The sequence below is a fragment of the Clostridium carboxidivorans P7 genome, assembly GCF_001038625.1.
GTDB classification, from domain to species: Bacteria; Bacillota; Clostridia; order Clostridiales; family Clostridiaceae; genus Clostridium_AM; species Clostridium_AM carboxidivorans.
In genome coordinates, this window is the sequence record NZ_CP011803.1 from 5072898 (window position 1) to 5130568 (window position 57671).

At 31.8% G+C, this 57671-nt stretch carries 42 protein-coding genes, 1 tRNA gene, 3 rRNA genes and 2 riboswitches (2 of these 48 cut by a window edge); of the genes, 35 read left to right on the forward strand and 11 right to left on the reverse strand.

Annotation, left to right across the window (positions count from 1 at the left end; all coding sequences use genetic code 11):
* The 5 genes from folK to Ccar_RS22915 form a co-directional block, all read left to right on the forward strand.
* Nucleotides 1–384, forward strand: the 3' portion of a protein-coding gene (gene folK, locus Ccar_RS22895; RefSeq protein WP_007064184.1) for a 2-amino-4-hydroxy-6-hydroxymethyldihydropteridine diphosphokinase. The gene continues 441 nt to the left of window position 1, outside the view; the window shows 384 of its 825 coding nt (coding positions 442–825); its start codon lies beyond the left edge, outside the window; its stop codon occupies nt 382–384.
* 473 nt (nt 385–857) lie between these two features.
* Nucleotides 858–2369, forward strand: a 16S ribosomal RNA gene (locus Ccar_RS22900).
* A 223-nt stretch (nt 2370–2592) separates the two neighbouring features.
* Nucleotides 2593–5491, forward strand: a 23S ribosomal RNA gene (locus Ccar_RS22905).
* 58 nt (nt 5492–5549) lie between these two features.
* A 5S ribosomal RNA gene (rrf, locus tag Ccar_RS22910) occupies nt 5550–5666 on the forward strand.
* Together the 16S, 23S and 5S rRNA genes with 1 tRNA gene alongside form the textbook arrangement of a ribosomal RNA operon.
* A 7-nt stretch (nt 5667–5673) precedes the next feature.
* Nucleotides 5674–5748, forward strand: a tRNA-Asn gene (locus Ccar_RS22915).
* 665 nt (nt 5749–6413) lie between these two features.
* Here Ccar_RS22915 and Ccar_RS22920 read toward each other — a convergent pair.
* Nucleotides 6414–7280, reverse strand: a complete 867-nt coding sequence (locus tag Ccar_RS22920; protein WP_007063017.1) for a ComEC/Rec2 family competence protein — start codon at nt 7278–7280, stop codon at nt 6414–6416.
* A gap of 300 nt (nt 7281–7580) precedes the next feature.
* On the opposite strand from Ccar_RS22920, the gene Ccar_RS22925 reads away from it, so the two are divergent.
* The 3 genes from Ccar_RS22925 to Ccar_RS22935 all read left to right on the forward strand — a co-directional run bounded on the left by Ccar_RS22925 (nt 7581) and on the right by Ccar_RS22935 (nt 11260).
* Nucleotides 7581–8294, forward strand: coding sequence for a lysophospholipid acyltransferase family protein (locus Ccar_RS22925; protein ID WP_007065127.1), 714 nt, complete (start codon nt 7581–7583; stop codon nt 8292–8294).
* 437 nt (nt 8295–8731) lie between these two features.
* Complete coding sequence (locus Ccar_RS22930) at nt 8732–10102, forward strand: beta/alpha barrel domain-containing protein (RefSeq protein ID WP_007063015.1); 1371 nt, start codon at nt 8732–8734, stop codon at nt 10100–10102.
* Between the two features lie 126 nt (nt 10103–10228).
* Entirely contained in the window at nt 10229–11260 is a 1032-nt protein-coding gene (locus Ccar_RS22935) for an isocitrate dehydrogenase (NAD(+)) (RefSeq protein WP_007063014.1), read from the forward strand.
* A gap of 112 nt (nt 11261–11372) precedes the next feature.
* Here the strand turns inward: Ccar_RS22935 and Ccar_RS22940 are convergent, their stop codons facing one another.
* Both Ccar_RS22940 and Ccar_RS22945 read right to left on the reverse strand, forming a co-directional pair.
* Nucleotides 11373–12611, reverse strand: coding sequence for a homoserine dehydrogenase (locus Ccar_RS22940; protein WP_007063013.1), 1239 nt, complete (start codon nt 12609–12611; stop codon nt 11373–11375).
* Between the two features lie 108 nt (nt 12612–12719).
* Complete coding sequence (locus Ccar_RS22945) at nt 12720–14000, reverse strand: O-acetylhomoserine aminocarboxypropyltransferase/cysteine synthase family protein (RefSeq protein ID WP_007063012.1); 1281 nt, start codon at nt 13998–14000, stop codon at nt 12720–12722.
* A gap of 130 nt (nt 14001–14130) precedes the next feature.
* Nucleotides 14131–14238: riboswitch (SAM riboswitch) on the reverse strand.
* 243 nt (nt 14239–14481) lie between these two features.
* A riboswitch (SAM riboswitch) is annotated at nt 14482–14593 on the forward strand.
* A gap of 195 nt (nt 14594–14788) precedes the next feature.
* Between Ccar_RS22945 and Ccar_RS22950 the strand changes: the two genes are divergently transcribed.
* Both Ccar_RS22950 and Ccar_RS22955 read left to right on the forward strand, forming a co-directional pair.
* Nucleotides 14789–17125: a homocysteine S-methyltransferase family protein gene (locus Ccar_RS22950; protein ID WP_416101118.1), complete on the forward strand. Its 2337-nt coding sequence runs from the start codon at nt 14789–14791 to the stop codon at nt 17123–17125.
* A gap of 85 nt (nt 17126–17210) precedes the next feature.
* Nucleotides 17211–17924: a beta/alpha barrel domain-containing protein gene (locus tag Ccar_RS22955; protein ID WP_007063010.1), complete on the forward strand. Its 714-nt coding sequence runs from the start codon at nt 17211–17213 to the stop codon at nt 17922–17924.
* A gap of 119 nt (nt 17925–18043) precedes the next feature.
* Here the strand turns inward: Ccar_RS22955 and pdxT are convergent, their stop codons facing one another.
* The 3 genes from pdxT to Ccar_RS22970 form a co-directional block, all read right to left on the reverse strand.
* The gene (gene pdxT, locus Ccar_RS22960; RefSeq protein ID WP_007063009.1) at nt 18044–18622 is read right to left on the reverse strand and encodes a pyridoxal 5'-phosphate synthase glutaminase subunit PdxT; all 579 of its coding nucleotides are present in this window, start codon (nt 18620–18622) and stop codon (nt 18044–18046) included.
* A 3-nt stretch (nt 18623–18625) separates the two neighbouring features.
* Entirely contained in the window at nt 18626–19495 is an 870-nt protein-coding gene (gene pdxS / locus Ccar_RS22965) for a pyridoxal 5'-phosphate synthase lyase subunit PdxS (protein ID WP_007063008.1), read from the reverse strand.
* 179 nt (nt 19496–19674) lie between these two features.
* The gene (locus Ccar_RS22970; RefSeq protein ID WP_007063007.1) at nt 19675–20220 is read right to left on the reverse strand and encodes an NADH peroxidase; all 546 of its coding nucleotides are present in this window, start codon (nt 20218–20220) and stop codon (nt 19675–19677) included.
* A 219-nt stretch (nt 20221–20439) separates the two neighbouring features.
* Here Ccar_RS22970 and Ccar_RS22975 point away from each other — a divergent pair, with 219 nt between their 5' ends.
* From Ccar_RS22975 to argH, 11 genes are all read left to right on the forward strand, one after another.
* Nucleotides 20440–21120, forward strand: coding sequence for a response regulator transcription factor (locus Ccar_RS22975; RefSeq protein ID WP_007063006.1), 681 nt, complete (start codon nt 20440–20442; stop codon nt 21118–21120).
* Between the two features lie 17 nt (nt 21121–21137).
* Complete coding sequence (locus Ccar_RS22980; RefSeq protein WP_007065126.1) at nt 21138–22556, forward strand: sensor histidine kinase; 1419 nt, start codon at nt 21138–21140, stop codon at nt 22554–22556.
* 89 nt (nt 22557–22645) lie between these two features.
* Nucleotides 22646–23488: a DUF3919 family protein gene (locus tag Ccar_RS22985; RefSeq protein ID WP_007063004.1), complete on the forward strand. Its 843-nt coding sequence runs from the start codon at nt 22646–22648 to the stop codon at nt 23486–23488.
* A gap of 18 nt (nt 23489–23506) precedes the next feature.
* The gene (locus Ccar_RS22990) at nt 23507–24553 is read left to right on the forward strand and encodes an ABC transporter substrate-binding protein (protein ID WP_007063003.1); all 1047 of its coding nucleotides are present in this window, start codon (nt 23507–23509) and stop codon (nt 24551–24553) included.
* Nucleotides 24554–24663: 110 nt separating this feature from the next.
* Nucleotides 24664–26076: a hexose-6-phosphate:phosphate antiporter gene (gene uhpT, locus Ccar_RS22995; protein WP_007063002.1), complete on the forward strand. Its 1413-nt coding sequence runs from the start codon at nt 24664–24666 to the stop codon at nt 26074–26076.
* A gap of 271 nt (nt 26077–26347) precedes the next feature.
* Nucleotides 26348–26893, forward strand: coding sequence for an NADH peroxidase (locus tag Ccar_RS23000; RefSeq protein WP_007063001.1), 546 nt, complete (start codon nt 26348–26350; stop codon nt 26891–26893).
* Nucleotides 26894–27341: 448 nt separating this feature from the next.
* Complete coding sequence (locus tag Ccar_RS23005) at nt 27342–28169, forward strand: ABC transporter substrate-binding protein (RefSeq protein WP_007064114.1); 828 nt, start codon at nt 27342–27344, stop codon at nt 28167–28169.
* Between the two features lie 84 nt (nt 28170–28253).
* Nucleotides 28254–28901: an amino acid ABC transporter permease gene (locus tag Ccar_RS23010; RefSeq protein ID WP_007064115.1), complete on the forward strand. Its 648-nt coding sequence runs from the start codon at nt 28254–28256 to the stop codon at nt 28899–28901.
* Between the two features lie 18 nt (nt 28902–28919).
* Complete coding sequence (locus Ccar_RS23015; RefSeq protein ID WP_007064116.1) at nt 28920–29696, forward strand: amino acid ABC transporter ATP-binding protein; 777 nt, start codon at nt 28920–28922, stop codon at nt 29694–29696.
* A gap of 147 nt (nt 29697–29843) precedes the next feature.
* Nucleotides 29844–31049: an argininosuccinate synthase gene (locus Ccar_RS23020; RefSeq protein ID WP_007064117.1), complete on the forward strand. Its 1206-nt coding sequence runs from the start codon at nt 29844–29846 to the stop codon at nt 31047–31049.
* 2 nt (nt 31050–31051) lie between these two features.
* On the forward strand, nt 31052–32368 hold the full coding sequence (argH, locus tag Ccar_RS23025) for an argininosuccinate lyase (protein WP_007064118.1): 1317 nt from the start codon (nt 31052–31054) through the stop codon (nt 32366–32368).
* Between the two features lie 60 nt (nt 32369–32428).
* On the opposite strand, the gene Ccar_RS23030 is transcribed toward argH, so the two are convergent.
* Nucleotides 32429–32662, reverse strand: coding sequence for a DUF378 domain-containing protein (locus Ccar_RS23030; protein WP_007064119.1), 234 nt, complete (start codon nt 32660–32662; stop codon nt 32429–32431).
* A 96-nt stretch (nt 32663–32758) separates the two neighbouring features.
* The gene (locus Ccar_RS23035; protein ID WP_007064120.1) at nt 32759–33244 is read right to left on the reverse strand and encodes an Lrp/AsnC ligand binding domain-containing protein; all 486 of its coding nucleotides are present in this window, start codon (nt 33242–33244) and stop codon (nt 32759–32761) included.
* A gap of 550 nt (nt 33245–33794) precedes the next feature.
* On the opposite strand from Ccar_RS23035, the gene Ccar_RS23040 reads away from it, so the two are divergent.
* The 7 genes from Ccar_RS23040 (at nt 33795) to Ccar_RS23070 (ending at nt 45355) form a co-directional block, all read left to right on the forward strand.
* On the forward strand, nt 33795–36842 hold the full coding sequence (locus tag Ccar_RS23040; protein ID WP_007065125.1) for a tetratricopeptide repeat protein: 3048 nt from the start codon (nt 33795–33797) through the stop codon (nt 36840–36842).
* A gap of 222 nt (nt 36843–37064) precedes the next feature.
* A complete protein-coding gene (gene ftcD / locus Ccar_RS23045) occupies nt 37065–37961 on the forward strand; it encodes a glutamate formimidoyltransferase (protein ID WP_007065124.1) in 897 nt (298 codons plus the stop codon).
* Nucleotides 37962–37978: 17 nt separating this feature from the next.
* The gene (locus Ccar_RS23050) at nt 37979–40012 is read left to right on the forward strand and encodes a urocanate hydratase (protein ID WP_007065123.1); all 2034 of its coding nucleotides are present in this window, start codon (nt 37979–37981) and stop codon (nt 40010–40012) included.
* A 97-nt stretch (nt 40013–40109) separates the two neighbouring features.
* Nucleotides 40110–41363, forward strand: a complete 1254-nt coding sequence (hutI, locus tag Ccar_RS23055) for an imidazolonepropionase (RefSeq protein WP_007059232.1) — start codon at nt 40110–40112, stop codon at nt 41361–41363.
* A gap of 33 nt (nt 41364–41396) precedes the next feature.
* Complete coding sequence (locus tag Ccar_RS23060) at nt 41397–42035, forward strand: cyclodeaminase/cyclohydrolase family protein (protein ID WP_007059231.1); 639 nt, start codon at nt 41397–41399, stop codon at nt 42033–42035.
* A 19-nt stretch (nt 42036–42054) separates the two neighbouring features.
* Nucleotides 42055–43578 (forward strand): histidine ammonia-lyase, encoded by a 1524-nt coding sequence (gene hutH, locus Ccar_RS23065; RefSeq protein WP_007059230.1) that lies wholly within the window; start codon nt 42055–42057, stop codon nt 43576–43578.
* 379 nt (nt 43579–43957) lie between these two features.
* On the forward strand, nt 43958–45355 hold the full coding sequence (locus tag Ccar_RS23070; RefSeq protein WP_007059229.1) for an APC family permease: 1398 nt from the start codon (nt 43958–43960) through the stop codon (nt 45353–45355).
* Nucleotides 45356–45421: 66 nt separating this feature from the next.
* Here Ccar_RS23070 and Ccar_RS23075 read toward each other — a convergent pair whose 3' ends face one another.
* A complete protein-coding gene (locus Ccar_RS23075; protein ID WP_007059228.1) occupies nt 45422–45727 on the reverse strand; it encodes a hypothetical protein in 306 nt (101 codons plus the stop codon).
* A gap of 210 nt (nt 45728–45937) precedes the next feature.
* Here Ccar_RS23075 and Ccar_RS23080 point away from each other — a divergent pair, with 210 nt between their 5' ends.
* Nucleotides 45938–46312 (forward strand): hypothetical protein, encoded by a 375-nt coding sequence (locus Ccar_RS23080; protein ID WP_007059227.1) that lies wholly within the window; start codon nt 45938–45940, stop codon nt 46310–46312.
* A 109-nt stretch (nt 46313–46421) separates the two neighbouring features.
* Here Ccar_RS23080 and cooS read toward each other — a convergent pair whose 3' ends face one another.
* Entirely contained in the window at nt 46422–48341 is a 1920-nt protein-coding gene (gene cooS, locus Ccar_RS23085) for an anaerobic carbon-monoxide dehydrogenase catalytic subunit (protein ID WP_007059226.1), read from the reverse strand.
* Between the two features lie 862 nt (nt 48342–49203).
* Here cooS and Ccar_RS23090 point away from each other — a divergent pair.
* The 3 genes from Ccar_RS23090 to Ccar_RS23100 all read left to right on the forward strand — a co-directional run bounded on the left by Ccar_RS23090 (nt 49204) and on the right by Ccar_RS23100 (nt 52446).
* Nucleotides 49204–49896 carry a response regulator transcription factor gene (locus Ccar_RS23090; protein WP_007059224.1) on the forward strand — a complete coding sequence of 231 codons (693 nt, stop codon included), beginning with the start codon at nt 49204–49206 and terminating at the stop codon, nt 49894–49896.
* Nucleotides 49897–49900: 4 nt separating this feature from the next.
* Complete coding sequence (locus Ccar_RS23095) at nt 49901–50953, forward strand: sensor histidine kinase (protein WP_007065120.1); 1053 nt, start codon at nt 49901–49903, stop codon at nt 50951–50953.
* A 326-nt stretch (nt 50954–51279) separates the two neighbouring features.
* Nucleotides 51280–52446, forward strand: coding sequence for an alpha/beta hydrolase (locus Ccar_RS23100; protein WP_034826731.1), 1167 nt, complete (start codon nt 51280–51282; stop codon nt 52444–52446).
* Nucleotides 52447–52633: 187 nt separating this feature from the next.
* Here the strand turns inward: Ccar_RS23100 and Ccar_RS23105 are convergent, their stop codons facing one another.
* Nucleotides 52634–55672, reverse strand: a complete 3039-nt coding sequence (locus tag Ccar_RS23105) for a vitamin B12-dependent ribonucleotide reductase (RefSeq protein ID WP_007059221.1) — start codon at nt 55670–55672, stop codon at nt 52634–52636.
* Nucleotides 55673–55939: 267 nt separating this feature from the next.
* Between Ccar_RS23105 and Ccar_RS23110 the strand changes: the two genes are divergently transcribed.
* The 3 genes from Ccar_RS23110 to Ccar_RS23120 all read left to right on the forward strand — a co-directional run.
* Nucleotides 55940–56440, forward strand: a complete 501-nt coding sequence (locus Ccar_RS23110; RefSeq protein WP_007059220.1) for a gamma carbonic anhydrase family protein — start codon at nt 55940–55942, stop codon at nt 56438–56440.
* A 177-nt stretch (nt 56441–56617) separates the two neighbouring features.
* Complete coding sequence (locus Ccar_RS23115; RefSeq protein ID WP_007059219.1) at nt 56618–57520, forward strand: ADP-ribosylglycohydrolase family protein; 903 nt, start codon at nt 56618–56620, stop codon at nt 57518–57520.
* An 89-nt stretch (nt 57521–57609) separates the two neighbouring features.
* Nucleotides 57610–57671: the start of a CvfB family protein gene (locus Ccar_RS23120; protein WP_007059218.1), read on the forward strand. The gene runs 808 nt beyond the window's last position; 62 of the gene's 870 nt are visible here — the first part of the coding sequence; its start codon is at nt 57610–57612; its stop codon lies off the right edge, out of view.

The window sequence follows — 57671 nt, forward strand, 5'->3', positions numbered from 1 at the left end:
ACTGTTACGAAAGTTGTAAATGTATCTAAATTTTATGAAACAGAACCTGTAGGTTATGTAGATCAGGATAATTTTTTAAATGGTGCAATAGAGGTAAAGACACTTTTATCTCCTAAAGGGTTGATGAAATTTTTGTTGGAAAAAGAGAAAGAATTAAAGCGTGAAAGAATTATTAAATGGGGACCTAGAACAATAGACTTGGATATTTTGCTATATGATAATTTAGTGACTTGTGAACAAGATATTATAATTCCGCATCCAAGAATGGAGGATAGGATGTTTGTTCTAAAACCATTAGCTGATATAGCACCATATATTGTACATCCTTTATTAAATAAAAGAATTGTGGATTTGATGAATAAGTTTATAGTGGAAAAAGCATAATAAAAATAAACTTGTTTGTGCTAAACAATATATTTAAGCGTAAACTTATCCTAGAGTATCTCTATAAGAAATATAAAGTAAAGTATCAAAAATTATATCTATTTATAGAATAATATCAAAAAATTAGAGAAAACTAAATATACTAGTATAAATTTAAGTGGTATCATAATACATGTTGTTGAGCTGAGCAGTGATTTGCTTAATGAATTTTCAACATGAATTCATTGACAAAACACGAAATGATGCGATACAATTTACAAGCTGTGTGATGCAGCAAGCTTAACAAAAAAGAATTTGAAAAAAGTTCTTGACAAGGTTAAGCAAACATGATAAGATGTAAAAGTCGCTGAGATGCGACAAGATCCTTGAAAATTAAACAGAGTGAAAGTAAGATATAAATCTTATTTTAAATAAGCCAGTATTAGTTAAACTAACAAGTTTAACGTCAATAATTTGAGTACAGATTAAACTTTTAAATTGAGAGTTTGATCCTGGCTCAGGACGAACGCTGGCGGCGTGCTTAACACATGCAAGTCGAGCGATGAAATCCCTTCGGGGATGGATTAGCGGCGGACGGGTGAGTAACACGTGGGCAACCTGCCTCAAAGTGGGGGATAGCCTTCCGAAAGGGAGATTAATACCGCATAACATTAGTTTTTCACATGAAATACTAATTAAAGGAGTAATCCGCTTTGAGATGGGCCCGCGGCGCATTAGCTAGTTGGTGAGGTAACGGCTCACCAAGGCCACGATGCGTAGCCGACCTGAGAGGGTGATCGGCCACATTGGAACTGAGACACGGTCCAGACTCCTACGGGAGGCAGCAGTGGGGAATATTGCACAATGGGCGAAAGCCTGATGCAGCAACGCCGCGTGAGTGATGAAGGCCTTCGGGTTGTAAAGCTCTGTCTTTGGGGACGATAATGACGGTACCCAAGGAGGAAGCCACGGCTAACTACGTGCCAGCAGCCGCGGTAATACGTAGGTGGCGAGCGTTGTCCGGATTTACTGGGCGTAAAGGATGCGTAGGCGGATGTTTAAGTCAGATGTGAAAATCCCGAGCTTAACTTGGGAACTGCATTTGAAACTGGATATCTAGAGTGCGGGAGAGGAGAATGGAATTCCTAGTGTAGCGGTGAAATGCGTAGAGATTAGGAAGAACACCAGTGGCGAAGGCGATTCTCTGGACCGTAACTGACGCTGAGGCATGAAAGCGTGGGTAGCAAACAGGATTAGATACCCTGGTAGTCCACGCCGTAAACGATGAATACTAGGTGTAGGAGGTATCGACTCCTTCTGTGCCGCAGCTAACGCAATAAGTATTCCGCCTGGGAAGTACGATCGCAAGATTAAAACTCAAAGGAATTGACGGGGGCCCGCACAAGCAGCGGAGCATGTGGTTTAATTCGAAGCAACGCGAAGAACCTTACCTAGACTTGACATCCCCTGAATTACCTGTAATGAGGGAAGCCCTTCGGGGCAGGGAGACAGGTGGTGCATGGTTGTCGTCAGCTCGTGTCGTGAGATGTTAGGTTAAGTCCTGCAACGAGCGCAACCCTTATCATTAGTTGCTACCATTAAGTTGAGCACTCTAGTGAGACTGCCCGGGTTAACCGGGAGGAAGGTGGGGATGACGTCAAATCATCATGCCCCTTATGTCTAGGGCTACACACGTGCTACAATGGTGAGTACAGAAAGATGCAAGACCGTGAGGTGGAGCAAAACTTTTAAAACTCATCTCAGTTCGGATTGTAGGCTGAAACTCGCCTACATGAAGCTGGAGTTGCTAGTAATCGCGAATCAGCATGTCGCGGTGAATACGTTCCCGGGCCTTGTACACACCGCCCGTCACACCATGAGAGCTGGCAACACCCGAAGTCCGTGAGGTAACCGTAAGGAGCCAGCGGCCGAAGGTGGGGTTAGTAATTGGGGTGAAGTCGTAACAAGGTAGCCGTAGGAGAACCTGCGGCTGGATCACCTCCTTTCTAAGGAGTCGACAAAGTAGGTAATTCTACTTTGAAGGTTTATTTAATAGCTCTGTTTAATTTTGAAGAATCTAATTCTTCAAATTGTTCTTTGAAAATTGCACAGTGAATATAACTTTTAAATTAAAAGTAAAGCTAAAGGTAAAACTACTTATTATATAAGTAAAAAAACCTTTGTAGATTTTAACTAAGAAAATTGTTGAAAGACAATTTTCACATGAATGGTCAAGCTACAAAGGGCGCATGGTGAATGCCTTGGCACCAGAAGCCGAAGAAGGACGTGATAAGCTGCGATAAGCTTTGGGTAGGCGCAAATAGCCTGAGATCCAGAGATTTCCGAATGGGGAAACCCACAATGCTAACGCATTGTACTGTAAACTGAATACATAGGTTTATGGAGGTAAACCCGGGGAACTGAAACATCTAAGTACCCGGAGGAAGAGAAAGAAAAATCGATTTTCTAAGTAGCGGCGAGCGAAAGGGAAAGAGCCCAAACCAGGAACTTGTTCCTGGGGTTGCGGATAGATCATAAATACTGTGATTTCTTAATTGAAGAGAGCTGGAAGGCTCCGCCGTAGAAGGTAACAGCCCTGTAAGTGAAAGGAAATAGCAGTCAGATCTACTCCAGAGTACCACGAGACACGTGAAACCTTGTGGGAAGCAGGGAGGACCACCTCCCAAGGCTAAATACTAACTGGTGACCGATAGTGAAGCAGTACCGTGAGGGAAAGGTGAAAAGAACCCCGGAAGGGGAGTGAAATAGAACCTGAAACCGTGTGTCCACAACCGGTCGAAGCACTTTTATGTGCGACGACGTGCTTTTTGTAGAACGAGCCAGCGAGTTACGGTATGTAGCAAGGTTAAGTACTTAAGGTACGGAGCCGAAGGGAAACCGAGTCTGAATAGGGCGAAAAGTTGCATGTCGTAGACCCGAAACCGGGTGACCTATCCATGGCCAGGATGAAGCGGAAGTAAAATTCCGTGGAGGTCCGAACCACGTTGGTGTTGAAAAACCATGGGATGAGCTGTGGATAGCGGAGAAATTCCAATCGAACTCGGAGATAGCTGGTTCTCCTCGAAATAGCTTTAGGGCTAGCGTTGAGATTGAGTAGTGGAGGTAGAGCACTGAATGGGCTAGGGGCTGACAACAGTTACTGAACCCTATCAAACTCCGAATGCCATATACTTGTATCTCAGCAGTCAGACTGCGAATGATAAGATCCGTAGTCAAAAGGGAAACAGCCCAGATCATCAGCTAAGGTCCCAAAGTGTAAGTTAAGTGGAAAAGGATGTGGGATTTCTAAGACAACTAGGATGTTGGCTTAGAAGCAGCCACTCATTTAAAGAGTGCGTAATAGCTCACTAGTCAAGAGATCCTGCGCCGAAGATGTCCGGGGCTAAAACTTACCACCGAAGCTATGGGCTCGAAAGAGCGGTAGAGGAGCTTCCTGTATGGAGTGAAGTCGTACCGAAAGGAGCGGTGGACTGTACAGGAGTGAGTATGCTGGCATAAGTAGCGAGAAATAAGTGAGAATCTTATTGGTCGAAAATCTAAGGTTTCCTGAGGAAGGCTCGTCCGCTCAGGGTTAGTCGGGACCTAAGCCGAGGCCGAAAGGCGTAGGTGATGGACAATCGGTTGATATTCCGATACCACCAACTGACGTTATTACAAATGGGATGACGCAGGAGGATAGGATGTGCACACTATTGGATGTGTGTCTAAGCACTTAGACAGATCAGACAGGCAAATCCGTCTGGTTAATGTTGAGGTGTGATGGGGAGTGGCTTTATGCCGCGAAGTATCTGATTCCACGCTGCCAAGAAAAGTCTCTATGGAGGATGTTGGTGCCCGTACCGCAAACCGACACAGGTAGATGAGGAGAGAATCCTAAGACCATCGGAAGAATTGTTGTCAAGGAACTCGGCAAATTGACCCCGTAACTTCGGGAGAAGGGGTGCCTATGAAAGTAGGTCGCAGAGAATAGGCCCAAGCAACTGTTTAGCAAAAACACAGGTCTCTGCTAAAGCGAAAGCTGAAGTATAGGGGCTGACGCCTGCCCGGTGCTGGAAGGTTAAGGGGAATACTTAGCGCAAGCGAAGGTATGAACTTAAGCCCCAGTAAACGGCGGCCGTAACTATAACGGTCCTAAGGTAGCGAAATTCCTTGTCGGGTAAGTTCCGACCCGCACGAATGGCGTAATGACTTGGGCACTGTCTCGACAACAAATCCGGCGAAATTGTAGTGCAAGTGAAGATGCTTGCTACCCGCGATTGGACGGAAAGACCCCGTAGAGCTTTACTGCAGCTTAGCATTGAGTTTCGATATTGTCTGTACAGGATAGGTGGGAGACTGCGAAACAGGGGCGTCAGCTTCTGTGGAGTCATCCTTGGGATACCACCCTGACAGTATTGGGATTCTAACCGGCGGCCATGAAACTGGTCACGGGACATTGTTAGGTGGGCAGTTTGACTGGGGCGGTCGCCTCCAAAAAAGTAACGGAGGCGCCCAAAGGTTCCCTCAGAACGGTTGGAAATCGTTCGAAGAGTGCAAAGGCAGAAGGGAGCCTGACTGCGACACATACAGGTGGAGCAGGGACGAAAGTCGGGCTTAGTGATCCGGTGGTTCCTCGTGGGAGGGCCATCGCTCAACGGATAAAAGCTACCTCGGGGATAACAGGCTGATCTCCCCCAAGAGTCCACATCGACGGGGAGGTTTGGCACCTCGATGTCGGCTCGTCGCATCCTGGGGCTGAAGTAGGTCCCAAGGGTTGGGCTGTTCGCCCATTAAAGCGGCACGCGAGCTGGGTTCAGAACGTCGTGAGACAGTTTGGTCCCTATCCGTCGCGGGCGTAGGAAATTTGAGAGGAGCTGTCCTTAGTACGAGAGGACCGGGATGGACTGACCTCTGGTGTACCAGTTGTTCCGCCAGGAGCATGGCTGGGTAGCTATGTCGGGACGGGATAAACGCTGAAAGCATCTAAGCGTGAAACCCACCTCAAGATTAGATTTCCCATAGCGTAAGCTAGTAAGACCCCTTGAAGAACACAAGGTTGATAGGTCAGAGGTGTAAGCATGGTAACATGTTCAGCTGACTGATACTAATAGGTCGAGGGCTTGACCAAATAAATTCACTGTGCAATTTTGAAAGAACAAAATCTTTCAAAAAACTAAATAAAAATATCTGGTGATAATGACATAAAGGTAACACCCGTTCCCATTCCGAACACGATGGTTAAGCTTTATAGTGCCGATGGTACTGCAGGGGAGGCTCTGTGGAAGAGTAGGTCGTTGCCAGGTAATGCGTTCCGCGATAGCTCAATGGTGGAGCACTCGGCTGTTAACCGATAGGTTGAAGGTTCGAATCCTTTTCGCGGAGCCAATTTTATATGAATGATCAAAGACTATAAATATATAGTCTTTTTTTATGTTTAAAATAAATACTCAGTTTTATAGTTTGAAAATTATGCGACACAAGCGAATGTAAGCGAAGTAACTTTCAACTGTATTCTGACTGATATATGCTGTGAAAGAAAGTTCACTTCATTAAGAAGTTCTAATGCTTGAGATATTGAAAAAGAATTGTTTTTTGAACTAAATATATTAGTACAATAGCATAGTTAGCATTAATTTTTCAGCGTTATAAGTTATTGTTATAAATATACTTTTTGCTTACTAAAAGTATCTATAACAATGCAATTAGATGCGTATATTTGAAGTTACTAGTTTGAATTTTAACTTTTATGCAGTTATATATGATAAGGGTGTCATCACATTAGCTAAATTGTTTTAGCATTATTCTTAGCTCAAAATTTTTGAAAGCCTTAGAACTTTAGTCCTGTTTGAGGGAACCGAGTTTGACAAAGTTCTTAGGCTTTCAAAAATTTCGAGCTTTAGAATAATTAAAACATTTAGCCGTGATGACACCCTTATCATATATCATGGAATAAAAGTTAAAATCCAAACTTCTACTGCAACTTACGTCGCAATGTGCTTGTTTTGTAAAGATATATTACTTTCTAGTAACGGATTTAAAGTTGTTTAATTTTATTGCTTAGCTATTTTTTTACCATCACTTAATAGAACTATACTTCCATCTACATCAGTTCTATAAATTTGTGCTTTCCTATTTTTAAGTTGTGTTAATGTTTGGCTATGTGGGTGACCATATTTATTATTTTTACCACAGCTTATTACTGCTATTTTAGGGTTAACCTTATCTAAAAATTCCTTAGATGATGAGGATGTACTTCCATGATGCCCAACTTTTAGTACATCAGCAGATAGATCAAAGTTTTTAGATAACATTTCCGTTTCACTAATTTTTTCAGCATCACCAGTAAATAAGAATTTTGATTCACCATAAGTTATTTTAAGGACTATTGAATAATTATTAGTATCTTTATATTTATCGTTGTTTGGAGCTAACATTTGGCAAGTTACATTTTTGCCTAAGTCTAAGTCCATGCCGGCTTTACCTGCGTTTATTTTAAGATTTTTACTTTTTAGCGCAGTTACCATATTCTCAAAGGTTCTAGTATTTGTCAATTTTTTTGGGGCATAGAATTCACCTATATCATATTTTTTTATTACGGAGCTCATACCGCCTATGTGGTCTTCATCAGGGTGCGTTGCAATAACATAATCTATTTTTTTTATGTTTTGCTTGCTTAAGTAGCTCATAAGTTTATCTATACTTTCATTTGGACCTGCATCTATGAGAAGATTCTTACCATTAACTTGAATTAATTCACTATCTCCTTGTCCTACATCAATATAGTTTACTTTTATAACATTTTGATTGTTTTTAATGGGATTATTTGATGCATTTTTTGTAGTACTACATGCTGAAAAAGTAAATATAACTACAAATAATGAAATAATAATCTTAAAAAACTTTTTCTGAAATTGCATTTTTTTACCTCCTAAATAGTAGTTTAAATATTAATACAAACATAAGTTTAGCATTTTTTATTAATAAGTGAAAGTAAATTTTAAGTGTATACAATAAATGTAAATTTTTTGTTAGTTTTTCATTACTAGACTGCGTTTTAATGATATAATAACATAGGGATTTATTTTATCAAGTGAGTCTTAGAAGAACTTATCCAGGGGCGTGTCAGCCGTTATCTCCCACCTTAAGAAGATGGGAGTATTACGGATGGTAGCCATCGGATAAATATTTATTATATGAAAAGGAGAGAAATTAAAATAATGAAAACTATTTTATTTTATTTAGATTTTTTTATCTATATGTTCATGGCAGTTTTTAAAAAAAATAAAGTAGAAGCATTAAGAAAGAAAGGAAAATTCCAAGAGGCTGAAAGTAAGATAGATGAATATGTCAAGGAATGGGCTTCACATGTATTAAATAAGGTTGGTGCAAAGATAGATGTAGAAGGAAAAGAAAATATTAAGAAAGAAACTTGTGTCTATGTAGTAAATCATCAAGGCTTTTTGGACATACCTGTTTTAATTTCGGCTTTAGATGAGTCAGTTGGTTTTATAGCTAAAAAAGAAATATTAAAATTTAAAATGATGGGTTATTGGATGAAGGAAATTCATTGTATATTTATGGACAGAAATAATATAAGAGAATCTATGAAAGCCATAAATGAAGGTATTGATAACTTGAAGAATGGGTACAGTATGGTTATTTTTCCTGAAGGTACAAGAAGCAAAGGACCTAAAGTTGGAGAATTTAAAAAAGGAAGTATGAAACTAGCTTTAAAAGCTAAAGTTCCCATAATTCCTGTAGCAATAAATGGAACATACAAACTTCGTGAAGGGAATAGTAGGAGTGCTATAAAGTCTGGAAGTGTAACAGTTACTATATGTGAGCCTATATATACAGAACATTTGTCTAAGGAAGAGCAGACCAATCTTGCTGATAAGATAAAATCTATAATAGAGAATAATATCAAGTAAAATTTTATTGATTGATGTATATAAATAAAGTATTAGGAACTTAGTTTTGTATCACTATAAACTAAGTTCTTTTTTTTATGTTAATCTTCATTAGCTAAAAGAATGTGGTATTTTTGATAATAGTCCAATCATACACGTAAAAAGTCCTATTTATGAATTAAAACGGCTAAAATGAAGAAAAAGTTAATTAAAATTACAAAAATACGAAAAATTTTATTTGATAATTCAAAATATAAATGATACAATGTAAGCATAAATATACTTGAAATATAGATTATATAAGAAAATTATTAATAAATATTCACTGAAACTGTATAAAAATTGATTTAGCAAGAAATGGAATAAAATTCGTATTTGCAATTAAGTGCGAAAACGCATTCAAAAATTAGTTAAAAACCAACAATCCAATATTTTAATAAGTAATTAGGGAGGGCAAAATGAAAAGTTTAAGAAAGTCTTCATATGAACATTGTTTACAAAATGTAGGTACACCAAATCTTTATAAGGATATATTCCCTTATTCAGAGGTTCCAAAAGTAAATTTTAATCAAATTCAAGTTCCAATGGATTTGCCAGAAAACATATGGATTACAGATACTACATTTAGAGATGGACAACAATCTATGCCTCCATATGCTGCTGAACAGATTATAAGAATTTTTGATTATCTTCATAAATTGGATAATAATTCAGGAATAATTCGTCAAACAGAATTCTTTTTATATACAGAAAAGGATAGAAAAGCTGCACAAGTTTGTATGGAGCGAGGATACAAATTTCCTGAAGTTACATCGTGGATAAGGGCAAATAAGGAAGATTTTAAACTAGTTAAAGAAATGGGCATAAAAGAAACAGGAATGCTCATGTCTTGTTCAGATTATCATATATTTAAAAAATTAAATAAGACAAGACAGCAAGCTATGGATATGTATTTGTCTATTGTAGAAGAAGCTTTAAATAACGGTATACATCCAAGATGTCATTTAGAAGATATAACTAGAGCAGATTTTTATGGATTTGTCGTACCTTTTGTAAATAAGCTTATGGAACTTTCAAAACAGTCTAATATACCTATAAAGATAAGAGCTTGTGATACTTTAGGATTAGGTGTTCCTTATAGTGGTGCATCACTTCCAAGAAGTGTACAAGGATTGATTCATGGACTTAGAACTAATTGCGGTGTTCCTTCTGAAATGATAGAATGGCATGGTCATAATGATTTTTATGCAGTAGTAAGTAATTCTTCTACAGCATGGTTGTATGGAGCATCTTCAATAAATACTTCTCTTTTAGGAATTGGAGAAAGAACAGGAAATTGTCCATTAGAAGCTATGATATTTGAATATGCACAATTAAAAGGCAGTACTGGAAATATGAACTTGCATGTTATAACTGAATTAGCCCAATACTTTAAAAAGGAAATGAACTATAATATACCAGAAAGAACTCCTTTTGTAGGTAGTCAATTTAATGTAACTAGAGCTGGTATACATGCAGATGGTATATTAAAAGATGAGGAAATATATAATATATTTGATACAGATAAAATATTAGATAGACCTGTGGTAGTTGCTGTTAATCAGTATTCTGGTCTAGCAGGAATTGCAGCTTGGATTAATACTTACTATAGACTTAAAGATGATGAAAAAGTAGATAAAAAGGATCCAAGAGTTGGAGAAATAAGAGAGTGGGTTGAAGAACAATACAAGGAAGGAAGAACTACTATTATTGGTAATAATGAGTTAGAACTTATGGTAGAAAAGTATATGCCAGAAATTTTAAAAAAGAGTGAGACAAAAGCAAGTTAAACTAAAGTATATAGTATAATTTAGATATAAGTAAAAATTAATTAATTGTTAAAATTAAAAAATATAGTTGGGAACAGAATATTTTTGTTCCCAATTTACGGTTAATAAATATTTGGAGGCGATTTTATGACACACAAAATTACTCTTATTCCTGGTGATGGAATAGGACCAGAAGTTACTTTAGCAGCAAAGAGAATTATAGACGCTAGCGGCGTAGAAATAGAATGGGATGTAGTAAAAGCAGGAGCAGAAGTAATTGAAGAGTATGGTACACCATTACCAGATTATGTTTTAGAGAGTATAAAGAAAAATAAGGTAGCATTAAAAGGACCTGTTACAACACCTGTAGGTAAAGGATTTAGAAGTGTAAATGTTACTTTAAGACAAAACTTAAATCTCTATTCTAATGTAAGACCTATAAAAAGTTATGAAGGGGTAGAGTCCAGATTTGATGATGTAGATTTAGTAATTTTCAGAGAAAATACAGAGGATTTATATGCTGGCATAGAACATATGGTAAGTGAAGATATTGCAGAAAGTGTAAAAATTATATCTAAAAAAGCTAGCGATAGAATAGTAAGAGCTGCTTTTGATTATGCAAGAAAAAATAATAGAAAAAAGGTTACAGCAGTGCATAAAGCAAACATAATGAAAATGTCTGATGGTCTTTTTTTGAAATGTGCAAGAAATATAGCAGAAGAATATAAGGATATAGAGTTTGAAGATGTAATAGTAGATGCTATGAGCATGAAACTTGTGTTAAATCCAGAAAAGTATGACGTGCTTGTAATGCCAAATTTATATGGTGATATACTATCAGATATGGCATCAGGTTTAGTTGGCGGTCTTGGGTTAGTTCCAGGTGCAAATATAGGAGATGATGCTGCTGTATTTGAGCCTGCACATGGTTCAGCACCAGATATAGCAGGAAAAAACATGTCAAATCCTGTAGCGGCAGTATTATCAGGTATTATGATGCTTAATCATATAGGTGAATTTGAAGCTGCTCTTAAAATAGAAAAAGCAGTAGCAGATGTTCTAAAAGAAGGAAAAAATGTCACTGCAGATTTAGGTGGAAATGCAAGTACTGTAGAATTTACAGAAGCCATAATTAAAGCAATGAAGAAAAATAGTACTAATCTAAAAGTGTGTTTGTAAGAAGTTTAATTTAAAAGCTATGAAATGGAAAGTTAATTTTCGAATTTCATAGCTTTTCTTCTATAATTAATTAAAAAAAGTAATTTGTTAAAAGTTTTAAAGCGTATACATTTTATTTAATATGTAGGAATTTTTTTATATATTCTGTATGACTTGAAGCCTTAAGTTCTTGTAATTTACAGTTTAAATCATTTTCAGTTTCTTCCTTGATAATAGCTACAACTTCATCTTTTGGATTTAATTCATTTTTAAAAATATAACAGTTTTTAAAGTTTCCTGTTAAATTACACATAGCATTTATTTTATCAGCAGTTTTTATTCTTATAAGCCAATTAGATTTATAATTGTAAAGTGTTTGTATACTGGCATTTTCACTGTTAAATTGAATAGATCTTTTATTTCTATTTTGAATTATATCAGCTATGTCACCAAAAACTGCACTGGCAGTAGGAAACATTCCTGCTCCTTTACCTGAAAAAACAACATCTCCTACAGCATCACCTTTTATAACAATAGCATTTAATTCATTTTCAATTTTGCTGAGTTCTGAATTTTTATCTACAATAACAGGTTGTACAGAAGCAAAGATTCCATTTTCTTCTTTCCTACTTATAGCTAAGAGTTTTATGTTATAACCATTAGCTTTAGCATACTTAAAATCATCAGCATCTATATTGGTAATGCCTTCTATGTGTATATCTTTCCAGTTAACTTTTTTATCATATGCAATAGTAGATAGTATGGATAACTTTCTTGCTGCATCATAACCTAAAACATCAGAATCAGGATTAGCTTCGGCAAAGCCCAAATCTTGAGCAATTTTTAAAGCATCTTCATAGCTCATGTTTTCACTATACATTTTTGAAAGTATGAAATTCGTAGTACCATTTAAGATTGCTTTAATACTTACAATTTCATTACCTGTAAGACATTCCATAAGGGGTTTCAAAATGGGTATACCGCCTCCTACACTAGCTTCAAAGTTTAATGTAACACCATTTTCATGTGCTATATCTAAGAGTTCCTTTCCATGTTCCGCCATTAAATCCTTGTTAGCTGTTACTACATGTTTTTTTGAAGCTAAAGCTTTTTTCACATATTTGTAAGCAGGATTAATACCACCCATAACTTCAACAATTATATCTACAGGGCTTTTTAAAATATGTTCAAAGTTATCAGTTAGAATTTTAGAATTCTTTTTTTGTTTATGTTTTTCAATATTCCTAACTAATATATTTGAAAGTTTAAGTTCCTCACCTGTAATTTTTTTAAATCTTTCCTTATTTTTATTTATTAATTCAGCTGTACCTGTTCCAACTACTCCATAACCTAATATTGCAATAGATGCCATATTAAAAAGCCCCCTTTTTATTTGTATTTATTCTCATTAACTAGAATTTAGCCAGTAGGAACTTCCCTACTGGCTTTTTACTTAAATAATTCATTGTTTACTTAAGTTTTAAGCTTTTGCAAGAGCTTGATCTAAGTCATATATAAGATCATCAACACCTTCGATACCAATTGAAAGTCTTATCATATCAGGAGTAACTCCAGCAGCCTTTTGTTCTTCTTCATTAAGTTCTGCATGAGTTGTACTTGAAGGATGAATTACAAGTGACTTCGCATCAGCTACATTTGCAAGTAATGAGAATAATTCAACACTATTTATAAATCTTTTTCCTGCTTCTAAGCCACCTTTAATTCCAAAGGTGAATATTGAACCAGCACCTTTTGGTAAGTATTTTTTAGCTAATTCATTATATGGATTACCTTCTAATTCAGGATAGTTTACCCAAGAAACCTTTGGATGTTTACTTAAAAATCCAACAATTTTTTTTGTGTTTGATACATGTCTTTCTACTCTCAAGGATAGTGATTCTAAGCCTTGAAGAAATAAAAATGCACTTTGAGGACTGAGAGTTGCTCCAGTATTTCTCAAAAGTTGAACTCTAGCTTTTAAAGCAAATGCTGGTGCACCTAAATCTGCGTATACTAATCCATTATAGCTTTTATCTGGTGTTGTAAAATCAGGGAACTTTCCACTAGCTCTCCAATCAAAGTTACCACCATCAACTATGACTCCACCAATTGTAGTTCCGTGTCCTCCAATAAACTTAGTTGCAGAGTGAACAACTACATCTGCTCCGAATTCTATTGGTCTAACAAGATAAGGAGTACCAAAAGTATTATCTATGATTAATGGTATTTTATTTTCATGTGCAATATTTGCTACAGCTTCTATATCTAGCACATTGATTCTTGGATTTCCTATAGTTTCGCCGTAAAGTGCCTTTGTTTTATCTGTAATAGCTTTCCTGAAGTTTTCAGGATCATCTGGATTTACAAACACAACCTTTATCCCAAGCTTTTTCAAGGTTACTCCAAACAATTCATATGTTCCACCATATAGTGTACTTGCTGCAACTATTTCGTCACCTGCACTTGCAACATTGAGGATAGCATATGTAATAGCTGCTAGTCCTGATGCTGTTGCGAGTCCTGCAACTCCACCTTCTAATTCTGCTATTCTCTTTTCAAATACATCTGTAGTTGGATTCATTATTCTTGTATAAACATTTCCAGGTTCTTTTAATTGAAATAGATTAGCAGCATGATCAGCATTTTTAAATACGTAAGATGAAGTTTGGTAAATTGGAACAGCTCTTGATCCTGTTGTTGGATCTGGTTCCTGTCCTGCATGTACTTGTAATGTTTCAAATGATAATTTTCTTTCACTCATTTTAGATTCCTCCTAAATATTATTAAACCTTTAATACATGGACGAAACTTCTAATTTGATAATTGCCTAGGAAATTTTTTAAATAAAAAATCTTCTTGTAGAAAAGCTACAAGAAGATTATTCCCCTAGCTTCTCATCTTTCAGGATTTAACCTGCTGGAATTAGCACCTTTGAACAAAAATGTTATTCAGGTTGCTGGGCGTCATAGGGCCAGTCCCTCAGCCTCTCTAGATAAGAAGTTCCGTATTTGATTGAATAAATGATAACAGATATTAGTTTTAATTGTCAATAGCAAAAAAATTAAAAAAGTAAAATTTATATTTTAAAAATTTGCGATATGCACTGAAATAACTTGATATTAAATATAAAAAAAATTTTAATTTATTGAAAATTTTTTTTATTCATTTCTTTATAATAGAAAAACTATTGACAATGTAAATAAACAGATATACTATTAGTAATAAGTATAATTGAATGTAAAATCTTATCCAGAGTGGTGGAGGGACTGGCCCTGTGAAACCCGACAACCGGCATTAATTAAATGTATCGGTGTCAATTCCTGCAGAATAAGTTTTTATTCTGATAGATAAGAAAAGAAGTTTAAAATTAGCAATTTTAAAGCTGCTTTTCTATGAAAAGCGGCTTTTCAAATTTATATGAATAACTAATCAAGTAGAAAGCAAGTGTTTATTTAATATCAGAACAAACGAAAGGGGAATGTAATTTTGAAAATAGATGATTTAGTTTTGGAAAAGTTTAAAGATAGATTTATAATATTTGATGGTGCTATGGGAACTATGCTTCAAAAATCAGGACTTAAAGTAGGTGATTTGCCTGAAACTTTAAATATAACAAATCCTGATATTATAAGAAATATTCATAAACAATATATTGATGCAGGTGCAGATATAATAATTGCAAATACTTTTGGAGCGAATGAATTAAAGTACAGTTCTTCTAAGTATTCTATAGAAGAAGTAATTACTGCAGGAGTAAAAATTGCAAAGGAAGCGGCTCAAGATAAGCTTGTTGCTCTTGATGTAAGTTCTATTGGACAAATGATGGAACCTACAGGACCTTTAAGCTTTGAGGCAGCATATAATTTATTTAAAAAGCAGTTTGTTATTGGTGAAAAAGCAGGTGCAGATTTAATTTTAATAGAAACTATGTCTGATTTATATGAGACTAAGGCTGCAGTTCTTGCTGCAAAGGAAAATAGTGACTTGCCAGTATTTTGTACTATGACTTTTCAGGATAATGGAAGAACATTAATGGGAACTGATCCTAAAACAATGGTATTCGTGTTAGAAGGTTTAGGAGTAGATGTTCTTGGAGTAAATTGTTCACTAGGCCCTAAAGAGCTTATGCCTATAGTAGAAGAAATACTAAAATATGCATCAATACCTGTTATGGTTCAACCTAATGCTGGGCTTCCAAGATATGATGGAAAAAATACAGTATATGATATAACAGCAGATGAATTTGTGAAATACGTAAAAATTATGGTTGAAAAAGGGGTAAGAGTTTTAGGTGGTTGTTGTGGTACTAATCCAGAGTTCATAAAGAAACTATGTGAAGGCTTAAAAGATAGTAAGCCATTAAAAATAGAAGAAAAGAATTTTAGTGTAGTATGTTCTTCTACAGAAACTGTATTTTTAGGTGAAAAAGTTACAATAATAGGTGAGAGAATTAATCCTACAGGAAAATCAAAATATAAGGAAGAGTTAAAAGAAAAGAGTGTCAATTTTATTCAAACTCAAGCTGTAAAGCAAAAGGAAGAAGGAGCTCATATAATAGAACTAAATGTGGGACTTCCAGAAATTGATGAAAAAGAAATTATGATTAAGGCTGTAAAATCAGTACAAAAGGTAGTACAATTACCAATAACTATTGATAGTCCCAATGAAGAAGTACTAGAGGCTGGAGCTAGAGTTTATAATGGAAAACCTATTATAAATTCTGTAAATGGAAAAACAGAAATAATGAAAAAAGTTTTTCCTGTGGTTAAAAAATATGGAGGATGTGTAATTGGTTTAACTATAGATGAAAGTGGTATTCCAGATACAGCAGAAGGTAGATTTAAAATAGCGGAAAAAATAGTAAATACTGCAAAAGAGTATGGTATACATAAGAAAAATATAATAATAGACTGTCTTGCTTTAACAGCTTCAGCACAGCAAAAAGAAGTATTGGAAACAATAAAAGCTATAAAATTAGTTAAGGAAAAGTTAGAAGTTAAAACTGTACTAGGAGTAAGTAATGTATCTTTTGGGCTTCCAAGAAGAGAAATATTAAACAGAACATTTTTGTCTATGGCACTTTATGCAGGATTAGATTTACCAATAATGAATACTGGAGACGAAGGAATGAAAGAAGTTATTTCTTCTTTTGAAGTTCTATCGAATATTGATAGAGAAGGTAAAAACTATGTAGAAAAGTATGGAACAAAGTTAGTAGGCAAAAAAGAAGAAGCAGTAACAAATATTGAAAATATAAGTTCAATAAAAGATTTGAAACAAATTATTGTAGATGGAATAGAAAAAGATGCTATTACCAGTACAGAAGTTTTATTAAAAACAAAAGAACCTTTAGAAGTTGTTAATTCTTATATTATTCCAGCATTAGATTATGTAGGAGAACAGTATGAAGAAAAAGAAATATTTTTACCACAGCTTATACAATCAGCTGAAACTGTAAAAAAATCTTTTGAAGTTATAAAAAAGAAAATTGTTGAACAAGGTGAAGAAAGCATATCTAAAGGAAAAATTATTTTAGCAACTGTAAAAGGTGACATACATGATATAGGTAAAAATATTGTAAAAGTTCTTTTGGAGAACTATGGATTTGAAGTAATAGATTTAGGAAAAGATGTGGCTATTGAAAAAGTAGTTAATACAGTAAAGGAACATAATGTTAAGCTTGTAGGGTTGAGTGCTCTTATGACTACTACAGTTGTTAATATGAAAAAGACTATAGAAGCTTTAAGAGAAAATAATTTACAATGCAAGGTTTTTGTTGGTGGAGCTGTTCTTAATGAACAATATGCAGAAATGATAGGAGCAGATTTTTATGCTAAAGATGCTAGAGAATCTGTAAGAATTGCAGAAGAAATTTTTCGTAATTAAATTCATCATGTAGAATATTTTTTATATATAGTATAAAATATATAAATAGTGATGAATCTAATATAAGAGGAGGAACATGTAAGGTATGAGTGACGTAGATAATGCAACTGGGAAAAATGTTAAATATGTGCCGGAAATAAAAGGAACACTTAGAAGTCATATGATAAACATTCCTGAGGTAATAAGAAATGCTAGCGGTATAAAGGTATTTGGAAAAAGATTAAAGTCATTTTTATTTACTACAGATATTGCGGTTATAAAGAATACCAATGCAGATGCTATAATGGCAGTATATCCTTTTACGCCGCAGCCGGTGATAACAAAGGTATTAGTTGCTGCTTCGGATGTACCAGTATTTTGTGGTGTTGGCGGTGGTCTTACTATGGGTAAAAGGGTAGTTAATCTTGCTTTAGATGCTGAATTTAAAGGAGCTATGGGAGTAGTAGTAAATAGTCCTACATCAAATGAGGTCATTGAAGCAATGAGAGATACAATAGATATTCCTATTATAGTTACAGTAGTTTCAGAAAATGATGATATACAAAAAAGAATAGAAGCAGGGACTACTATAATTAATGTAGCAGCAGGAAAGAGAAGTGCTGAGGTTGTTAGAAAAATAAGAAAAAAGTATCCTGAATTTCCTATAATAGCTACTGGTGGGAAAGATGAAAAGAGTATAAAAGAAACTATTGAAGCGGGTGCTAATGCTATTTCGTATACACCACCAACTACTTCAGAATTATTTGGAGTAACAATGGAAAAATACAGAAATATGGCAATGGAATCTGATAAAAAATAATACGACGTATTATTTTTGAGAGGACAAAGGACAATTGTCCTCTCAAGAAAAGTTGCGTCGCATTATGCTTAGTTTACTAAATTACAGGTAGTAAAGAATAAATCCTATTAATCTAGGATTTATTCTTTACTTTTATTACACATTGATAAAAAATATTTGTGAAATTCAAGATTTTTACTAAGTTCAGGATGAAATGATGTAGCTAGTATATTATTTTGCCTAGCAGCCACCATATTTCCATCAATTTCACAGATAGTTTTTACATCATTACTGTGACTAGAAATATAAGGAGCTCTTATAAAAATCAGAGGAAGTGGATTTGGAGAAACTTGTTCAATTACTTTTTCAGTTTCAAAGCTATCAATTTGGCTTCCATATGCATTTCTCTTAACCTTTATATCCATAACAGAGAGATAAGTATTTTCATCATTTTCAATTTCTTTGGCAAGAAGTATCATCCCAGCACAGGTGCCCCAAACTGGAAAACCTCGTAATATTTTTTCTTTTAATGGATCAAGTAAATTGGTTTCTTTTAATAGCTTGCCAATAACGGTGCTTTCTCCTCCAGGAAGAATAATACCATGAATGTTTTCCAAATCTGATATTTTTTTCACTTCTACTGCATTGCAGCCGAGAGATTTTAAATGATTTATATGTTCGATAACTCCACCTTGAAGAGATAAAACTCCAACATTCATGTTTTACCAGCCCCTCTCGGCATATCTGTTATCTAAATCTCTTAAGTCAAGACCTTTAATTGGTTCTCCTAAGTCAGTAGAAACTTCTGCAAGTATTTTAGGATCATTATAGTATGTGGTTGCAAGTACAATAGCCTTAGCTCTTTTTTCTGGATTAGAAGATTTGAATATACCTGAACCTACAAATACGCCTTCAGAACCAAGCTGCATCATAAGAGCAGCATCTGCTGGAGTTGCAATTCCACCAGCTGCAAAATTAACTACAGGAAGTTTACCTTCTTTCCAAACATATTTAATAAGGTCATAAGGTGCTCCTAATTCTTTAGCAAGTGTCATAAGTTCCTGTTCAGAAGAATTTTTTACCTTACTTATTTCTTCCATCATGCATCTCATATGACGTACAGCTTCTACAACATTTCCAGTACCAGCTTCACCTTTAGTTCTAATCATTGAAGCACCTTCGCCTATTCGTCTTAAAGCTTCACCAAGATTTCTTGCTCCACAAACAAAAGGAACTTTAAAATCCCATTTGTTGATATGGTAGGCTTCGTCGGCAGGAGTTAATACTTCACTTTCATCAATATAATCTATTTTAAGTCCTTCAAGTATTTGTGCTTCTACAAAATGACCTATTCTAACCTTTGCCATAACAGGAATAGATACGGCTGCCTGTATTTCTTTTATCATTTTTGGATCTGACATTCTTGCTACGCCGCCTTGCTTTCTTATATCTGAAGGAACTCTTTCCAGTGCCATTACAGCACAAGCGCCAGCTTTTTCTGCTATTTCAGCTTCTTTAGGATTTACAACGTCCATGATTACACCGCCCTTTAACATTTGGGCTAAATTTTTGTTTAATTCATATTTTTCCATAAAAAATCCTCCAATTTAAAATATATAATAAATTAAAAAGGCCTCATTAATTATCACCATGGTTTATAATGATATAATAAGATAAAAATAAAGCCAAGTAAAATGTATGCATACACTTTACTTGGCTTTGTTAAATATAAATTAGGGAGTGGGTATTTCACATTAATTGTTAATAGTTTTTATTTAAAATATCTAGTTAATAATCCATTGAATGCGGCACCATGTCTGGCTTCATCTTTGCACATTTCATGAACTGTATCATGAATTGCATCATAGTTTAATTTTTTAGCTAAAGTAGCTAAATCCTTTTTACCCTGGCATGCACCATGTTCTGCTTCTACTCTCATTTCTAAGTTTTTCTTTGTACTATTAGTTACAACCTCGCCTAATAATTCTGCAAATTTTGATGCATGTTCTGCTTCTTCAAAAGCTATTCTCTTATAAGCTTCAGCTATTTCTGGGAAGCCTTCTCTATCAGCTTGGCGGCTCATTGCTAAGTACATTCCAACTTCAGTGCATTCTCCAGTAAAATTAGCTCTAAGACCTTCTATAACTTCAGGATCTATATCTTTAGCAACACCAATTTTGTGTTCATCTGCCCAAGACATTTCTCCTTCTACTTTTTCAACAAATTTATCTTTTTTAGCTTTACATTGAGGACATACATCTGGTGCTTCCTCTCCTTCATAAACATATCCACATACTGAACAAACAAATTTTTTCATTACATATTCCTCCAATTCAAAATTATTTATCGTTAATTTTTATTTATTATTTACTTGTTGATATTATTATATAATAATAATTATTATTTATCAAGTGTTTTTTAAAAATTTTTTTTATTTTTAGGGTAATAGATAATGAAAACTATATATTGCTTTGTAAAAACACTATATTAAAATATAATAATATTAAAAGAGAAACCATGTTAAGGAGGATTTCTTATGAAAATATTGGTTATAGATGATGAAAAAAGTATTTTAAATTTGATAAAAATGAATCTAAAATTAGAAGGATATGAAATAATTGTAAGTATGAATGGTATTGAAGGAATTGAAAAGTTTAAAAAGGAAAAGCCTGATTTAGTTATATTAGATATCATGCTTCCAGATATAAGTGGACATGAAGTTATACAGAAGTTTCAAGAAGTGAATAATGATATACCTGTGATAATGGTTACGGCTAAAAGTCAAATAAATGATAAGTTATTGGGATTACAGTTAGGTGCAGATGATTATATAACAAAACCCTTTAATAGTACGGAACTTATTCTAAGAATAAAGGCTATAACTAAGAGAATAACTAAAAAAGATAGAGAAGAAGTACATAAAAATAATGAAATAAATTTAGGAGCTATAAAAGTATTAAAAAATGAAAGAAAGGTTTTGGTAGATGGTAAAGAAGTAAATATGACTTATAAAGAATTTAATACATTACTTTTAATGATTGAAAATCATAATAAAGTTTTTACAAGAGATGAGCTTTTAGAAAAAGTATGGGGTTACGAATATGAAGGAAATTCTAGGGCAGTAGATATACTTATACAAAGACTGAGAAAAAAACTTAGTCCGTATTCCCAGTCGGTAAAAACTATATATGGTGTAGGATATAAGTTAGAGATATAAAGAAATGGGGTGTCCCTTTGAAAAAATTGAAGTTAAAAATTAAAACAAAGATTATTTTAATGAATATGGGAATACTTATTCCAGCTATAGTTTTTATATATTTAATAACCATTAACAATTTATATAGTAATGTTATAAAAAGCTCTATTAATTTTTTGACAAAAGAAAGTTATAGTACTCAATTATATATTGCAAGTTATATTGAAAAAGATAAGGCAACATATTCTGAAACTGCTTTTAGGAATATGAGTCCTCTTATAACCACTTATTTATCTAATAAGTTGGCATTTAGAATACAAATGTATGATGCAAGTGGAGAAATCTTAGCAGATTCCATAAGTAATAGTGTTAATATGTATGCTGAAGATATAAATAGTGCTGTAAAAGGTAATAAGTCTTATGTAGTAAAAAAAATTGATGGACAAATATATATATTATTTTCAAGTCCTATTTATTTAAATAAGAATACTATAGGATGTGTGAGGTATGTTTATTCAATAGATACTGGTCAAAAATTAATACATAGTATATTGGTTATTATGGGAATTGTGGCTTTAGCAGCAGTGATTATATCCTGGATACTTAGCAATTTATTCTCAGAGAATATAGCTGAGCCTATAAAAAAGCTAAAGGAAGTTTCAGAAAAGGTGGCCTTGGGTAATTATGAGAATAAGATAGAAATTAAAAGTGGAGATGAAATAGAGGATTTAGCTAATACATTTAATACTATGTCTGAAAATATAAGAGTTTATATAGAAAGTTTGAAAGATGAAAAGAAAAAACAAAAGGACTTTTTAGATAATGTAACTCATGAATTTAAAACACCATTAACAGCTATAATAGGATATTCTGATTTAATTCCTAGATTAAAGGATGAAAAAGACATAGAAGAAAGTCTTGTTTATGTAAAAAAGGAAGGAGAAAGGCTTTTAAAGTTAGTTGAGGAATTATTGGATTTATCTAAATTAGGTAAAGTTAATTTTAACATAGAAAAAACTAATAACAATTTAAGAGAAATAGTAGAGGAAACTTTAAATATTATGCAGCCAAGGATGAATAAGTATGGTATAGGCATAATGAAGGATTTATTTGATATAGAAATAGCTTTAGATAGAGATAAAACTAAACAAGTCATATTAAATATATTAGATAATGCTATAAAGTATAGTGAGTGTACAAGCATTGATATAAAAATGCAAAAACATGAGGAAAAAGTATTATTAAGTATTATTGATGATGGAATAGGTATAGATGAACAATATTTGGATGAAATATTTGAGCCTTTATCTAGGGTAGACAAAATAAATTCTAGAAATAAAAGTGGAAATGGCTTAGGTCTTACTATTTGCAAGGAAATAGTAGAAAAGCAAGGATGGAATATAAAAATTTCCAGTAAAGCTGGAATGTGGACATGTGTAAAAATAGTTTTTAAATAATTTATGAAAACGATAAAATGTTACATTTATGAAACATTTATGAAATACTTATGATGAATTATGACGTTATTATATAGGAGGATTGGTAAATGAAAAGGATTAATATAAAATTTAAAGTTATTGGCATATATTTATTTATAATACTGTTATGTATTATAGGAACTAGTATCAATTATAACAATCTATATAATAAAGTTACAATTATAGATGATAAAGAAACTACTATGAAAAAAATTAATATGTCTATACCAGTAAAAATTGAATTTTATAATGATAAATTAGGAAGTTATACATTACAAGATGATAACTCTATAAAAAACATATGGAGTTCAATAAATGACATTACTTCAGATTATACTAGTAAAAATAATTACATAAGTAAGGATACATCATCTGTTAATATTAAAGGAAGTGTATATTATTTAAATGGGACAAAGGATGATTTTGAAATAAGTAATGTATTTAAGTTAAATAATTATGTTTACTATGATAATTATAAATTGCCTATAATAAGTAATTTAAAAAGCAGCTTATTAAATTATTTATATTCACCATTTAATTTAGGAAAGTTTATAAGTGATAGAAGTAAGGTGATTTTTATAGATTCAAACAATAACAAAATTAAGTTAGGAAATTCTGATAAAGAGTATATAAAAAATATAGTGGAAAAGTCCACAAAAATTGAAGATGACAGACAAGTTATGGCTTTAACAGGAGAAAATCAAAATATAGTGGCTCATATAAAAGTATATGTTGACCAAGAGGATAATGATTTATTAAAAGTTAAAAGTTATAATGTAATGACTATTGATGTGTATGATAAAAATTTTTTCGTTGCACAGTATATGGGAGATGAAAATGGAAGGCACATATATATGAAAGGCAACTTGAAAGATATATGTAAGAGGATAGAAGGAAATCATATACAATAGTTAATTGTGGAGGTTATTATGAAATTTAAAAAGTATGTGTCTGTTATCATATTAATATTTTTAGTTTTTAATTTAACTGGATGTAATAGAAATTCTTTAAAAGTAACTTATGAAAATGGCTATCCAGATTTAAAAGGAAAACATTTAGTAGTATATGTAGCATCTAGAGAAGAAGTAGGAAAAAGATTATTAGAACTTTTTAAACAAAAAACAGGATGTACATATGAATATATGAGAATGCCTACAGAAGAAGCTGTAGCTAGAGTTAGACAAGAAAAAGATTCTCCAAAGGCAGATATATTTATGGGAGGGAGCTGCGATGCTCATACCCTTATGAAGAGCGAAAGGCTTTCAGAAAAATATATTTGTAAGAACGATAATGCTATACAAAAAGAGTATAAAGATTCGCAAGGTTACTGGATTGGTTTTGAAATAGAACCTTTGTCTATTGTTATAAATAAAGACAGATGGGAAAAAGAATTTGGAACTAGAGGATTAAAGATTCCTAATAGTTATGAAGATTTATTAAATCCTGTTTATAAAGGAGAAATAGTAATGCCTGATCCTAATACGTCAGGTACAGCTTATACTTTTTTAGCATCACTAGTGCAAAACATGGGAGAAGAAAAAGCTAAGAATTTATTAAGAAAAATAAAAGTTAATGTAGGTCAATTTACTGTTAATGGATATACTCCAGCACAAAAGGTAGGTACAGGTGAATATTTGATAGGTATAAACTTTTTAGGTGATCAATTACTTATTAAAAATTCTGGATTTAATATAGTAACTAATGTACCACAAAAAGCTGGTTGGAATATAGATGCAATTTCAAAAATAAAAAAAGGTCCTAATGGAGATGTTGGAAAGTTTTTTATAGATTTTTGTACCACTAAGGAAGCAGCTGATGCATTATCCAATATATCATTAGGAATGTCTACTAGAGAAGATATAAATTCTAAAAGTGAAATAAAGCTTTCAAATTTAGATATATATATAAATTATGATTTTACTAAGGCTAGCAATGATAGAGAAGAATTATTAAAAATGTGGAATGGATTAAATTAGTTTAAAAAGTAGCTACTTTAAAATTGTTATATTAAATGAAATATTTATGCGAAAATAATTGCTTATTATTAATTTGTAATTGTTAAAACGCTTTAAAGGGAGGAACAAAAATGAATAAAGTAGTAGACTTTTTCAGTATTCAAAAAAAACAAGCATCTGTACCAATTGAGCAGCAAAGAAAGGATTGGGCTAAAGAATTTTTTAAAGCATTCTTCGTTGTTTTTATGGCCTATGCATGTATGTATCTAATTAGAAATAATTTTAAATCAGCACAACCTTTATTAAAAAGTCAGTTAGGATTTACTACAACTGAACTAGGTTATATAGGTTTTGGATTTTCTTTAACTTATGCTTTGGGCAAAACCATTTTAGGATACATTATAGATGGCAGAAACTCAAAACGTGCAATATCAGTATTATTAAGTATGTCTGCCACTATGGTTTTAATAATTGGAATTATTTTATTAATGGGTAAAAAACCTACTGGTGCCATCTTATTTTTATGGGGATTAAGTGGATTTTTACAAGCTCCAGGTGGTCCAAGTTCTTACTCTACAATTTCTAGATGGACGCCATCCAAAAAAAGAGGAAGATATTTAGGATTTTGGAACATGTCACATAATATAGGTGGAGGATTAGCTGGAATATTAGCATTAGCTGGAGCAAACATATTCTTTCATGGAAATGCAGCAGGAATGTTTATAGTACCTGCGCTAGTAGCATTAATTGTAGGTATTGCAATTCTATTTATTGGAAAGGATGAACCACAAGAATTAGGCTGGAATTCAGCACCAGAAATATTTGATGAACCAGAAGACAAAGAAGTTAAAAAACTAGATGGAATGAGTAAGTTTGAGGTTTTGAAAAAGTATGTTATAACAAATCCTTGGATTTGGACTTTATGTGTAGCTAATGTATTTGTATATATAGTACGTATAGGAATTGACAATTGGGCACCATTATATGTTACAGAAAAATTACATTTTCCAATGGGTGCTGCTGTAAATACAATATTTTATTTTGAAATGGGAGCACTTTTAGGAAGTCTTACTTGGGGATATGTATCTGACGTATTAAAGGGAAGAAGATCTATAGTCGCAGTATTTTGTTTGATGTTAACTTCTGTAGCAGTACTTGGATATAGATATGGTACAAGTGTTACAATGATAAATATTTCATTATTTTGCCTTGGTGCATTAATATTTGGACCTCAACTATTAATTGGAGTATCCCTTGCGGATTTTGCTCCTAAGAAAGCTATTGCAGTGGCAAATGGTTTAAGTGGTACTTTTGGATATTTATTTGGTGATTCTACAGCTAAAGTGGCACTAGCAAAAATAGCAGATCCTAAGTCATCAGGTATAAATATTGGAAGTGTACATCTTCATGGATGGAATGATGTGTTTGTAATATTTTATGGTGCACTTATTATAGGAGTTTGCCTTCTATTGATTGTTGCTTATGGTGAAGAAAAGAAAATAAGAAGAAAAAAGTTATTAGATCAAGAAGAAAATGCTGCTTAATAAAACTATGATTTTATATAAGAACAATATAATAGATGAAAAACATTCCTTAGTTTAAATGGGGAATGTTTTTTGTTATTAATAAAAAAATGAGAAGCATTTTTTTAAAACTGTGAAAGTTGATTTAAATAAGTATTATGGAAAAACATGAAAAAAATTTTCCAAATACTATTGCAAAATAATAATTGTTATTATATAATAATACCTGTAAAGAATATAAAAATAAAAATTTAGATAAAATAAAAATTATTTTGAATTGGAGGAATATGTAATGAAAAAATTTGTTTGTTCAGTATGTGGATATGTTTATGAAGGAGAGGAAGCACCAGATGTATGTCCTCAATGCAAAGCTAAAAAAGATAAATTTTTTGAAAAAGTAGAAGGGGAAATGTCTTGGGCAGATGAACACAAAATTGGTGTTGCTAAAGATGTAGATCCTGAAGTTATAGAAGGTCTTAGAGCTAATTTCACTGGAGAATGTACTGAAGTAGGAATGTACTTAGCAATGAGCCGTCAAGCTGATAGAGAAGGCTTCCCAGAAATAGCTGAAGCTTATAAAAGAATAGCTTTTGAAGAGGCAGAACATGCATCAAAATTTGCAGAATTATTAGGCGAAGTTGTAACTAATAGTACAAAGAAAAACTTAGAGATGAGAGTAGAAGCAGAACATGGTGCATGCCAAGGTAAAAAGGATTTAGCTACTTTAGCTAAAAAATTAAACTACGATGCAATTCATGATACAGTTCATGAAATGTGCAAAGATGAAGCAAGACATGGATGTGCATTTAAAGGTTTATTAAATAGATATTTTAAATAAAAACATAACTTAATGTATATAAATTAAAATTGGATTAAAAATATCTGTATCTAGAATTGGATACAGATATTTTTTTGTTGCTATTTAGGCATATTCAAAAAATAACTAATCAGTATGTTAGTATATATCCTTTCATATACCTTATAAAATTATTATGAATAACGAAAGTTTTATGCAGAATATACAGAAAAGAAGTAGTTCGAATATTCACTATATTTACACACAAATAACGTAAAAAAAGCACTAATATGAAATCTCTATAAAACATTGATACTAAAGAAAAAGGTTCAATTTATGCAATAAGTTTATAGTACAATTTAAAATTGTAAATAAAGATAATTTATAAAAATAAATATTAAAAAAAAGTTGCATAATTATAATAATGGATGTATAATTATTATATTGATCTAAGGAGTCAAAAAAGTTTATTGGAAAAGGGGAGAAAAAAATGAAAAGTTTAAAAAAAGCAGTAGTACTTATGCTATCAGTAATTTTCGTTGCTGCATTGTTTGCCGGATGTGGAAAGTCAAGCAGCAGTCAGAGCCAAGCTCAGGGGGGAAATTCATTAGAAAAAATAAAAAAAGCAGGGGTATTAAAAGTAGGACTTGAGGATTCATTTCCTCCAATGGAATTTAGAGACAAGCAAAATGAACTAAAAGGTTTCGATATAGATATGGCAAATGAAATAGGAAAAAAATTAGGGGTAAAAACTGAATTTGTATGTACTGATTTTAATGGAATAATTCTTGCACTTAAATCAGGTAAATTTGATACTATAATTTCAGGTTTAAGCATTACAGATGAAAGAAAAAAAGAAATATCATTTTCAGATCCATATGTAATGAATTCACAAATAATAGTTGTTAAAAATGGAAATACTGCTGTAAAGGGTGCTAATGATTTAAAAGGTAAAACTGTAGGAGTAGGTCTTGGTACAACTAGTGAAAGTGTTGCAACTAAAATGCAAGGATTAAAAGAAGTTAAAAAGTATGATAAAACTACAGAGGAACTTCAAGATTTATTAATAGGTAGAATTGATGCTGTTATAGTAGATGAACCAGTAGGCAGATACTATATATCAGAAGCTGATAAGAAGGGCAAATATGAAGTTTTATCAGAAAAACTTACTAAAGAACCAATGGGTATAGGATTTAAAAATGAAGATAAAGAATTAAAAGATGCAGTTCAAAAGGCAATTAATGAATTAAAGAAGGATGGAACTTTTTCTAAGCTTTCAGTAAAATGGTTTGGAACTGACATATATAATGAAAAATAAGATTCATTTAATCAGAAATTACAGGACAATGAGATTATTAGTCTCATTGTCCTAAACTTAAAAAATTGAATTGGAGTGAAAGTATTGGATACAGGAATTATAATAAAAGTATTACCCATCCTTTTAAAGGGAAGTGTAATGACAATAGAACTTACTGTTATTGCGCTAGTTGTAGGAACAATACTTGGAGTATTTTTAGCACTTTTGAAACTTTCTAAGAATGTAGTGTTTAGAATAATATCAAGTTTTTATACATGGATATTTAGAGGAACTCCTCTACTTTTGCAGTTATTTTTCTTCTATTATGGTTTGCCTTTTATGGGAGTGGAATTAACACCTTTTTCAGCAGCAGCCATAGGATTAAGCTTAAACTGTGGTGCATATATGGCAGAAATAATAAGAGGTGGAATTCAATCTATAGATAAAGGACAGTTTGAAGCTGCAAAAGCTCTAGGTTTCACTTATGCAGATACTATGAAAAAGATAATATTGCCACAAACTTTTAAGGTTATAATACCACCTGTAGGAAATGAGTTTATAGCATTATTAAAGGATACTTCATTAGTATCAACTATCGCTATGGTAGAACTTATGAGATCTGCTCAACAGATATATGCAAGTACTTTCAGACCTATAGAGGTATTTTTTACAGCAGGTATTTTATATCTTTTATTAACTACCATATTTACAGGTGTATTTGGAGTATTTGAAAAGAAACTTTCTGTTTATTAATAAAAAGGAGAAATTTTTATGGAAAACATAGTTGGAAATAATTGTATAGATTTTAATACTAAAGATTTTATGATAGAAGCTACAAATTTAACTAAAAAATTTAATGATTTAACCGTATTTGAAAATTTAAATGTTAATGTAAGAAAGGGAGAAGTTCTAGTTGTAATAGGACCTTCAGGATCAGGAAAAAGTACATTTTTAAGATGTCTTAATCACCTTGAAGAAATAACTGGTGGTAAAGTAGTTATAGAAGGTGAAGAACTAAATCCTAAAGATAAGAAGCTTATAAGAAAAATTACAACAAAGATGGGAATGGTTTTTCAAAATTTTAACTTATTCCCACATATGACAGCTATGCAGAATGTAATGGAAGCACCAGTTGTAGTAAAAAAGGAAAATAAAAATGAAGTTTTAGAAAATGCTAAAAAGCTTTTAGAAAAGGTTGGACTTTCAGATAAAATGGATTACTATCCTTCAAAGCTTTCAGGTGGACAGAAACAAAGAGTTGCTATAGCAAGAGCACTTGCTATGAAACCAGATATAATGCTTTTTGATGAACCTACATCTGCACTAGATCCTGAACTTGTTGGAGAAGTTTTAAATGTAATGAAGGACTTGGCAAAAGAAGGAATGACTATGGTAGTTGTAACTCATGAAATGGGTTTTGCCAAGGAAGTTGCCGACAGGGTTATATTTATGGATGGTGGAAAAATTGTAGAACAAGGACCACCAGAGCAGATATTCTCTCATCCTAAGGAAGAAAGAACAAAAGCGTTTTTGGAAAAAGTACTCTAAAAGGTTGGTATAAAATAAGTGTCAACTACAAAAAATGCAGTTGACACTTATTTATAAAATTAAGTATTTGAAAAATAAAAATATAAAAAAGATTGAGACTGAAGATGGTATCATAAATTCTCAATTGGAAAGACGGAGGTATTTTTTATGAAAGATAAAGTTGTATTAGCGTATTCTGGTGGATTGGACACATCAATAATAATTCCTTGGCTTAAGGAAAACTATGATTTAGAGGTTATTGCAGCATGTATAAATGTTGGTCAAGGTGATGATATGAAGGAAGTTGAAGCAAAAGCTTTAAGAACTGGAGCTTCAAAGGTATATATTGAAGATTTAATAGAAGAATTTATAACTGATTATGTATTTAAAGGCATAAAAGCAGGAGCTTTATATGAAGAAAAGTACATGCTTGGAACTTCTTTTGCAAGACCATTAATGGCAAAAAGATTAGTTGAAATAGCACATGCTGAAGGTGCAAAATACATAGCGCATGGATGCACTGGAAAAGGAAATGATCAAGTACGTTTTGAAGTTGGTATAGCAGCTTTTGATCCTACAATAAAGGTAATTGCACCATGGAGAATATGGGATATAAAATCAAGAGAAGATGCTATAGATTATGCTAATGCCAAAGGGGTAGAAGTGCCAGTAACTAAAGAAAAAATATATTCAAGAGACAAGAACTTATGGCATTTAAGTCATGAAGGTGGGGATTTAGAAGATCCTAAAAATGAGCATAAGCAGGAAATGTATCTTATGACAACTCCACCAGAAAAGGCAAAAGACGAAGTTACTTACGTAGAAATATATTTTGAACAAGGAATAGCTAAAAAATTAAATGGAAAAGAAATAGCTCCAGTTTCATTAATAGAGACTTTAAATGAAATAGGTGGAGAAAATGGAATAGGAGTAATTGATATAATTGAAAACAGATTAGTAGGAATGAAATCAAGAGGAGTCTATGAAACTCCAGGTGGAACAATTCTTTATGCAGCACATAAGGAACTTGAAAGATTAACTCTTGATAAAGCTACATTCCACTATAAACAATCAGTATCTCAAAAGTATGGTGAATTAGTATATGAAGGATTATGGTTTTCTCCATTAAAAGAAGCTTTAGATGCGTTTGTAGATACTACACAGAAAAATGTTACAGGATCAGTAAAATTAAAATTATATAAAGGAAATATAATGGTAGCAGGAATAGATGCACCTTACGCTCTTTATGATGAAGGTATTTCTTCCTTTGGTGCTAGTGAATTATACAGCCATAAGGATGCAGAAGGATTTATAAATTTATTTGGCCTACCAAGCAAAATACAAGCTATGACTAATAAGAAGAAGGAAAAGTAATTATGAAACTTTGGGGTGGAAGATTTAAAAAAGCTGAAAACAAGCTTATGGAGGATTTTAACAGTTCTTTAGGGTTTGATAAAACACTTTATTATGAAGACATTCAAGGAAGTAAAGCACATGTTAAAATGCTTGCTAAATGTGGAATTTTAACACAGGAAGAATGCGAAAGCATAACAGGAGGATTAAATTCCATACTTTCAGATATAGAAAATGATGTACTTCATATAGAAGGCGATTATGAAGATATTCACAGTTTTGTAGAGATGAATTTAATAGAAAGAATAGGTCAGGTAGGAAAGAAGCTTCATACTTCAAGAAGTAGAAATGATCAGGTAGCTGTGGATTTAAGACTTTATGCAAAGAAAAAAGCTTTTGAAGTTATAGAAGATATAGATGCACTTAGAGATGTAATAGTAAAAGTTGGGGAAGAAAACAACTTTTTGATGCCAGGTTATACTCATCTTCAAAGAGCACAAGTAGTAACATTCAAACATCATATTATGGCTTATCATAATATGTTATCTAGAGATAAAAAGAGGGTAGAAAATGCCATAGAAATTATGGATGAAAGTCCCCTTGGATGTTGTGCTTTAGCTGGAACTACCTACAATATAGATAGAAGTTTTACAGCTAAAGAATTAGGATTTAAAAAGCCAGTAGATAATTTTTTAGATGGAGTAAGTGATAGGGATTATGTTATAGAGCTTTTATCTTGCTTTTCTATAATGATGATGCACTTAAGCCGTTTAAGTGAAGAATTGATCCTCTGGAGTAGCAAAGAATTTGACTTTATTTTGATAGATGATGAGTTTTCAACAGGAAGCAGTATCATGCCTCAAAAGAAAAACCCAGATGCTGCAGAATTGATAAGAGGCAAAACAGGGAGAGTATACGGATCACTCATGGCACTGCTTACCACTATGAAGGGCATTCCCCTTGCCTATAATAAGGATATGCAGGAAGATAAAGAACAGTTTTTTAACTCCTTAGATACAGTATTAAGCTGTTTAAAGATAATGAGAGGTATGCTCTCCTCAATAAAAATTAAAAAGGAAAATACTTTTAATGCAGTTAAAAAAGGATTTTTAAATGCAACAGAAGCAGCAGATTATCTTGTTAATAAGGGTATGGCATTTAGAGATGCTCATAAGGTAATAGGTGAAATAGTGCTTTATTGCGAAGAAAAAGATAAGGCAATAGAAGATATTTCCTTAGAAGAATTAAAAAATTTTAGTGATTTATTTGAGCATGATGTCTATGAGTTCATAGATTACGAAAACACTTTAAGTAGGGGAATAAAAACAGAATTAAAATAGTATTTAAAAAGATTAAAGTAAAAAAAGTAGATAGAAAATTTTCTATCTACTTTTTTAAAATTATTTAACTTCTCTTCTGTCATGATCCCTATCTCTATCAGGGTCTCTGTCCCTGCCAAATAATGAGAAGGCATATAAGCCGGCTATACCTACAAGAGCATATATAACTCTAGTGAAGGTAGACATAGTGCCAAATAACATAGCTACTAAATCGAATCCGAAAAATCCAATTAACCCCCAGTTTATAGCACCTATAATTACCAATATTAGTGCGATAACATCTAATGTTTTCATGGTTACATCTCCTTTATAATTTTATATAAAATTATTATTTGCATATTTTTAAAAATTATAAGCAAATAAAAAAAACAGGAAAAAATTTTCCCGTTTTTACTGTTCTTTAGTCATAATATCCAATTCTATATTTCTATCTACAGGTTGATATAAAGAAATAAAAGTATTTGTTCTTTGAATTCCATCAACTTTTTGAATTTTATTCATTAGTAAATTTTGAAGGTCTGCTATATTTTTGCAAATTACTTTTATAAATATAGTATATTCTCCAGTAGTATAGTGAAGTTCAACAATTTCTTTTATAAGCTTTAATTGTTCTAGAGTTTCCTTAAAAGTATTAGCTTTATCTAAATATATTCCTATGAAACAGCAGACATCATAGCCAAGTTTTGAGTTATCTATAATCATCTTGGTTCCTTTAATTATGCCCAGATCCTCCATTTTTTTCATCCTAACATGGATAGTTCCTCCGCTTACATGACATTGTCTAGCTATTTCAAGAAATGGAGTTCTAGAATCCTTTATGAGAATATGTAGTATCTGAAGATCTAAGTCGTCTAATCCGTTAACCTTTAAATTCATATGTATCACTCCTTATATTAAATACAATGTTTATTAATTGCAAAAACAAATATTTATTATATGCAAGATAATCAGTATAAATGATATGTTATTAACATTATACCAAAAAAAATATTAAATTAACAATTTCAAACGTTATCATAAAAAAGAATTTATTAATTCATAGATTTAACTTACATTTATTCACAAATAAATTAATAAATAAACAATTTTTAGATGTTTTGTTTATTAATGTTTCAAAAAAACTAATGATATATTATTATATTATTAACAGAACAGTGCTGTAATAATTTATTTAAATATCGCATTAATTTGTGCAAAGTAAATGATAGCATATGATTGGTAAATTAACAAGGATAATTTTAAATTAAGTAAGAAATGATATTAATAATAAAAAATCACTGGCAACACTACATTGATAACAGTGATTTTTATTTATATATAAATATTTAAAAGTATTATTTTAAAGATTTTTTAAAAATTGACAAAAAATTTTGTGATATTTATAATTAACTATGAATATACAAAGTGCAATTTAAGAGGTGATGATATGGATTATATCCATGTAAAACTACTTGGGAATTTTATTGCAACCTTTAATGGAAAAAATATATCATTTCCATATAGTAAAGTCCAAGCTCTATTTTGCTATTTGGTAATAAGGAAACAAGCTACAAGGGATGAGTTGTCAGCACTTTTATGGCCAGATATGGAAGAGAGTATTTCAAGAAAAAATTTAAGAAATGCAATATACAAATTAAAAAAGGTTTTTGGTAAAGAAGAAGTAATAGATTTTTTAAATAAGTCTACAATTCTATTTAATGAAAATACAAAGATAGATACAGATGTAGATGAATTTATCAATAACAAAGATGAAGTAGATGTATATGAAGGTGAATTTTTAAAAGGTTTTATGCCTAAAGATGCTGAAAACTTTCAAAGATGGGTATTTGAAATAAGGGAATATCTTCAAGGAATATATTTAAAAAGACTTAAAGATAAATTGGAATCAGAAGAAATTACTGAAGATTATGATGAAATTGAAAAATATTGCAGATTAATTATAAAAATTGACGAATTTGATGAGGAAGCTTATAGAAAGCTAATCTGCTGTTATAAAAATCAAAGAAAATTTAATAGTGCCATTGAATTATACAATAAACTTTCAGATACGCTAAATAAAGAATTATCTATAGTTCCTGATGCTAAAACAACGGAGGTTTTTAAAGAAGTACTAAATTTAATGGATGTAAGACATAAAGAAGAAAATAATGAAAATTATTTTTATGGAAGAATTAATGAATTAAGACTTATGGAGAATAATTATAAAAATTTTATTAATAGTAAAGACTCAAAATCAATATTAATAAAAGGTGAAATGGGTATAGGTAAAACAAGCCTTAAGGAGAGATTTCTTCAGACTATTGAAAAAGATAAGGAAGTCTATATTTTTGAAACAAATTGCTATCAGTTTGAAAATGAATATGCGCTAAAGCCTTGGAGAAATATAATTTCAAGCTTAGCTTATGTTATAGCTGATAATAAGAATAAAACTTCTGATATTTTAGAAAATATAATAAGGGAACTTGTCCCGGAAGTAAATAATGATTCTAGATATTCAGAAAATGTTAAGTTAGAGGATACTATAGAACTGTTAAAGCACGATGTAGTTGGAAATATATTAACATACATACTGAAAAAAATATGCATTGATAGAAAAATTTTATTAGTATTTGAAGATATACAATGGATGGATTCGGTTAGTATTTCTTTGCTTACAAGTATTATATCTAAATGTGAAGAAAATAATATAATGTTTTTACTTACATTTAGAAATGAATTTAATCATAATGTAGATAGGTTTTTAGTTTCTGCAAAAAAGTATGACAGAATTGAGATTATAGAGCTTAATAGATTTACTACTTCTGAAGTAGAAAATTTTATTAAAAAGGCTCTTCCAAAGTATAGTTTGTCAAAGGAAATTATAAATAAAATATATGCAGAAACTGAAGGAAATGCATTTTTCCTTAAAGAGTACCTTAATATAATAAAGTCAAAAAATAATATAAATATAATGACCTCTAAGATGCAGGATGTTTTAAAAACTAGATTTATAGATATATCTGATGATGAAAGAAAAATAGTTGAAATAGCATCATTATTCCATGATGAAGTATCTATGTTTATATTAAAAGAATTAACACAAAAAGATGAACTTGAAATTATGGATATAATAGAAAAGCTTGAAGGTAGATTTATTTTAAAAGAGTCAATAAATGAGGAGAATATATGCTTTAAATTTACTCATCAAAAGTTAAGAGAATTTCAATATATGAATCTATCTGCAGCAAAAAAGAAAATACTTCATAATAAAATAGGTAAAATACTAGAAAAAACATTGAAGAATAATATAGGAGATATTAATATTTATTATAAATTGATATATCATTTTGAAAATGCGTATAATTATATAGAGGCTCTTAAATATAGAATTAAAAATTTAAATGTTTATCTTAACTTTAGCCATGAGCTTTTTCCTATAATTTATTATAGTAATAAATCCTATAATGAATTATATTTCAATGATAAAGAAACAACTAAAAGTCTTAAGGAAATTGAAAAATCCTTGGATGATTTAAAAATCAAAGAACAAAATTCTAGCGAAGTACTAAAATTAGAAGTAAGTGTGCTTCATATAAAAGGAAGATATTTAATAAGAAAAGGGCAGTATGAAGAAGGAATAAAGAATATTCAAGATATGATAGATAAGGCTAATGAAATTGGGTGTAATGATTATGCTATAGAAGGCTATAAGCAAATGATTTACTATTGTATTCAAACAAATAAAAGTGATGAAATGATAAAGCATATAAATTGTGGGCTTGAACTAGCTGTCAAGTGTAATTATTATGAAGAGGTTGGAATAATATTAAGACTCAAGGCCTTATATAAAAAGATGGTTGGAAAATATGAAGAAGCTCAAATGTTAATGCAGGAATCTATAAATACCTTAAGCGAAACTAAGCATGCTTTTGATAAATATGCTTTAAACATAGCTGCTTGCTATAATTATATGGGAGACATAAGAAAGAGAAAAGAAAATTTTTTAGAAGCATTGGATTACTACAATAAGGCTATTGAAATATGTGAACAAAAAAATGTACTAACTAGTCTTGCTCTATTTTATACTAATGCAGGAGAAACAGCTTTTTATACAAATGATTATAATTTATCAACAAAGTATTTCAAAAAGGCCTTAAATATTTACAAGAAGTTTGATCTTATATGGGGAAAATCCATAGCTGAGGCTTTTATGTCAATAATTTTAATGAAAGATGGAAACTTTGAAGAATCTCTAAAATTTTTAAAAAGTGCAGATATGAATTCGAGGATTCTAAAAAATCCAAAGGAAATAGGTACAGTTTTTAGAGCTAAGGCAGAAGTGCGGTTTTATGTGAAAGATAATATGTATTTTGATCATATATTTAAAGATTATTTGAATGATGATTTTCAAGAATACGCTAAACAAGGTATAATGTATTTAAATGAGGCTATGGATCAACATCAAGTTGATGATTTAAATAGGTTAATTACTTAGGATAATATGAAGCCTTTCTTAATTTTTAGTAACAAAATTAAGAAAGGTTTTATATTATCCGTTTTTATTTAAAAATCTAAAGAATAATAGATAAGAATTTAGCGTCTATAGAAAATATGTTGAATTTAAAAGAAGATTCTAAATAATAATAATTTATAGACGTTTAAGAGATGTGTAAACGTTATAATAAAGTTAAATATAAACAATTAGGGGGAAGTACGTATGAGTAAATTAGTAGAATGTGTGCCTAATTTTAGTGAAGGTAGAGATAAAGAAATAATTGAAAAAATTGTAGATGAAGTTAGAAAAACAGAGGGTGTAAAGCTCTTGGATTATTGTTCAGATAAAGATCACAATAGATCTGTTGTAACTTTTATAGGTGGTCCAGAAGAAACAAAGGAAGCTGCTTTTAAACTTATAAAAAAAGCCTCTGAACTTATAGATATGAGTAAGCATTCAGGAGCACATCCAAGAATGGGTGCTACAGATGTAGTTCCTTTTATTCCTATAAGAGATATAACTACTGAAGAGTGTGTTGAAATTGCAAAAGATTTAGGAAAAAAGGTTGGAGAAGAATTAAATATACCAGTTTATTTATATGAAGATGCTGCTACAGCGCCAGAAAGACGAAATTTAGCAGAGATAAGAAAAGGTCAATATGAAGGTTTCTTTGAAAAAATAAAGAAGCCAGAATGGAAGCCTGATTTTGGTCCATGTGAAATGAATAAAAAAAGCGGAGCTACTGTTATAGGAGCAAGGTTTCCATTAATAGCATACAATGTGAATTTAGGTACAGATAATATAGAAATAGCTAATGCGATAGCTAAGAAAATAAGACATATAAGCGGAGGCTTAAGATATGCTAAAGCTGTTGGAGTAATGTTAACTGAAAGGAATATAGCTCAAGTTTCAATAAACATGGTAAATTATGAAAAGACATCTGTATATACTATTCAAGAAATGGTTAAGATGGAAGCAAAAAGATATGGTGTTCCAGTAGTTGGAGCTGAAGTTATCGGGTTAATTCCAATGAAAGCTTTAATTGATTGTGCAGAATATTATCTTCAAATTGAAAATTTTGATATTAAACAAGTTTTAGAGACAAATTTAAGTGAGTAATGAGGGGAGGAAATAATATGATTAATAATATTAATATTAAAGAAGCTATGACTATAAAATTGGATGATGAATTGCCTGAAATGCCTAAATTTGTTGAAGGCATAAGAAGAGCACCTGATAGGGGATTTCATTTAACTAAATCACAAACTGAGATTGCTTTAAAGAATGCTTTAAGATATATTCCACCTAAATATCATGAACAATTAATACCTGAGTTTTTAGAGGAACTTACTACAAGAGGAAGAATTTATGGATACAGGTTTCGTCCAGAAGGAAGAATTTACGGAAAGCCTATTGATGAATATAAAGGAAAATGTACAGAAGGTAAAGCTTTTCAAGTTATGATAGAAAATAACCTAGATTTTGAAGTAGCTTTATATCCTTATGAACTAGTTACATACGGAGAGACAGGAAGTGTGTGTCAGAACTGGATGCAATATAGACTTATAAAAAAATATTTAGAAGTTATGACTCAGGACCAAACTTTAGTAGTTGAATCTGGTCATCCTCTTGGATTATTTAAATCAAAACCAGATGCACCAAGAGTAATAATAACAAATGCTATGATGGTTGGAATGTTTGATAATCAAAAAGATTGGGAAATAGCAGAGGAAATGGGTGTTGCAAATTATGGACAGATGACTGCAGGAGGATGGATGTATATAGGACCACAGGGTATAGTTCATGGTACTTTTAATACACTTCTTAATGCAGGAAGAATGAAGCTTGGAATACCAAATGATGGAGACTTGAGAGGACATTTATTTATAACTTCAGGTCTTGGAGGAATGAGTGGTGCTCAACCAAAAGCTATAGAAATAGCAAATGGAGTAGGTATAATAGCAGAAGTTGATCAGTCTAGAATAGATACAAGACTTAACCAAGGATGGGTTAAAGAATGTTCTTCTGACTTAGAAAAAATATTTAAAATTGCACATGAATATATGGAGAAAAAAGAACCTATGTCCATTGCTTATCATGGAAATATAGTAGACTTACTAGAATATGTAGTTAAAAATGATATAAAGGTAGAATTATTATCAGATCAAACTTCTTGTCATGCTGTATATGAAGGCGGTTATTGCCCACAGAGAATTACTTTTGAAGAAAGAACAAAACTTCTTGCAGAAGATAGAGAAAAATTTGATAAGTTAGTAGATAAGAGCTTAAAACGTCATTTTGAATTAATAAAAGCTTTAGTAGATAAAGGAACATATTTCTTTGACTATGGTAATTCCTTCATGAAAGCTGTATATGATGCTGGAGTTAAAGAAATATCTAAAAATGGAATAGATGAAAAGGATGGATTTATATTCCCTTCTTATGTAGAGGATATAATGGGACCTCAACTATTTGATTATGGATATGGACCTTTCAGATGGGTTTGTTTAAGTGGAAAAGAAGAAGATTTAATTAAAACAGATAAAGCTGCTATGGAATGTATAGATCCTAATAGAAGATATCAAGATAGAGATAACTACAATTGGATAAAGGATGCAGAAAAAAATAAATTAGTAGTTGGAACTCAAGCAAGAATATTATATCAAGATGCAATTGGAAGAATAAATATAGCACTTAAATTTAATGATATGGTAAGAAAAGGTGAGATAGGACCTGTAATGATGGGAAGAGATCACCATGATGTTAGTGGAACAGATTCTCCTTTTAGAGAAACTTCAAACATTAAAGATGGAAGTAATGTAATGGCAGATATGGCTATCCAATGCTATGCAGGAAATGCAGCTAGAGGAATGAGTTTAGTTGCACTTCATAATGGTGGAGGTGTTGGAATAGGTAAATCTATAAATGGAGGCTTTGGATTAGTATTAGATGGAAGTTATAAAGCAGATGAAATAATTAAATCAGCACTTAGCTGGGATGTTATGAGTGGTGTTTCCAGACGTTCTTGGGCAAGAAATGAACATTCGATTGAAACAGTAATGGAATTCAATAAAACTCATCAAGGCACAGATCATGTAACACTTCCTTATTTGGTTGAAGGAGAAGGTGTAAAGAAGGAAGTGGAGAAATACTTTAGTAAAGTTAAATAAGAATATTGCGAAGCAAAGCTTCGCAATATTTCTAAACTGTAGAAGTTAAATTATAAATTAAAAAATTAAGAGTACAAATTTTACTGGAGGTGGTTGAATGATAATTAAAAATATAAGCTGTCTAGTAACTTGTGCAGGAGATTATCCTAAAAAAAAGGATAAATTAAAAGATGCAGGTGTAATTGAAAATGGATATATAGTTATAGAGGATAAAACTATAGTAGAAGTGGGCAGCGGAGAAGGTTATAAAAAATATTTAAAAGATGATGAAACTGTAATAGATGCATATGGTAAAACTATAACTCCTGGACTTGTAGATAGCCATACTCATGTAGTTTATGCAGGTTCTAGGGAATTTGAATTACCTTTAAAACTTCAAAATGTTCAGTATATAGACATATTAAATGCTGGAGGCGGAATTTTAAGTACTGTAAGCAATACAAGAAAAGCGTCAATAGAAGAACTAGAACAGTATACAAGGAATAGATTGGATTTAATGCTTGCTCATGGTACTACTACAGTGGAAAGTAAGTCAGGTTATGCTTTAGATTTTGAAAATGAAATAAAAATGTTACAGGTGAATGCCAATTTAAATAAAAGGCATCCTATGGATATAGTTTCAACTTATCTTGGAGCTCATGCAGTACCTAAGGAATTTAAAGAAAATAGGGAAGGTTATATAAATCTTATAATTGAAAAGGTAATTCCTTATGTAAAGGAACATAAATTAGCAGACTTTGTTGATTGTTTTTGTGAAAAAGGCGTATTTACAATAGATGAAAGTAGAAAAATTTTAAAAGCTGCTCAAGCAGCAGGGCTTAAAGCTAAAATTCATGTAGATGAAATAGAATCTATAGGAGGAGCAGAACTATCAGGAGAAATTAAAGCAGTATCTGCAGAACATTTAGTAGCAGCTTCAGATCAAGGAATAAAGGCTATGGCAGAAAATAATGTAGTTGCAGTACTCTTACCAACTACATCCTTTTATCTAATGTTGAATAAATTTGCAAGAGCCAGAAAAATGATAGAAGAAGGAGTTGCAGTAGCATTGGCTACAGATTGTAATCCGGGAACATCTCCTACAGAATCATTACAAAGTACAATGACATTTGCATGTTTTGGGCTTAAAATGCTGCCAGAGGAAATAATAAATGCAATGACTATAAATGCAGCTTGTGCAGTTGGTCGTGAAAAAGAAATTGGAAGTATTGAAAAAGGAAAGAAAGCTGATATAGCTATATTCGATGCTAAAAATTTAAATTATTTGATGTATCATTTTGGGGTGAATGCAATAGATACAGTGGTTAAAAATGGAGCTATTGTAGTGCAAGCTGGAAAGATTGTATATTAGTTAATATATTTCTAAAATTGGAGGGAATATAAAATGCTGCAAAATTTAACTGTAAAAGACTTCATAGATGAATTAGCTTCTAAATCTCCAGCTCCAGGTGGAGGAAGTATAGCTGCTCTTTCAGCTTCTTTAGCTAGTTCTCTTGCTAGTATGGTGTTTAATCTTACTGTGGGAAAAAAAGAATATATGGAATATGAAGAAAAATTAAAAAAGGATATTGATGAGTCTTTGGAGAATGTTGGTATATTAAAAGAAGAATTTTTGAAATTTATGGAAAGAGATACAAATGCTTTTTTGTCATTAATGGAAGCATTTAAAATGCCTAAGAATACAGATGAAGAAATTAAGGCTAGAAAACAAAAAATAGCAGAGGGCAACAAAGAATCACTAGAAATTCCGTTAGAAGTAGCAAATAGGGCTTATGGAATTTATGACTATATATATATAGCAGTAAAGTATGGAAACAAAAATGCGTTATCAGATGCTGGTGTTGCAGCTTCATTAACAGAAACTGCAGTAGAAGGTGCTATATTAAATGTAAAAATAAATATTATGGGTTTAAAGGATGAAGCATACAAGAAGGATTTAAGGGATAAATGTAATGTTTTATTAGAAAATAGTAAAAAGAGAAAAGAAGAAATTATGATTATAATAGAAAATAAATTGATTTAAAACTTGGAGGCGTGTAATAATGAAAACTGTTAATTTAAAAGGTGAAGGTCTTACTTTAGAGGACATTATAAATGTTGCGTACAATGATTATAAAGTTTACCTTACAGAAGAAGCCAAAGAAAAAGTTAAAAAATCAAGAGCTATAGTAGATGATATAGTTGATAAAAATAAAATAGTATATGGAATTACAACAGGCTTTGGAAAATTTTCAGATGTAACTATAACAGGAGAACAGTGCAAAACACTTCAAAGAAATTTAATAATATCACATGCATGTGGTGTTGGAGCAAAGTTCTCAAAGGAAATAGTAAGGACAATAATGCTTTTAAGAGCAAATAATTTATCTAAAGGATATTCAGGAATAAGATTAAGTGTACTTGAAACTTTATTAGATATGTTAAATAAAGGGGTACATCCTTCTATACCAGAAAAAGGTTCTTTAGGAGCATCTGGAGATTTAGCACCTCTTGCACACATGGTATTACCTATGCTTGGGGAAGGAGAAGCTGAATTTGAAGGCGAAATTTTATCAGGAAAAGAAGCTATGGAAAAGGCAGGAATACCAACAGTAGAACTTGTAGCTAAAGAAGGTTTGGCACTTATAAATGGAACACAAGTAATGACTGCAGTAGGTTCATTAGCTGTACATAAGGCTATAAATCTTTTGAAACTTAGTGATATTACAGCAGCAATGACTATAGAAGCATTAAGAGGAATAAGAGATGCTTTTGATCCAAGAGCTCATGCGGTAAGACCTCATAAAGGACAAATCCAAACAGCTAAAAATATACTTAATTTAATAGAAGGCAGTACTTTTGCAACTAATCAAGGAGAATTAAGAGTTCAAGATGCTTATGCTTTAAGATGCGTACCACAAGTACATGGTGCAAGTAAGGATGCCATAAACTATGTTAAGGAAAGAGTAGAAATTGAAATAAACTCTGTTACAGATAATCCTATTGTATTTGAAAATGGAGATGTAATATCAGGAGGAAACTTCCATGGACAACCTATGGCCTTAAGTTTTGATTTTCTTGGTATAGCAGCATCTGAAATTGCTAATATATCAGAAAGAAGATTAGAAAGATTAGTAAATTATCAATTAAATGATTTACCACCATTCCTAGTAAAAAATGGAGGACTTAATTCTGGATTTATGATTACACAATATGCAGCAGCAGCTTTAGTATCAGAAAATAAAGTGCTTGCACATCCAGCTAGTGTAGATTCCATTCCTTCATCTGCTAACCAGGAAGACCATGTAAGTATGGGAACTATTGCAGCTAGAAAGGGCTTACAGATTGTAAATAATGTAACTAGAGTAGTTGCAACAGAACTTATGGCTGCTTGTCAGGCTATAGATTTTAGAGATGGACTTAAATTAGGTAAAGGTACTCAGGAAGTATATAAAGCAGTAAGAAATAAGGTAGACTTTATAGCAGAAGACAAAGTTATGTATAAAGAATTAGAAAAATGTGAAGAGCTTTTAACAAGTGGAGAACTTTTAAAAGCAGTAGAAGAAAAGGTAAAGGTAGAAATATAAATAAAAGTATATTAATTAAACAATTATTATTTGTTTTTCATACTGTAATCCTGTGAAATATTCGGGATTCCAGTATGAAATATAAAATGTTAAGTTTATAGTATTATTATCTAGCATATAATTATATATAAAAAATTCAGAAAATTAAGTTTTGCTTGAATAGAATTTAAATTAAGTTTAATTGTATGTAATTAAATTTTTGCTCAAATTATAAAAAGTTAATTTATCTTAAGTTAATTTATATTATTACATTATAACTTTAACAAGGTGCAGTAATGCTGATTATTTGGTATAATAGAGTGGTTGCTTATTAAAAATAAAATGTTTGCTTATTAAAAAATGTATTCATATATTTATTTTTTATAAAAGGAGGAAAAACATGGATAAGGGACAAGGAGTAGGAAACTCGAGTGAGGGCAAATTAAAGAGAGAATTGGGATTAGCTGCTGCTACTGCAATTGTGGTAGGAAATATTATTGGCTCTGGAATTTTTATGGCACCAGCATCTTTGGCAAGAGCATCTAATCCAAAAACAGCTATTTTGGCTTGGACTATTACGGCTATAGGGTCTTTATTAATTGCATTGAGTTTTGGTAATATGGGAGCAGCTATGCCAAAAACAGGAGGTCCTATTGTTTATACTAGAGCAGCTTTTGGAGATTTTGCAGGTTTTTTAATTGCATGGAGTTATTGGATTGCAACTTGGGTTGGAAATGCAACTATTATTACTGCTTTTATGAGTTATTTTGTCTATTTTATACCTCAAGCGAATACACCAATTATTGCATTTTTAGTAACATCGGCAGTTCTTTGGATTTTTACTATAATTAATATTTTAGGTGTAAAGAATGCTGGAATTATTGGTATAGTTAGTACAGTACTTAAAGTATTGGCATTAGTAGTATTTATAGTTGTTGCTGCAATTCATTTTAATCCTAAATTTTTAAATACTGTAGCTAAACCAGAGTTGTCAGGAATGGGAACTTTATCTGGAGCGATAGCAATAGCGTTATGGTCTTTTGTAGGATTAGAAAGTGCAACAGTTCCAGCTGGAGAAATTAAGGATCCAGAAAAAAACATAAGAAAAAGTACTATATATGGTACTTTAATTTCAGCAGTTATTTATATTCTTATTAGTGTTGTTGCTATGGGAGCAATTGATCAAGCGGCACTTGCTAAATCAGATGCTCCACTTGCGGATATTATAAATAGTGTAACAGGTGGTTCTTGGGGCGGTGCTTTTATTGCAATAGGAGCTATTATATCAACGTTAGGAGGAACTTCTGGTTGGATTATGACTACAGCTAGAGGTGCTTTTGCAGCAGGAGAGGATAGATTGTTTCCAAAGGTATTTGCAAAAATTCATCCAAAATATAATACACCAGCTGCAGCGTTAATTATTAGTGGTATATGTGCCAACCTACTATTAGTAATGAACTATGTTGGTACTTTAAGGTCAGCCTTTGATTTTATGATGCTGCTAGCAACTTTAGCATTTTTGCCAGCATATACTTTTACAACTGCAGCAGAGATAGTGCTTTTGACTAAACATTCAAAGGATTTTAATTTTTGGAATTTCTTAAAAAGTTCATTTGTTACACTAATTGCATTAATATACTCTATATATGCAATTTATGGAACAGGAGCAGAGACAGTAATGTATGGATTTTTACTATTGCTCATGGGTATTCCAATTTACGTATATATGATGCTCCAAAACAATAAAGAAGATAAATCTGTAGATAAACTTAGAAAATCAGCAGGTTTAGATATATAAGATATTACCTATCAAATAAAAAATATTGCCCCTTAAAATTTAAAATGGGGGCAATATTTTTATTTTTTATTTACATTCACATTCACATTTACAATTGTCATTTAAAATTACTTTATATATTTGTTCATATCGATAAGTACAAGAACCGTTTTGCTGCATATCAGCACACAATTCTGTTTCAGAATAATAAATATCATCACCTCTAGTTAATATGGCTCTATATTTTTCAGAATCACTTAATTCATATACTTCTAAAAAACCACTTTCACTAGTAATATTTTGAGAACCAATTTTTATTGCTCTATCAAGCATAAGTTCAAGCTTTACCTTTTTATCAAGTATATCTTTCATAAGTTGTTTATAATCAATCATATATTTTACCCCCTATTCCTTTTTATAATATTATATCACGATAATCATTATTTATAAATAGCAAATATTAAAGTTTTGAATATTTTAAAATAATAGTACTGTAAGTGGTTAGATATTGATTTTATAATGTTTAATTAAAAAAGGTATTGATATAAAAGGAAAAGTATATAATAATAGAATTAATAGACAAAAGTAAAGGGGGAAAAATAGATGCCTTTATGGACAAAAGTAGTTTTGCAGGTTTTATTTTTCGTAATAATTTTTGTAGTTGTTTACAATCAGTTAAAAATTCATGTATTATCAAAATTTCATCCAAATAAGTGGATTATTTTGGCCATAGCAATATTAGCATTTTTTGTGCCTAATATAATAGCGAGTTATTATAAATACAATCTATCTGAAAGTGTATGGCAGTACTTACAGTCTGCAGTATTTATAGTTTTTTTCTTATGGTTTATAGATTTGAGGACTGGAGCTATGTACAATAAGGGTAGAAACGGTAATTCCAGAGGAAAAAATACAGTTATAAAGCCTAAAGCAAAACCTAATAGAGTAAACAAAAATAAGACTAATAATGAAAAATAGTTGAAACATTATATAATGGATTGCTGTAAAATGAATTAAATCCTTATATAAAAACAAAAGCCATGCATAAATAGGAAAATAAACTTCCTTACATGCATGGTTTTTTATATTAACTTAAGCCTAACCCTTTTCTTTTATTTATTATATGAGCCTCTATACCATTTGCTACTTCAACAGGATCATCTCCTAGTGCAATTTTTCCACCTGTTACATCTTCTGCTTTTTTAGTTAGAAGCTCTACAAGCTGAGGAGCTCCTGTCATGAAAGGAGTAGGAGATAGATGAGTATAAGCACCATAGGCTAATGCAAAAATTCCATCTATAGTTGCTTTTTGTTCCATCCATTCTGGAGCAGTAACAGCTATTGGAAGATCAGATACATCAACATCCAAATGATCTGCTAGAGCAGTAACAAGCATAGATATTCTTCCTGTATCAGTGCAAGTTCCAAAGCTTAACACTGGAGGAATTTTCAACATATTACATACTTCTTTTAGCCCTTCACCAGCCATATTATTAGCTGCCTCTACAGTACAAAGTCCTGCAACCTCAAGAGCATGATTTCCACATCCTGCGCTGACAACTAATATATCTTTTTTTATAAGTTCTTTTGTAAGATTTATTGTCATGGAATCTTGAGGACCATTTCTTAGTGTGGAGCAGTTTGCAAGAGCTACAACTCCCTTAATTTTTCCAGCGGATATTACATCTACTAATGGATCAAGTTTATTACCAAGAGCCCCTAAAACAGCTTCAGTGGAGAAACCAGCTACAGCTTTTTGAATTTTTTTAGGAACCATTGGCTGAATTTTTCTTTCTTTTCTCTTTTTGAAATTTTCTATAGCAAGTTCAATTAATCTATCAGCCATAGTATTTACTTTAGAAGGATCATAAGGGATTTTTTCATCAAGACCTGGTAAATCAATTATGGTACTTACAGATACTAAAGTTATTTGATACTTTTCAGCATACATATCTATAGCTGGTGGTGAGCAATTTTCTTCCATTGCAAATACATCCACAGTACCAGTAGCTAATAATGGTTCTATAGTAAGCCAGTTTCCCATATGACCTACGAATACATCATCTATTTCAAATCTTTGCAGTAGTTCCTGACCTGTTTCTATGGAACCTACTATTCTAAGACCTTTAGCACCAGCAGCTTTTGCTTTTTCTTGAATTTCCTGCGTTCTTGATTTTAATATGGTGGCAACTCCAGGCCAAGGTTGATGACCATTAAATACTATATTTACGTATTCTGGATCCATGATTCCTAAATCCATATTAACTTCATGTGGTGTTGGTGTTCCAAACAGTATATCCTGCACCATTTCTAGACCTATCTGAGAGTTATATATAGTTGCTATACCGAGTCTAAGAGCTTTCATAGCCAAGGAAACGTGGCTTCCATCCACATTTGTAAGACAACTAGCTACACAATTTTGTTCCTCGTGAACTGTTCCACCAGGATATATATCTAACTTTCTCCATAATTCTTTTCTCTTTTTTGGGGCAAAAGCTTCAATCATAATATTCTTATCTTCTACACCAATTCTTTGTTGATCTTCAAGTAGAACAGCTAATTCTATGGCCATATCATTAACTTCCTGACTTGTATCTATACCTACTTTTTCACACATCCATTTAAGTTTATTTACATCTGTAATTTTAAATGGAGTTTTTCCTTCGGCTGTAGCTTTTAATGTCCTAAAAGCTTCATAAGCATGATGACTATATGTACCTGCTCCCATTATGTTTTTTAGAAGAAAGTTTCTCATTGCCATGGCATCAGGACCTATTCCACATACACCTTTGGTTTGACCTGTTTTTTCACTTATTCTACATGGACCATTTGAACATAATTGACAGCTTAGACCTTCAAGGCAAAATTTGCACCTAATTTTGTCTTGAAGAGCATATCTATCAAATGCATTAGACATTCCATCTTCTCTAATTCTTTTAAGCATTTCTTCTACAGAATCATGATAACTTACTCTACCTTTTGATTTTTCTAATATAGTTTCACTCATAGATTATTCACTCCTTTTACTATTATGACTAGTGCTAATAGTAAATTTTCCTATAATCAATTTAATTATACATTTCTAATTTTCCATAATTAAGATTATCTAGGTATGTGTGAACAAAAATTTAATATAAGTATATTAGGATACAATAATATCATGTTTATTGTGAAAAACTTAAAATCTGCATAAAAAGAAAAAAATAATGTCGAAATATAATGTTTTTTATAAAAATATATTGACTAATTATATTTTAAGTGTTATTATCTTATTTGTAATTGAGTCGAAAATTATCAATAAACATGTTATCGTGGACAATTAAGTTTTATTGATGTGAAAGACTTATTATTAAATAATATCCCCTATTAAGCCACATGTTCCCCCATGTAGGCTTTTTTCTTTTTGCTAAGAATTAAAATTTTTCATCAAAGAACATGATGATAGATATTGAAATTAAATTAGAAGCAGGTAATGTTATAATGATTAAAAGAAGTTTTTTGTCATCAAATTTATCTACGGTTATGCCATCATTTGATTTATTTAACGGTTTTAATGAGAAAAATTATATTCGTAAATCAATTGAAACCATTATAACAAGAGCAAATAATCGTAATGAGATTTCACTTTCGTTAAATACTATTTCTGAAAAAGCTTTAAATTTGCCCTCCTTGCTAATTATAAATGATATAATATTGTATGGAAGCTTACGGAAGAGAGTACTGAGGATATTATTAATAATATTTTGCTTCCTATGTAAAGAGCATAGTATGTGGATTTTCTGTCTGAATGCCAATTATAGGAAGACTACTTATTACTTGGGTTCATAATTTGAAGAGAAAGCTTATTGAAGCAGCTCGGAGGTGCAAAAATGCAAAAAAAGATATTAGTTGTAGATGACGATAAAGATATAGTAAAACTCATAACAAAGAGTTTAAGTTATGAGGGATTTGAAACGATTCCAGCATATTCTGGAGAAGAAGCCTTATGTGCATTGGAAGAAAATCATATTGATTTCATCATTCTTGATATAATGATGCCTGGTATGGATGGTCTTGATGTATGCCGAAGTATCAGAAAATCTTATAATACTCCAATTTTGTTATTAAGCGCCCGAGATAAGGATATTGATAAAATCGTTGGGCTCGAAATAGGGGCAGATGATTACATGACAAAGCCCTTTAGCATTCAGGAGCTTACTTCCAGGATAAGGGCCAATTTCAGAAAAGTTGACAGGCTGTTTAAAGAGTGGAATGAACTTAGCCCCAATAGAGAAACGACTGATTCTCCTCTCATCTTGAATGATAAGACCTTTGAAGCATTTTTAAATAACAGAAAGCTTAACTTATCAACAAAGGAATTTCAAATATTGTCCATGCTCATGCATAACCCCAATACTGTATTGACTCGTGAGCAGATATATGAATATGTCTGGGGAGATGAATACGGAGAATTAAATACCGTAACGGTTCATATAAAAAATATTCGTAAGAAACTTGGCCCTGAATATGACTTTATTAAAACAATTTGGGGTATCGGATATAAGTACAAGGAAAGAGAGTAATAATATGAAACTGAAAATAAAGCTGCCTTTACTGTTCATGGTGATGTTTATAGTTTTTATGTTTTTAATTGGAATCTATTTAAAGTTTATCTTTGCAGTATATTCACCTATATCCAGTTCATTACTGAACCCTTCATATATAGGATTACTCTTTCCTATAGTTGTTATTGCCTGTTTCATTTTTATTATTTTGATTATGTATATTTACTTTTGTATAGAAAAACCAATCAGGTTGCTTAATGCTAGGCTGGAAAAAGTAAATATTGTGCATCCATTGCCACCACTTGCTCTAATTAGTAATGATGAGATTGGAGAACTTTACAATCACTTCAATAAAATGGAAAAGGGGCTTCAACTAGCGCACAAAGAGCAAACGGATATGATTGCTGCCATTGCTCACGATTTAAAAACACCATTAACATCTATTAATGGTTTTGCTGAACTGCTAGCTATGCAAAAGGGTCTACCAGAAAATGAAAAACAGGAATATTATGAGTTGATTCAAAAAAAGTCAAAATATATGGCTGAACTTATAAATGACTTTGTAAGCTTTACAAAAGAGAAACTAGATTTAGGATCCATGACCGTGAAACTCGTTAATGCATCAAAATTATTTGAAAACATTGCCCTAGAATATGAATATGAGCTATCAGGACTTGACTGTGAGCTTGTTTACAAACATTTATTCACAGAAGATATGATGCTTATGGTCAATGAAATTATGATAGGTCGGGTCTTTGGTAATCTCTTCAGTAATGTTGTAAGATATGGAGGAAAAAATGAGTTAAAAGTGTATATGACTGGATACTCACAAGGGCCTTATGCCTATTTTGAAATTGAGGATAATGGGACTGGAGTACCGGATAAGGATATCTCTTCACTATTTCTTAAATTTTTCACTGTGGATAAATCCCGGCAAATTGAAAATGGCGGGATAGGGCTTGGACTTGCAAGCTGTAAATCAATTATTGAACATCATGGTGGAGAAATCTGTGCATATCGTTCTGAGTATGGAGGCCTGGGTATAAAGTTCAGCCTTCCACTTGCAAAACAATAATTTTATTTTTTTACAATAAATTAAAGGTCACTGCTGGTTGAAAGTACAGAACCAGGCAGTGGTCTTTTTGCTTTTTAGCACTTTATAATTTTTTATATTTTCTTTATAAAGATTTATTTTAATTTTAGAGAAGCTTTATTTTTATATCGTAAGATTTACTTATAGCTTAAACACTACAAGTAAATTCATAGGAGGAAGTAATATGGTATAAAATCAAGTTTATGGAATCCACATAGATAGGTGCTACCATTTCAAATAATATACTTTTGTGCTCAATCAGAGTAGTGTGGGAGTAATCAATGGAATTAAAAAAGGAGGATACTGTAATGTCAATTGAATTCAGCCGTTGGCCAAACAACTATATGATGTCATATCAAGTAACTAAAGCTCTAGGTATGGCAAGTCTTGGTGCTACTGATGTCACCGAAATTTATGAAGCATGCAAAAAAATAGATCCAAACGATAAGGAAACATGGCATAGAGAATGGCTTATAACAGCAGAAGCCTTGGAAAGGCATGGCAAGGAGGCAGACGCTGTTGGAAACTGGTATACAGCACGTAACTGTTACATTCGTGCTTTGAATTACTACCGAATAGCTGAATATGCTGTGATGGATAATGACACCGAGAAAATCCGTATATTTAGGAAGGTAAATGAACTCTTCGAAGCTGCAGGAAAGTACTTCGATGTAAAACCAGAGAAAATCCAAGTAGATTATGAGGATGTTAAGTTGGATGGGTACTTTTTCTCACCTTCTTGGATAAAAGGTCCGAAGCCCACAATTTTGGCTCTCAATGGTGGTGATGAGTGGTCAGTTGAGAACTACTTTTGGTTAGGACCAGCATTTATTTCCTGTGGATATAACTTTATGGTCTATGATCAGCCAGGAACCGGTCTCTCAATGTACGAAAAGGGAAAGGGCAGACGAGCTGATAGCGAGGCTTTTCATTCAAGAGCAATCGACTTTCTTCTAACTAGACCGGAAGTGGATCCTAGCAAGATTATTGTCCATGGTGAGAGCTTTGCGGCATACGACTCACTTAGATTTGCTTCCTTTGACCATAGGATTGCTGCCGTCATCTCTGACGGAGGTACTCATGCATTCGACTGGGAAGCAATGCTAAAATGGATGCCGACAAGTTTGGCTGCTCACGGCATGAGAATCCTGGGTGCAAAAAGCTTGGATGACTTTGCAGGAAATCCGCGTTTTGCCTACAATCTCGAAGGCGTGCTTCACCAGATAGAATGCCCTCTTCTTGTGATGCATGGTGCAGAAGAGATATTAGTTCAGCCTAATCCATTAACACAAGCTCTTAAAAATTATGAGCAGGCTGGTTCGAAAAATAAGACGTTCTTCGCCATAGAGGATAGAAGACTTGGCGGATTAGAACACTGCCAGGTAGACAACATCAACGTGCTGCATGAGGTAGTACTGAATTGGCTTTGTTCCATTGGTCTTGGCCCTTCTGCGCCTAGACCAAGTGATTGCTAGGACATTTTTAAGTTAATTAGGTCGTAGGTTACTTCGCCCAAAGAATCAAAGATTCTATTGAGCTTTATAAAAAAGTAGCTTCCACTATCTAAAATAAGCTTTAAATACTCGTTTCTAAGTATCTAAAGCTTATTTTTATTTGAATATTAATGAATTTTTGTAAGTACTTATAAAAATATTTTATTTATTAGCTGCAGCCGGTAGTAGATCCACAATCTAGACAAACCATACAAGTACCATTCCTGACCATTCTGGTACCAGAGCAATTTGGGCAAGTGACATTGTAGAGTCTTTCACCATCGACTTTTTTTATTTTAATTTTGTTTTCTGGAATGTTAGATGAAGATACAGCAGTTTCAGTATTTATATTTAAAGTATTTTCATCATAATTTTCAGGCTTAATCTGACATCTTGAAAAATCTCCAAGTTCAATATCTATAACCTTACTTATTAAATCAGATATTGAAGATACGTGCTTTATATAAGGATGTTTTTGTACAAAACCATAAGGCTCGTATTTTTGACCTCTTAACATTCTTGCTATGTCCTGAGGTGGTACATGATATTGAAGCATTACAGAAACAGCTTTAGATAATGAATTTAAAAGTCCTGTTATTATAGTACCTTCTCTATCTGTAGTTATATATATTTCTGATATCTCACCATTTTCACGTCTGTTAACAGTAGTGTATATTTTAACGTCATCAATTTGAGCAGGGTGAGTAGTACCACGTCTTATGCCTATAGGTTTATCTCGTTTTGAAGGCTTTATTCCTTTTTGTAAATCTTTAGCTTTTTGAAGGAGCTGTTTATAAGTTAAATCTTCAAGCTTTAAATCCACATTATCTGTAAGTGTAGTGTTTAAAGGTTGAGCAGCCTTGGAAGAATCTCTATAAAGAGCTATTCCTTTTACTCCTAATTTCCAAGAGGATAACACTATATTTTTAAAATCATCTATAGTAGCAGTTTTAGGTAAATTTACAGTTTTAGATATTGCCCCAGATATAAGTGGAGTTATTGCAGCCACCATAAGTACGTGTCCCATAGGAAGTATATATCTTTCTCCACTTCCACATCTATTAGAAGTATCAAAAATAGGCAAATGTTCTTCTTTTAAGTGTGGTGCACCTTCAATCTTGCCATCTAAAACTTTTTCATATGTAAATCCATTTTCTGTTACTGTTTCTTTTTCAAGTACATAGTCTAAAATATCCTCTACTTCGTCATTTGAGTATCCAAGATTTTTTAAAGCTACAGTTATAACAGGATTTATTATGGTTAAAAAGCCACCACCAGAAAGCTTTTTGTATACTATATGGCTAAAAAATGGTTCAATTGATGTAGCACCACAGTCCATAGCAAATGATATAGTCCCAGTAGGAGCTATTACTGAAACTTGTGCATTTCTATATCCATATTCTTCACCATAGCTTAAAGCTTTACCCCAACAATCTTTAAGGCATAAGCTTATGTATTTTAAACCTTCTTTATTTAAAATATTATGATCTACTTTTATTGGAGTATAATTTAAGCCTTCAAAATCATTACCATATTTAGTTTTACTATTTTTAATAACATCATCAGGATCAACTCCTGCAGTTCTTACATGATTTCTAATAACTCTCATCATATAAGATTTATTTATTTCAAACTTCTTAAAGGCACCAATTTCTTTAGAAATCAAAGATGATATATAATATGAATAACCTGTAAGTATTCCTATTAGTGAGGATGCTAGATTTCTAGCTCCATCAGAATCATAAGCATATCCCATAACCATAAAAAGTGATGCTGCATTAGATATGCCAAGTCCAGTAGGTCTAAACAAGTAACTCTTTCTTGCAATATCTTCTGTTGGATACTGGCCCCAGTGTATAGAAGATTCAAGAATTAATTGAACTAGACCTATCACATGCAGATATCCATCTATATCAAATTTATGTGTAGTATTGTTATAAAATCTATATATATTTATAGAAGCCAAATTACAAGAAGAATCGTCTAAAAAGGCATATTCACCACATGGATTTGTTGAATTAATTCTATTGTAGGGAGCATTTAAAGCACCATCTTCTCCAGCAGGACAAGTATGCCAAGCGTTAAAGGTGTCACTAAATTGAGGAGCAGGATCAGCACATTGCCAAGAGGAAGAATTGAAAGCTTCCCAAATATCAGATACACCAATAGTTTTATCTAGTTTTAAATCAACTCTACCTTTAAGTTCTATGGTTTCATCAGGGTTATTGTTTAAATTGTCAACTTTATTCATAAAGTAATCTGAAAATCTAACAGAGTTATTGCTATTTTGGCCAGAAACTGTTTCATAAGCTTCACCATCAATATCCATATCATAGCCCATTTTACCAAGAGCTCTTACTTTATTCTCTTCTTTAGCTTTCCAGGTCATGAAATCCATAATTTCAGGATGATCAACATCTAAACATACCATTTTGGCAGCTCTTCTTGTAGTACCACCAGACTTTATGGCGCCAGCATTTCTATCTAAGCCCTTTAAAAAGCTCATTAAGCCAGATGAAAAACCACCACCAGAAAGTTTTTCACCTTTCGCTCTTATAGAGGAAAAGTTAGTACCTGTTCCAGATCCTCCTTTAAAAAGTTTTGTTTCTGTAACATATTGGTCTGATATAGAGTGAGGACCTAAAAGCTTATCTTCTATAGATAATATAAAACAAGCAGAAGCTTGAGTTCTGGTGTAGTTATCACAGGAATCAACTACCTTTTTTTGATTTTCGTCAAAATAATAAAGGCCTTGTTTACTGCCTTTTATATCATATGATTGAGCAAGACCTGTATTAAACCATTGTGGTGAATTAGGTGCATACATTTGATTTAATAAGGCATATACGCTTTCATCATAAAATATAGAAGCTTCTTTTTCTGTTTTTATAATACCTTCATCCTTTAAAGCTTCACACCAAAAATTAACCATCCTATGAGCTATGGCTTTCATACTATTTTCATAGCCATTTTCATTAGGAACACCTGCTCTTCTAAAATATTTAGAGGCTATAATATCACAAGCTGTTTGTGAATATTGCTCAGGAAATTCTAAATCCTTCATATCAACTAGTACTTTTCCACTTTTATGATCCTTTAGAAAAACATCTGTTTTCTTCCAGGTAAATAAGTCATAGACCGTCTTGTCAGAATTATTTTCTAATTCCTTTGTATAATATCTTTTAAATAAATCAGTTAGGGATTTCAAAATAAGTTTCCTCCTTGTATTATAATAACTATACTATATATAGTATAGTTATTGTAATGTGATACTATATGTAGTATATTTATTATAAAGTATATTTATGCTAAATTCAACAATAAATATTGTTAATAAACATTGATTATTTATAGTAAAAGTGTCTAATTTTAATATGTTTTCGCAGAACGTAGATAAATAGATAAAAGTGAATTTAGACAATACAATTTTTATTTGTTATAATATTATAAAAAATTTTTTCAAAGAGGTGTTAAAGTGATAATTAATTATAAAGATATAAAACCTGTAATAGACAAAAGTGTTTTTGTAGCACATAGTGCAGATGTTATAGGAAGGGTTACTTTGCTAGAAGATGTTGGGATTTGGTATGGTACTGTACTTAGGGGGGATTGCAACTCTATACATATAGGAAAAGGCAGCAATATTCAAGATAACTGTACTGTTCATGTAGGAAATAATAGTTCTGTGGAAATAGGTGAATATGTAACTGTTGGACATAATGCTGTTATACATGGATGCAAAATTGGCAGTAATTGCTTAATTGGTATGGGATCAATTATTTTAAATGATGCAGAAATAGGGGATGAAACTATTATAGGTGCAGGAAGTTTAGTCACCGAAAGAAAAAAAATACCTTCAGGAGTTTTATGTATGGGAGCACCTGCAAGAGTTATACGTGAACTTACAGAAGATGAAAAAGAAAAAGTTAGAAATTCAGCTTTTTATTATATTGAAGAAGCTAATAATCATAAGTAATAGAGTATAGGTTTTAAAGCTATGCTCTTTTTATTTTAGAAACATATAAACTAGACAACCTTATTCAAAATATATCCTTGCAAAGAATAAACTAGAAGAATTATAATAAAATTTAAAGAATAGATAAATAACAATGTTTCTTTTTATATATTTCAAGAATCAAAGGGGGGGATATATATGAAAAAAGAAGATAGAATACTTGGAGGATTATTTGGAGTGGCCTGTGGAGATGCATTAGGCGGAACACTAGAATTTCTTTCTAAAAAAGAAGGCAAAGAAGAATATGGATATTTGAAAGAAATAATTGGTGGAGGGGTTTGGAACTTAAAGCCAGGAGAGGTTACGGATGATACCATGATGACTATTGCAGTAGCTGAAGGCATATTAGAAAATCCTAAAGATCCTCTAAAATGTATAGGGAAAAACTTCATTAGTTGGTATGATACTGATCCCAAGGATGTTGGAAATACTGTAAAACTTGCAATGGAAGGATATAAAAAATACAATAGTTGGAAGAAAGCAGCTTCTTATGCACATAAACAGCTAAATCAACATTCAGCAGGAAATGGAACCTTAATGAGATGTATTCCTGCAGCTCTCTATTATGATGATTTGAAAAAGGTAATAAAAATAAGCAAGGAACAATCTATGCTTACCCATTATGATGAAAAAGCAGCCGAAGCTTGTGAATTGTATAATACAATAATTTATAGATATTTAAATGGTGAGGAAAAGCTAAAGGTTATAGAAGAAGAAACTTTAAAATATCAAGATTATGAAGATATAATGTCTACTAAAAAAATAGAATTGACTCCTTCTGGATATGTGGTTGATACATTACAATGTGCTTTGTGGTGTTTTATAAATACTAGCAATTCAGAAGATGCTATTTGTGAAGCAGTAAATATTTATGGAGATCCAGATACTATTGGAGCAATAGCAGGAGGATTAGCAGGAGTTTACTACGGAATTGATAATATACCTAAAAGATGGAGAGAAAAGATATTAGTTAAAGATAAGTTAATTGAAATTGGAAGAAAAATAGAAGAGAAGGTACTCATTAGAAAGAATTCTATATAATATTAATTAAATGATAGTAACTGTTTAACTAATAGGATATAATAGATTAGATTAAACTATTATATCTATTCATAGGGAGTTGAAGTTAAGTGATAAACATAGGAGAGTTTAATGCCTTAAAGGTTGTTAGAAAAGCAGATTTTGGTTACTA

Bases quoted from the DNA above. Each gene is read 5' to 3' on its own strand.
- Ccar_RS22920 (WP_007063017.1), bottom strand. From the start codon at position 7,280: ATGCAATTTCAGAAAAAGTTTTTTAAGATTATTATTTCATTATTTGTA.
- Ccar_RS22925 (WP_007065127.1), top strand. From the start codon at position 7,581: ATGAAAACTATTTTATTTTATTTAGATTTTTTTATCTATATGTTCATG.
- Ccar_RS22930 (WP_007063015.1), top strand. From the start codon at position 8,732: ATGAAAAGTTTAAGAAAGTCTTCATATGAACATTGTTTACAAAATGTA.
- Ccar_RS22935 (WP_007063014.1), top strand. From the start codon at position 10,229: ATGACACACAAAATTACTCTTATTCCTGGTGATGGAATAGGACCAGAA.
- Ccar_RS22940 (WP_007063013.1), bottom strand. From the start codon at position 12,611: ATGGCATCTATTGCAATATTAGGTTATGGAGTAGTTGGAACAGGTACA.
- Ccar_RS22945 (WP_007063012.1), bottom strand. From the start codon at position 14,000: ATGAGTGAAAGAAAATTATCATTTGAAACATTACAAGTACATGCAGGA.
- Ccar_RS22950 (WP_416101118.1), top strand. From the start codon at position 14,789: ATGGGAACTATGCTTCAAAAATCAGGACTTAAAGTAGGTGATTTGCCT.
- Ccar_RS22955 (WP_007063010.1), top strand. From the start codon at position 17,211: ATGAGTGACGTAGATAATGCAACTGGGAAAAATGTTAAATATGTGCCG.
- pdxT (WP_007063009.1), bottom strand. From the start codon at position 18,622: ATGAATGTTGGAGTTTTATCTCTTCAAGGTGGAGTTATCGAACATATA.
- pdxS (WP_007063008.1), bottom strand. From the start codon at position 19,495: ATGGAAAAATATGAATTAAACAAAAATTTAGCCCAAATGTTAAAGGGC.
- Ccar_RS22970 (WP_007063007.1), bottom strand. From the start codon at position 20,220: ATGAAAAAATTTGTTTGTTCAGTATGTGGATATGTTTATGAAGGAGAG.
- Ccar_RS22975 (WP_007063006.1), top strand. From the start codon at position 20,440: ATGAAAATATTGGTTATAGATGATGAAAAAAGTATTTTAAATTTGATA.
- Ccar_RS22985 (WP_007063004.1), top strand. From the start codon at position 22,646: ATGAAAAGGATTAATATAAAATTTAAAGTTATTGGCATATATTTATTT.
- Ccar_RS22990 (WP_007063003.1), top strand. From the start codon at position 23,507: ATGAAATTTAAAAAGTATGTGTCTGTTATCATATTAATATTTTTAGTT.
- uhpT (WP_007063002.1), top strand. From the start codon at position 24,664: ATGAATAAAGTAGTAGACTTTTTCAGTATTCAAAAAAAACAAGCATCT.
- Ccar_RS23000 (WP_007063001.1), top strand. From the start codon at position 26,348: ATGAAAAAATTTGTTTGTTCAGTATGTGGATATGTTTATGAAGGAGAG.
- Ccar_RS23005 (WP_007064114.1), top strand. From the start codon at position 27,342: ATGAAAAGTTTAAAAAAAGCAGTAGTACTTATGCTATCAGTAATTTTC.
- Ccar_RS23015 (WP_007064116.1), top strand. From the start codon at position 28,920: ATGGAAAACATAGTTGGAAATAATTGTATAGATTTTAATACTAAAGAT.
- Ccar_RS23020 (WP_007064117.1), top strand. From the start codon at position 29,844: ATGAAAGATAAAGTTGTATTAGCGTATTCTGGTGGATTGGACACATCA.
- argH (WP_007064118.1), top strand. From the start codon at position 31,052: ATGAAACTTTGGGGTGGAAGATTTAAAAAAGCTGAAAACAAGCTTATG.
- Ccar_RS23030 (WP_007064119.1), bottom strand. From the start codon at position 32,662: ATGAAAACATTAGATGTTATCGCACTAATATTGGTAATTATAGGTGCT.
- Ccar_RS23035 (WP_007064120.1), bottom strand. From the start codon at position 33,244: ATGAATTTAAAGGTTAACGGATTAGACGACTTAGATCTTCAGATACTA.
- Ccar_RS23040 (WP_007065125.1), top strand. From the start codon at position 33,795: ATGGATTATATCCATGTAAAACTACTTGGGAATTTTATTGCAACCTTT.
- ftcD (WP_007065124.1), top strand. From the start codon at position 37,065: ATGAGTAAATTAGTAGAATGTGTGCCTAATTTTAGTGAAGGTAGAGAT.
- Ccar_RS23050 (WP_007065123.1), top strand. From the start codon at position 37,979: ATGATTAATAATATTAATATTAAAGAAGCTATGACTATAAAATTGGAT.
- hutI (WP_007059232.1), top strand. From the start codon at position 40,110: ATGATAATTAAAAATATAAGCTGTCTAGTAACTTGTGCAGGAGATTAT.
- Ccar_RS23060 (WP_007059231.1), top strand. From the start codon at position 41,397: ATGCTGCAAAATTTAACTGTAAAAGACTTCATAGATGAATTAGCTTCT.
- hutH (WP_007059230.1), top strand. From the start codon at position 42,055: ATGAAAACTGTTAATTTAAAAGGTGAAGGTCTTACTTTAGAGGACATT.
- Ccar_RS23070 (WP_007059229.1), top strand. From the start codon at position 43,958: ATGGATAAGGGACAAGGAGTAGGAAACTCGAGTGAGGGCAAATTAAAG.
- Ccar_RS23075 (WP_007059228.1), bottom strand. From the start codon at position 45,727: ATGATTGATTATAAACAACTTATGAAAGATATACTTGATAAAAAGGTA.
- Ccar_RS23080 (WP_007059227.1), top strand. From the start codon at position 45,938: ATGCCTTTATGGACAAAAGTAGTTTTGCAGGTTTTATTTTTCGTAATA.
- cooS (WP_007059226.1), bottom strand. From the start codon at position 48,341: ATGAGTGAAACTATATTAGAAAAATCAAAAGGTAGAGTAAGTTATCAT.
- Ccar_RS23090 (WP_007059224.1), top strand. From the start codon at position 49,204: ATGCAAAAAAAGATATTAGTTGTAGATGACGATAAAGATATAGTAAAA.
- Ccar_RS23095 (WP_007065120.1), top strand. From the start codon at position 49,901: ATGAAACTGAAAATAAAGCTGCCTTTACTGTTCATGGTGATGTTTATA.
- Ccar_RS23100 (WP_034826731.1), top strand. From the start codon at position 51,280: ATGTCAATTGAATTCAGCCGTTGGCCAAACAACTATATGATGTCATAT.
- Ccar_RS23115 (WP_007059219.1), top strand. From the start codon at position 56,618: ATGAAAAAAGAAGATAGAATACTTGGAGGATTATTTGGAGTGGCCTGT.